Source organism: Bacillus aquiflavi (genome assembly GCF_019915265.1).
Lineage (GTDB): Bacteria > Bacillota > Bacilli > Bacillales > Cytobacillaceae > Bacillus_BT > Bacillus_BT aquiflavi.
In genome coordinates this window covers 1,672,474-1,730,144 of the sequence record NZ_CP082780.1, presented here as the reverse complement: position 1 = coordinate 1,730,144, position 57,671 = coordinate 1,672,474, and the positions used below count along the sequence as shown (strand labels likewise).

Sequence of the window (57,671 nt, the reverse complement as noted above, 5' to 3'; positions counted from 1 at the left end):
GATGATTACTCCAAATGATTGTATAAGCCTCTTCACCGGTTTGAATGAGCTCCAATCGGATTAACGGGTCTTGAGTAAAATCAAACCCTCTTTCTCGGTCTTGTTTCATATATTCTTTTATGCTTTCCTGTTGTTGTTCAACCTTTTGGCGGCGAATATCACGGTATTTAAATCCGATCTTGCGATCTTTTAGAATGACATTCCTTGGTTTTTCTGTTATTTCATATTCAATGGCTGTCCGAAGAATTTCATGTCGCTTCATGATGTCATTTAAACTTTCTTCAAATAAATCTGCATTTATCGATCCTTTCACGTCGATGACCATTTGTTCAAAGTATGCGCCTGATTGTTGATCTTCTAATGCATGGAATAACATCCCCTGCTGCATATTTGCCAATGGATAGATTTTCTCTATTTCAAAATCGTTATATTTTGTTTGAATACTTTCTAACTGTTGGAGGCTTAATTCCTTATCTCCATAATCAACTGGCGTTTTTTCAGCCCTTTCTTTAGAGACACAATGATCAATCACGGTGTGAAGGGATTCTTTGTATACCTCCATAAATTCCTTGACAACGTCTTCGCTATAGACTGTTGTATTATAGGTCGTATCGATCATTAATCGTCCGCCTAAGACAACCGCATTTATTTCCATGGCATTTTCTCTTGTGCGTTTGCCGCCAATCGATTCTCCTGTCGGGAGCCATGAAGAAGAAAAGACGGTGTTATTGAGTTCTTTATCCATTTGACCTAAATAATTAAATAAGATAGGCGGCTGTTCTCCATTCCATAAGTCTTTGTCTTCAGTCAAATACTTTAATATCCCGTAGCCGATCCCTTTATGAGGAATTTTTCTTAAAGATTCCTTGACCATTTTAATGACCATTGACAGATCATGTTCATTTCCTAAGTCAATGAATACAGGATATTTAGTCGTAAACCATCCGACTGTTCGACTCATATCTATTCCTGCGATGATCTGTTCTCTTCCGTGACCTTCCATGCTAAATCTCATTCGATTTTCACCTGTTACACGGCATGCGGCCATTAAAAGAGCCGTAATTAAGAGATCGTTGATCTCGGTATGATATGCTTTGTTTGTTTCCCTTAACAGCTGTCTTGTTTCTTCTTTTTCAAGAACTGTACTAAAGGTCTGACTATCTTCGTATTTAAATGATTCGACAGTCTCTTTCGTTTCTAGAAAATCTACTTTTTCCTTTAATACATCCAACCAATAGCTCTTTTCTTTAAGCAGCTTTTCACTTTTAGCGTACTCATGGAGCTGAGAAGCATATTCTTTATAAGAAGTCGTTTTTGGATAAAACGTTATTTTTTCACCTTTCACTAATTGACTATATCCGAGTGCTAAATCTTCTAATATAATTCTCCAAGAGATTCCATCTACTACGAGGTGATGGATGATAAGCAACAGGTGATCGCCTTTATCCGTTTGAAACAGAGCCGCATTCATAAGAGGACCTTCTGTTATATCGAGCTTTTTTTGTAATCTAGTCGCAAGTTCATGAACTTTCTCATCAAGATCGTCCTCTTTCGAAAGATCATACACATAAAAGCCAAACTGATTTTCTTCTACTCCTCGATTATATGGAAGCACCTCATCCTTCTCTTCTTGATAGATCATTCTTAAGGCATCATGATGCTTCATCATTTCTTCAAGAACTTCCTGAACCATCTCCGCACAGAATCCGTCTTTTCGGTACAACATGATGGCATGATTATAATGGTTTAAGTCTTCTTTCCCTCCTATAAAATACGCCTTTTGAATTGGAGTAAGGAAAACTTCTCCTGTTTCGATGTCATACGATGGTTGGTTGATTGTTTCTGTTTTGACATAGCTACTTAAAAGCCTAATCTCTGGGTAAGTAAATAAATCTTTCATCTCTAAAGCGATGCCTTCTCTTGATAATTGGGAGATAATTTGTAAAGCTTTGATCGAGTCTCCCCCAGAGGCAAAGAAGTTATGAGTAATCCCGATTGGCTCGACTTCTAATATGTCCTCCCATACTTGCGCGAGTTTTTCTTCTACTTGATTTCTTGGCTCTACATAGTCTACTCCTGTACTCACATCTGGCTCCGGCAAGGCCTTTCGGTCTACCTTTCCATTTGGCGTCAACGGGATCTGTTCCATCCGAACGAAATAAGACGGAATCATGTAATCTGGTACTTCTTCTGTTAGATACGCTCTTAATTCGTCAAACGACAGTTCCTTCCGGGATGTAATATATGCACACAAGTGCTTACTGCCATTCTTCCCTTCCCGGTCGATGACAAATGCTTCTTGGATTTGTTCATGTTTAACGAGCTGATTTTTGATTTCTTCCAGTTCGATTCGATATCCTCTTATTTTTACTTGGCTGTCGATTCGGCCCGCAAACTCGATTCGGCCATCCGATAGTCTTCGAACAAGATCTCCTGTTCGATACATTTTTTCATGCGGTTCAAACGGATTTTGAACAAACTTTTCTTCTGTCAAGTTCGCCCGGTTTAAATAGCCGCTGGCTATTCCTTCCCCTGCTAGGCACAATTCTCCGTACACACCTTCTGGAACGAGATTCATTTGCTTGTCCACTACGTATGCCCTCATATTTTGAATCGGTCTGCCTATTACTGGGCATTCGTTGAAGGAAGCGAGATGATGAGAATCAATCACCTGATAGACCGAACCGATTGTCGCTTCTGTAGGTCCATAGTGGTTCATCACTACATGGTTCGGATAATATTGATAAAACGTTTCAACGTCTGTTGGGTTCATTTTCTCGCCGCCCAGTACGACCAACCGCAAGGTTTCACAGCTCCGATCAACTGAGAAGCTTGGGTCATTGATCATCACGTTAAAGAGAGAAGGTGTCAGTTTCAAATAAGTGATTCGCTGTTCTTTTATATACTTTAATGCCTTGTAGGCATTAGAATAGACGTTTTTTTTGACAAGATGAAGCTCACACCCATTTAAAAGCGCTGAATAAAGACTTGTGTACCCTAAGTCAAAAGCATAGGAAGACATTAACATCGTCTTATCCTTTGTTTGAAGCTTCGCTTCTGTTGTAAACCATGTCATATAGTTCACAACATGACAGTGTCGAATAAAGACACCTTTTGGTGTGCCGGTCGATCCCGATGTGTAAATAAGATAAGCATGTTGATCGGAGACGTAATCCACCGCTAAATTGGATGTGTCCCTTTCTTTGATAGAGCTGTCTTCCACACGGATCACTTCTCCATTAAAGCAGAGAGTTTCCTTTAAATTCCCTTTTACGATCAATAAGCTGGCACCACTGTCTTTTAGAATGGCGTTCGTTCGTTTGTGCAATTGTTCAGGGTCAATTGGCAAATAGGCAGCTCCCGTTTTTAATACGGCCATCATTCCAATGATCATCTCGAGGGATACTTCCACCATTATTCCTACTGTTGTCCCTGGTTTTGCCCCTTTGTCTTGAAGCAGTCTTGCCAATTGGTTGGCTTGTTCATTGAGTTCTAGATATGTCAGCTTCTTGTCTTCAAACTTGATAGCCACATGATGAGGCGTTCGCTTCACCTGTTCTTCAAATAATTGAGAGATCGTTTTATCCTTCGGATAATAAGCTTTTGTATCATTAAACTCATATAACAACCTTTCGGTTTCTTCTTCCGAAAGCATTGAAATGTCGTGAAGACTTCGCTCAGGCTGATCGATGATTGCTTGGAAAATATGGATCAAATGTTTCGCTAGTCTTTCCATCGTCTCTTTCTTAAATAGTTTAGTGCCGTAATTCAATACACATTTGATTTTTTGATCTTCTTCAATAGCGGTGAGGGTCAAATCAAATTTAGAGACATGTGCTTCCATTTCGTACGGCGCAAAGGTTAAGTCTTTCATCTCAAATTCATCATGATCAAAGTTTTGCATGACAAACATCGTATCAAACAACGCACTTCTACTCATATCTCTTGTTAGATCCAGCTTTTCAACTAGTTCATCAAAAGGATAATCTTGATTTTCATAAGCTTTTAAGGCAGTCTCTTTGACTTCTGTTAAGTAATCACAAAATGACTTGTCCCCTTTTGGATAATTTCTCATCGCAAGGGTATTGACAAACATTCCGATCACATCTTTCAAGTCATCATGAGGTCTTCCCGCAATCGGGGAGCCTACGACGATATCCTCTTGACCGGTATATTTTGAAAGCAGTGCAGTATATCCAGCTAAAAGAAGCATATATAGTGTGACACCATGTTCTTTTGCCATCTTCTTTAGATTGGCACTTAGATCACTGTCGATTTCAAACTGGACAAGGTCACCTTCTGTACTTTGGATTGGCGGTCTTTTATAGTCTGTCGGCATATTCAACATAGGTACTTCATCTTTAAAGAGATTAAGCCAATAAGCTTCTTGTCTCTTCATTTCTTCTTTTGTGGACAACTCTCTTTGCCATGCAGAGTAATCTTTGTACTGAAGGTTTAATGGTGATAATTCTTTCCCCTCATATAACTCAGCCAATTCCCGTGTAAAGATTCCCATTGATACCCCGTCTGAAATGATATGATGCATATCGAGCACCATGATGTGCTCATCTTCCTTCGTTTTGATCATTTCAACTCGTAACAGGGGCGCTTTTTCTAGATCAAATGGTTGAATTAACTCGTTTATCATCTCGTCTACATGATGAGTGGCATCTGCTTCTCGATAGATCACTTTAAAGTCTATTTCTTTTTCAATTCGTTGAACTGGCTCACCATCTACCATTATAAAGGAAGTTCTTAACGCCTCATGTCTTTCGATTAGTTGACAAAATGCTTTTTCCAATCGGTGTAGATCAAAATCACCTGTTATTTTCATCGCGAAAGGAACATTATAAGAAACTCCATGACCTTCGATCTTGTTTAAAATATAGAGCCTTCTTTGCGCAGATGAAAGTGGATAATAATCTTTTTCTTCCGCTTTTTTGATCGCTGAAAATTTACTTTCTTTTGTCGAACGAATGAATTCTCCAATGCCTTTAATAGTAGGCGTTTGAAAAACTTGCCGTAACGGAAGCTCAACCATAAGTTCTTTATGGATTCTAGACACCATCGTCGTCGCTTTTAAAGAATGTCCTCCCATTTCAAAGAAGTGGTGGTTGATCCCAATCTTTTCTACACCTAAAATGTCTTGCCAAATCGAGACAAGCTTTTCTTCCACTTCATTTCTTGGCGCCTCATACTCCGTCGTCCCAACGATTTCACTTCCGTCAGGCTTTGGTAAGGCCTTGCGGTCTATTTTCCCATTTGCAGTAAGCGGTAGCTTATCCAGCTGAACAAAAAACGCAGGAACCATATACTCCGGAAGCACTTGTTCCAAAAGCTTTCTTATCTCTTTGGTCATTGATGCATCCTTCGATTTTTTAGAAGTGAAATAGGCACAAAGGTATGGTTGGTGGTCTTTGTCTTCTCTTGCGATCACGACAGCTTCTTTCACTGCTCCATGTTTTAGGAGTTGATTCTCAATTTCACCAAGTTCAATTCTATGACCACGTATTTTCACTTGATGATCGATTCTGCCTAAAAACTCAATATTTCCATCAGGCAGCATTCTCGCAAGATCCCCTGTCCGATACATTCTTTCTCCTGGGACAAATGGGTTTGGAACAAATTTCTCCGCGGTTAGTTCTGGTCTATTTAAATAGCCGCGCGCCAAACCTTCTCCACTTACACAGAGTTCGCCTGCGACTCCTAATGGTGCTAAATCATCTTCTCTATTGATAATATAAACCTTGTTATTAGTTATTGGTTTACCAATGAGAGCCTTCTGATCTCCCTGTTTTAATTCATATAATGTAGAACAAACACTGTTTTCGGATGGTCCGTACTCATTAAATAATCTAACTTGGGGCATTTTTTCAAAATGTTTTTTAATTAAATTTTCATTAAATCCTTCACCTGCAATTGTCACAAATCGTAAATTTTCTAAAGGATTATCGATAGTATTTAATAAACTATTATAGAAACTAGGAACAACTAACAAATTAGTCACTTTATTATTTTGAATGGTATCAATAAATTTATTGAAATTTAATCTTAAATCCTCTATTAAAACTAACCTAGCACCGGAAATTAAAGTCGTAAAAATATCCTCTACAGAACTGTCAAATGAAAAAGTAGGCACCTGTAATGTAATATCAGATTCACTATATTGATATGATTTTTTCCTCCAACATAACGTATTAAGAATAGATTGATGATTTACGACAACACCTTTTGGTTTTCCAGTGGAGCCTGATGTATAGATTATATATGCCATGTCACTGGAATTATTTACGTTAGGCAATTTACCTGTAAATTTCTCCTCAGTCTCCTCTACGTTCATATCAATACAAATTAAATCACCATTCACTTTTTTGTGTTCTTTTTTCAACAAGACTTTTATCCCGCTATCTTCTATCATGTATGTTATTCTATCCTCTGGATAATCAGGATCAATCGGAAGATATGCTCCCCCAGCTTTTAATATTGCCAATATGCCGACTATCATTTCAAGTGAACGTTCAACCATAATACCAACAACAGTATTAGGTTTTACACCTTTTTCTCTTAGCAAAGCTGCAATTTGATTAGACTTTTCATTCAGCTCCCGATAAGTTAATTTCTTATCTTTAAAAACAACTGCCATATTTTCTGGTGTTCGCTCTACCTGTTCCTCAAACAATTGATGGATTGTCTTCTCTTTTGGATAATCTGCTTCCGTGTCGTTAAATTTGTACAATAAAACCGTTTTTTCTTCGTCTGAAATGATATCTATTTCACTTATCTTCTTATTCTCATCAGCAACAACTTGCTCAGTTACTTTTTCAATATGCAATCCTATGTTATCTATTATTTCATCATCATAAACATTTCCATCATAAGTTAAAACTAAATTTAACTTTTCACCAGGAGTTACTGCAATACTGAAACTGTAATTACTTTGCTCTTCTGCATTTAAATCTTCAACATTAAAGCCTATATCCATTTTTCCATGTCCAGAAACACGTTCATCAACAGCATAGTTTTCAAACACGATAATATGATCAATTAGATCTTTATTTAATTCACTCATTGCTTGAACTTCAGCTAGATTCATATAGTTATAGTTATTACTAGTTATAGCATCACTCTGGACGGTTTTTAAAATCTCTTTAAACTTACTATTTCTCCCGATTATTATTCTAATTGGAAGAGCATTAATAAACAAACCAATCATCTTTTCAATTCCGTCTACTGGTGCTTCTCTGCCAGAAACAATAGTTCCAAATACAACTTCCTCTGTATTATTATATCTTGCCAAAATAGTTCCCCAAATACTTTGGAATACTGTATTAAAAGTTACGTTATTTCTATTTGCCAGCTTTGTAATTTCGTTAGTTAGTTCACTTGAAAACTCAATTACTTTCTCTTTCCTGACATACTCCTTATTACTCTTTGCACTATTTAATTTTGGTATCTCTGCTTTTTCTTCATACCCACTTAAATAGTGTTTCCAATAAGTTCTGCCTTCCTCTGTATCTTGTTCTTTTAACCATTTTATATAATCGCTATAAGGTTTTGTTTCTGGTAATTCATATTTTTCTCCACTTATCCTTTTTCCATATATAGTGAATAATTCGCCTAATATGATTCCAAGACACCAGCCGTCCATCAAAATATGGTGATGGCTCCAGATTAACTTATATAAGTCTTCATCTGTTCTAACCAGACAAACTCTTATTAATGTATCTATACTTAAATTAAAGCCTTTTTCCTTATCTTGTTCTCTATATTTTTTAATAAAGATATCTTTTTCGGTCGTATCTTTTTCTCTAATGTCAAAAAACCGGAAAATTATTTTTCGATCTTCTATTATTACGTGTCTAGGCTCCTCAACAGTTTCATATTCAAATGATGCCCTTAGTAGTTCATATCGTTGCATTATTTTATTAAAACTATTCTCTAATACTTCTTCATCAATATATCCCTTTATATCCATTACGGTTTGTTCAAAATATGCTTTTGATTTTTTGTTTTCTAGAGCATGAAACAACATTCCCTTTTGCATATTTGCCAATGGATATATTTTTTCGATATTAGAGTGGCTGTATTTTTCTTTAATTGCTTCAAGTTCACTTAAGGTTAATTTTGTATCTCCATAATCATAAGGTGTTTTTTCGACCTCTGTTTTACTTAGGCAATGGTCAATAATTTTTTCAAGACTTTCTTTAAAATTTTCATTTAGATTTTTTATTGTTACTTCATCATATTCTAATTCATTAAATGTTGTATTGATGAACAATTCATTATTAATAATCACTGAGTTTATTTCTATTGAATTATTCCTTGAAATTTTTCCGCCGATACTTTCTCCATAAGAAAATTTTGAACTTGAAAATTCGTTTCTATTAACATCATGACCCATTTCGCCTAAGTAGTTAAATGAAATCGGTGCTTTTTGTTCATTTAATAACTCATTGTCTTTTGTTAAATATTTTAATATACCGAAGCCAATTCCTTTATTCGGAATTTTTCTTAAAATTTCTTTTACCATTTTAATATTAGTAGATATTTCTTTTTCATTTCCTAAATTGATAAGCACTGGGTACATTGTTGTGAACCAGCCTACAGTTCTGCTAATATCTACATCATCTAAAATATCCTCTCTTCCATGCCCTTCCATATTTATTTTTATCCTGTTTTCGCCTGTCAATTCCCTTGTACCGACTAATAAAGAAGTTAGCAATATATCATTTATTTCTGTGCTATATGCTCTATTAGCTTTCCTTAGCAGGTTCATCGTTTTTTCCCTATTTAATGAAATGCTGATTGTTTTACTATTTTCAAATGTGTCCCTATTCATTTCTTTTTTTCTAGGGATAAATTTAACTTTGGCCTTCGCTACACTTTGCCAATACTCTTTTTCATTTAATAATTTTTTACTATGAGCATATTCCTTTAACTTACATGCGAATTGTTTAAAAGAATCAGATTTATATCCAATGTCTAATTTTTGGCCTTTTAACTCCTGAGAATATAGAGTTTCAAAATCTTCGAAGAGAATTCTCCACGATACTCCATCTACTACAAGGTGGTGGATCGCAATAAGAAGGTGATCGCCTTCATCTGATTGAAATAGACAAAGGTTAACAATTTTCCCATCTTTAATCGAAGACTTCTTTTGAATATTTGTTGCAAGTTTATAGATTCTTTCCGCTTTATTATCTAGTCCTCTAATATCATACATATATAAATCGAAAAGGTTCTCGCTATACCCTCTGTTGTATTGAACTATGTCTCCATCCTTTTCCTCATATATCATTCTAAGAGCATCATGGTGTTCTAAAATCTTATTAAACACTCTCACTATTCTCTCTTTATCAAACCCTTCTTTTCTAAAGAGCATAAAAGACTGATTGAAATGATCCAATTCTTCTTTGTTATTATCGAAATACCATTTTTGTATTGGGGTTAATTCTACTTTTCCCTCAACTATTTCATAAGGCTTTTGTAGCTTCTTTTGCCTTTTCACATACTTGCTAAGATTTTTTATTTTAGGGTTTGCAAATAAATCTTTCACTTCTAGCTTAAGATTCACTCTAGATAATTTAGACACAATTTGCAGAGCCTTAATAGAATCTCCTCCAGAAACAAAGAAGTTATGATCGATCCCGATATCCTCTATACCTAGAATATCCCCAAAAATTCCCACAAGTGTTGCTTCTACTTGATTTCTTGGTGCTTCATATTTTACTCCTGATTGATTATTTCTATCCGGTTCTGGCAATGCCTTCCTGTCCACTTTATCGTTTGACGTAAGTGGCAATCTATCCAGCTGAACAAAATAGGCTGGAATCATATAATGCGGAAGCTCTTTCTCCAAAAATTCTCTTATTTTGGTTGAAGGCAATTGTTTTTCGGAAACGATATAGCCGCATAGGTATGCATGATTTTCCTCATCTTCTCTAGCTATTACTACCGCCTCTTTTATATCCTCATGCTTCAATAATTGACTTTCGATTTCACCAAGCTCTATTCGATAACCGCGTATTTTCACTTGGTGGTCGACTCTGCCTAGAAACTCAATATTTCCATCTGGCATCCATCTTGCAAGGTCACCTGTACGATACATCTTTTCGCCGCTGACAAAAGGATTTTCTACGAATTTCTCCGCAGTTAATGTTGGATTGTTCAAATATCCTCTCGCTAACCCTTCTCCGGAGACACATAATTCTCCAATGACTCCAATCGGGCAAATGTGACTATTTTTATTTACAATATAAATGTTAGTGTTATAAAGTGGTTTTCCGATTGGAATATGATGACTCTTTCTATCTACTAAAAAGCTTGTTGTCGCTACCGTATTTTCTGTCGGTCCATAAGCATTTACAATCTGATAGCGGGTATCTTGATTTACTTTTAATTTTTCACCGCCAACTATGAGCATTCTTAAAGAATCGTTTTCCTGTAAAATAAACTGTTCACTTACTTTACATGGTAAAGTGGCTACTGTTATGCCGTTGTGATTCATATAGTCATTTAATTTGTCCATCTCAAGTCTGATGTTTGGATTTAAAACATATAAGGTAGCTCCTGTGATTAAACATGGGAAAATTTCACCTATTGAAGCATCGAATGAGATTTTCAAATAATTTGTTATGCGATCACTTTCTTTTATTTCATGGAAATCTACATACCAATGGCATAAATTCACTAAAGAATGATGTTCAATTAGTACTCCCTTTGGAGAACCGGTAGAACCTGACGTATAAATAACATAAGCTAAATGATCTCTATTACTGTCTCGCTCTAAATTTGTTCGCTTTTGATTGTTTATTGTTTCGTCATCTATCGCGATTTTACTTACACGCTCATTGCCGGCAAAATCGAGTTTTTCAAATAAGTGAGCCTGCGTTAATACAAGCTTTGTGCCGCTATCTTCAACCATGTACTTGATTCGCTCTTCTGGAGATTCAAGGTCTATCGGTAAATACGCTGCCCCGGACTTTAGAATCCCCATCATTCCTACGATCATTTCTAAAGAACGTTCGACCATAATACCTACGATTGTGTCTGGCTGAACCCCTTTTTTCTGAAGCAGTCTCGCTACTTGATTTGATTTTTCGTTCAGCTCTCGATACGTAAGCTGCTTGTCTTCAAAGACGACAGCCACATTGTCCGGCGTGCGATCAACTTGTTCCTCGAATAGCTCATAAATGGTTTTATCCTTCGGATAATCGGCTTTAGTGTTATTGAACTCATTTAATAGGAGATGTTTTTCTTCCCCCGAAAGGAGTTCGATTTGATCCAATTTAATTTCAGGATTACTCACAGTTTCCTTTAAAAGATTAACAAAGTGGCCGGATATTCTTTCGATAGTTTCTCTCTTAAACAGTTTTGTGCAATATTCTAAACCAAAATTTATGCTATTATTTGATTCAATTGCTGATAAAGTTAAATCAAATTTAGCTATATTTACTTTATTTTCATATGTTTCAAATTTTAATCCTTTCATATTTTCGTTAGAAGTGTCTAAATTTTGCAGTACAAACATCGTATCGAACAAAGCACTTCTACTCGTATCTCTTTCTAGATCCAGCTTTTCAACTAGTTCGTCAAAAGGATAATCTTGATTTTCATAAGCTTTTAAGGCAGTCTCTTTGACTTCTGTTAAGTAATCACAAAATGACTTGTCCCCTGTTGGATAATTTCTCATCGCAAGGGTATTGACAAACATTCCGATCACATCTTTCAAGTCATCATGAGGTCTTCCCGCAATCGGGGAGCCTACGACGATATCCTCTTGACCGGTATATTTTGAAAGCAGTGCAGTATATCCAGCTAAAAGAAGCATATATAGTGTGACACCATGTTCTTTTGCCATCTTCTTTAGATTAGCACTTAGATCACTGTCGATTTCAAACTGGACAAGGTCACCTTCTGTACTTTGGATTGGCGGTCTTTTTATAGTCTGTCGGCATATTCAACATAGGTACTTCATCTTTAAAGAGATTAAGCCAATAAGCTTCTTGTCTCTTCATTTCTTCTTTTGTGGACAACTCTCTTTGCCATGCAGAGTAATCTTTGTACTGAAGGTTTAATGGTGATAATTCTTTCCCCTCATATAACTCAGCCAATTCTCGTGTAAAGATTCCCATTGATACGCCGTCTGAAATGATATGATGCATATCGAGCACCATGATGTGCTCATCTTTCTTCGTTTTGATCATTTCAACTCGTAACAGGGGCGCTTTTTCTAAATCAAATGGCCGAATAAACTCGTTTATCATCTCGTCTACATGATGAGCGGCATCTGCTTCTCGATAGCTCACCTTAAAGTCTATTTCTTTTTCAATTCGTTGAACTGGCTCGCCATCTACCATTAAAAAGGAAGTTCTTAACGCCTCATGTCTTTCGATTAGTTTGCAAAACGCCTTTTCAAACTGATGTATCTTTAAATCACCTTTTATTTTTATCGCTGAAGGGATATTATATGTTATTCCGCTACCTTCTATTTTGTTTAAAATATAGAGCCTTCTTTGTGCAGATGAAAGTGGATAATAATCTTTTTCTTCAACTTTTTTGATCGCTGAAAATTTACTTTCTTTTGTCGAACGAATGAATTCTCCAATGCCTTTAATAGTAGGCGTTTGAAAAACTTGCCGTAACGGAAGCTCAACCATAAGTTCTTTATGGATTCTAGACATCATCGTCGTCGCTTTTAGAGAGTGCCCTCCCATTTCAAAGAAATGGTCGTTAATCCCAATCTTTTCAACACCTAAAATGTCTTGCCAAATCGATGCAAGCTTTTCCTCTACTTCATTTCTTGGTGCCTCATACTCTACTCCAACAATTTCACTTTCATCAGGCACCGGTAAAGCCTTGCGGTCTATTTTTCCATTTGCGGTAAGCGGCAGTTTATCCAGCTGAACAAAAAACGCAGGAACCATATACTCTGGAAGCGCTTGTTCCAAAAACCTCCTTATCTCTTTGGTCATTGATGCATCTTTCGATTTTTTAGAAGTGAAATAGGCACAAAGGTATGGTTGGTGGTCTTTGTCTCCTCTTGCGATCACGACAGCTTCTTTCACTGCTTCATGTTTTAGAAGTTGATTCTCAATTTCACCAAGTTCAATTCTATGACCACGTATTTTCACTTGATGGTCGATTCTGCCTAGAAACTCAATATTTCCATCAGGCAGCATTCTCGCAAGATCCCCTGTCCGATACATTCTTTCTCTTGGAACAAATGGGTTTGAGACAAATTTCTCCGCTGTCAACTGCTCATTATTTAAGTATCCTTTACTTAATCCATCCCCAGAAATACAAAGCTCTCCCGGTACACCAAATGGAACTAAATTACGATCTTTATCCACTATGAAGACTGATGTATTTGCTAAAGGCTTACCTATTGGTATAATCTCAGTTAGCTCATTTATAAAGTAATATGTAGCATATACGGTACTTTCAGTTGGTCCGTAAACATGAATAATCTTATCTTTTCCTAATTTTTTAAACGCTTTTTGTACATGTGGTACGGAGACTCTTTCACCGCCAAATAGTATCTTCCTTACTTTTTTTAAACAGTCTATTTCTAAATCAACAAGAGTATTAAATAACGCAGTTGTGATAAACATTATACTTATCTTTTCTTCTCTAACTAGTTGCGTTAATTTATGAAGGTTTAAGACTGTATCTTTTTCAACCATGACTAACCTTGCACCATTAAGAAGCGCTCCATAAATATCAAATATAGACCCATCAAAGGCATAATTTGAAAGCTGTAGAATCGTATCACTATCGCTGATTTCAATATAATTCGTATTCTTCACTACTCTTATAGCACTGTAATGCGGAATCACTACTCCTTTTGGTGTTCCTGTAGAGCCTGAAGTATAAATAATATAAGCGGTATCACTTTGACTATTTTGTAAATTTAAATTTTTGCTGCTAAAAGTTTGTAAATTTTCCTGATCCAAATTAATTGTCTTAACATTAAATTTAAACTGTTTTATATATTTATCTTTAGTTAATAAAACGATCGCATTACTATCTTGCAGCATGTATTCAACTCTATCTTTAGGAGTCTCAGGATCAATCGGTAAATAAGCTGCTCCAGATTTTAAGATCCCCATAATTGCGATGATCATTTCTAGAGACCGGTCAACCATGATTCCTACAACTGTGTTTCGTTGAATATCCTTTTCTCGTAGCAATCTCGCTATTTGGTTTGACTTTTCATTTAACTCTCGATAAGTTAGTTTATTTTCTCCAAACTTCACTGCTACAGATTTAGGTGTTTTCTCTACCTGTTCCTCGAACAATTGATGTATTAACTTTTCTTTCGGATATTCTACTTTTGTGTCATTAAAATGATTAAGAAGATCATTTTTTTCCTCTTTCGAAATTAGCTCTATCTGACTCAACTTTTGACCATCATTTTCAACAACTTGCTCAGTTACTCTGTTAATTTGGGATGCTATATTGTTAATTAATTTTTCCTCATATAGACTTCCATCATAAACTAATATTAATGTTAATCTCTCTCCTAATCCGGCTGTAATACTAAAGCTATAATTACTTCTCTCCTCATCAGTTACTGCTGCAACTTCAAAGCCTAATTCATTTTCTTTGTCTTCAAGTGCTTTTTGATCGATAGCATAATTTTCAAATACTAACACATGATCGATAAGTTCATTTTTTAATTTACTCACATTTTGAACTTCAGCTAAATTAATAAAGTTATAATGATTACTTTCTATGGCATCATCTTGAGTTATTCTTAAAACTTCTTTAAACGTCTTATCACTTTCTACCTTTATTTTAGTTGGTATTGTATTAATAAATAACCCAACCATATTCTCTATACCTTCCACCGGTGCATCTCTTCCTGATACAACTGTTCCAAAAACTACCTCTTCACTATAATTGTATCTTGCTAAAACAAGTCCCCAAATACTTTGCACTACAGTATTTATCGTGACATTATTTCTTTTTGCCATTTGCACAACTTTATCTGTTAGTCCTTTCGAAAACTCGATCACTTTTTCCTTTCTTTTATATTCTCCAGTAACAGAGTTTCTGAACTTCGGGATAGAAGCCTTTTGTTCATATCTCTCTAGATATCCTTTCCAAAAAATTAAACCTTCTTCATTATCTTGATTATTTAGCCATTTAATATAATCACTATAAGGCCTTGGATCTTCTAATTGATGTTCTTCGCCTTTCATTTTATGGGAGTAAATAGTAAACAATTCATTTAAGATAATACCTATACACCATCCGTCAAGCAAAATATGGTGAAAAGTCCAAATGACTTTATAAGATTCATTATTTGTCTTTATTAAACAAACTCTCATAAGGGTTTCTTTCGTTAAGTCAAAACCCTTTTGTTTATCATCTGCTATATAACTTTTTATATATTCATCTTTGCTGTATGAGTTAAATGTGCTTATATCATTATATTTAAATTTTATTTTTCGATCCTTCATGATTACATGCAACGGTTCAGCAAATTTATAATTAAACGATGCTCTTAATATTTCGTGTCTCTTCATTATTTCATTGAAACTTTCCTCAAAAATAGTTTCATTTATATAACCGTTTATATCTAAAACAATTTGTTCAAAATATGCATTTGACCTTGTGCCCTCAAGAGCATGGAATAGCATTCCCTTTTGCATATTTGACAACGGATAAATTTTTTCAACTTTTTGGACTTTCATAAAATGATCCTCCTCATAATTTTGTTTAGCCTGCGAGAATTTCCTTTAAAAATAGTCATATTACTTGGACGTCATAAGATTTTTCAAATGGTAACGAAAATTGAAAAAGAATCGTCTGTTGTGCTGGTGAAAACACAAATTTAGCTGTTATTCTCTGTAGCATAATAGGCAGCACTTCTTACACCTGCTTATTAAAAGCAAGGAAATAAGGTGAATGATCGACATATCAGCACAACAGAGCACCTTGTTCTAATTACGAAAAATTTATACGTTGTAATTTAGTACTTTTTCACACACTGATCGAAATGAGCTTTCTTAGTCCTTTTTCAAATATGCACGTCTTTCATAATGTAAGCTGAAAAAAAACGGTTATTGTCTAAATATATCATTGGTTAGTTTTACTACTAGTTGTCTACGTATTCATATTCATTCAATAGTTCTTCAAGCTCTTGCAATGACATTTTGTCGTAACCATAATCAGAAGATGTTTTTTTTGTCTCTGTTTTATTGACACAATGAACTATGATCATTTCAAGACTTTCTTTGTATTTTTGATTAAACATATTGATTGTGTCTTCAGAATACTCTCTGTCATTAAATGTAGTACTAATCGTTAATTTATGATCTAAAACAATCGAATCAATTTCTATAGAAGCATCTCGTACACTTTCGGCCCCAATGCTCTCACCTGATGATAACGATGATGGAGAGAAATCTTTATTAGTAACATGCTTATCTATTTCGCCTAAATAATTAAATAATATTGGTGCCGCTTCATCATTTAATAAATCAGCATCTTCTGCTAAATACTTCAAAATACCGTATCCTATTCCGTTATTTGGGACCTTTCTTAATGTTTCTTTTACCATCTTGATACTCATAGAAATTTCCTCTTCTTCACCTAAATCTAAGTACACTGGATACATTGAGGTAAACCATCCGATTGTTCTGCTAACATCAACGTTTTCAATAACCTCTTCTCTTCCATGGCCTTCCATCATAATTTTTAGTCTGTTGTTTCCGGTCATCTCTCTTACTGTCACTAGCAAGGCCGTCAAGAGAATATCATTTATTTGGGTATTATATGCTTTGTTTGTTTCCCCTAATAATTTTTTAGTATCTTCTCTACTAAGTGAAATTCTTAATATTTTACTATTTTCATAGTTATCCGTATCCATTCCCATTTTTGGAAAAAAATCTACTTTTGTTTTAGCTAGATCTCGCCAATATTTTTTTTCTTTTCGGAGTTTATTACTTTCAGCATATTTTATTAATTTTTGCGAAAACTCCTTATATGAATCTGTTTTCGTACCAAGTTCAATTTTTTTACCGAGTGAGGCTTGTCTATAAGCCATTTCGAAATCTTCAAACAAAATCCTCCAAGACACTCCATCAATTACAAGATGATGAATCACAATAAGAAGATGGTCACCTTTACTGGTTTTAAAAATGCAAATTTTCATTATTTGCCCATTTAATATTGAGACTTCCTTTTGTATATTTGTTGCTAATTGATGGACCGTTGCCTGTTCGTCTTCTTCATCTTTCAGATCAAACACATATAAATCAAAACATTTTTCTTTTAAACCACGATTATATTGAATGATTGCACCATTTTGCTTTTCATATGTCATCCTTAGGGCATCGTGCTGTTCTATTATTTTATTAAATACAGTTTCGATGACCTTTTCATCGAATCCCTTTTCTCTATAAAGCATAAATGATTGGTTATAATGATTTAACTCTTTATTATTTATCTCAAAATACCTTTTTTGTATTGGAGTTAATGGGACTTTTCCTTGAATGATTTCATTTTTCTTCTTTTTAAAATCACTTTTTATATATTTGCTAAGATTTTTAATCTTTGGATTTGAAAATAAATCTTTTATCTTCAGTTTAAAACCAACTTGCGATAGCTTAGATACTATTTGCAATGCTTTTATCGAGTCCCCTCCAACTTCGAAGAAACTATCGTTTATTCCAATCTCCCTAACACCTAAAACATCTTGCCATATTGATACAAGATTTTCTTCCACTTCATTTCGAGGCGCCTCATATTCGATCCCTTTAGACATATTCCCCTCTTCCAATAAAGGCAAAGCTTTTCGATCTACCTTTCCATTAGGTGTAAGAGGCATCTTATCTATTTGAATGAAATGCGAAGGGATCATATAATCTGGTAAATGATTAGCTAAATATTCTCTTAGTTCACTTACAGTTAAATCATGTTGTGCAATCATATATGCACATAAATATGTGTGGCCATGATGATCTTTTCGATCAATGACGAGAGCTTCCTTTATCCTCTCGTTTTTTAATAGCTGAGCTTCAATTTCGCTTATTTCTATCCTAAAACCTCGAATCTTTACCTGATTATCTATTCTTCCTAGGAACTCAATATTTCCATCTGGAAGCCATCTAGCCAAATCACCTGTCCGATACATTTTTTTCCCGGAATCGAAGCAGTTAGGAACAAACTTTTCATCTGTAAGCGCCGGTTTGTTTAAATATCCTTTTGCGACACCTTTACCTCCGATATACAATTCACCATACACGCCTATCGGTTGAAGTTTTAATGAAGAATTTAAAACATAATATTTTGTATTATCTAGCGGTCTTCCTATAGGTGTATTTGTTATTTGCGGTATGCGGTTATATTCCTCCTCATAATAACTAGAATCTATTGTAGCTTCTGTAACTCCATAACTATTAATAATTCTCATGCTTTTTCCATATAGATTAACCAATCTTTTATACTCATGCATAGGGCAACTATCAGATCCTAATATTAACAATTTCATGTTTGTAAGATCTAGATGATGATCACTTACATAATTCATAAAAGGGATAATAAGTCCTGGTGTTGATTCAAAAATATTAATTTTATACTTTTTAATAGCTTCATATAATAAATCCATTTCCAGCTTCATGTAATTCGGCATTATATACATCGTTCCACCATTTAATAAGCTTCTGCATAAATCTCCTGCAAATACATCAAAAGACATACTGGCTATCTGCAATAATTTCACTTCATATGTCAATAGCTTGTAATGCTTTCTCCAGCTGTAGTGAGCATTAATTAAATTTTGATGCTCTACCATAACTCCTTTCGGATTGCCTGTTGTTCCTGATGTATATATGATATAGACTAAATCACCGGGTGAATTAACATTATTCAAATTATTACCATCTATATCATTTAAATCTAAATTATTTACATCTATTACTTCACAATGAAAACTTATTCTATCAATAAGATGAAGCTGGGTAAGGATAATCTCCACAGCACTATCTTTAAGCATAAATTCTATTCTCTCTTTTTGATATTCTGAATCAATAGGTAAATATGCTCCTCCAGCTTTTAAAATTGCTATAATTCCTACAATCATATCTAATGATCGATCTACCATAATTCCAACGATACTATTTTGTTTAATCCCTTTTGCTCTCAAGATTCTTGCTAGTTTATTTGCCTTTTCGTTTAATTCTGCATATGTTAATTTCTTTTCTTCAAATACGACAGCCACTTTATTTGGAGTTTTTTCAACCTGTGCTTCAAAAAGCTCATGTAAAGTACTTATCAAATACTCAACTTTAGTATCATTAAACTGATTTAATAATGTATTTCTTTCTTCTTCTGAAATGATATTTATTTCATTTAATTTTTGTGTTGGATTATTGACGATTTCTTTCAACACATTAATAAAATGATCTGCAAGCCTTCCAATTGTCTCTTTTTTAAATAATTTCGTGCAATATTCTAAATCAAATTTTAGATGATCAATATATTCTATTGCTGAAAGACTTAAATCAAACTTTGCAATATGAAAATCGATATCATAAGGTTCAAACTTTAACCCTTCTATATCAAACTCTTTATCATCTAGCTTTTGAACAGAAAACATCGTATCAAATAATGGGCTTCTGCTGATATCTCTCTTTAATGCTAATTTTTCAACTAATGCATCAAATTGATAATCTTGATTTTCATAAGCATTTAATGTGTTGTCTTTTACTTGTTTTAAATAATCTATGAAGCTGCTGTCACCTTTTGGGAAGTTTCTCATCGCAAGTGTATTTACAAACATTCCAATAATATTTTTTTAATCTTCATGTGACCTGCCCGCAATTGGTGATCCGACTATTATATCCTCTTGTCCAGTATATTTTGACAATAAGGCAGTATATGCTGCTAATAGAAGCATATACATCGTTACTCCGTTTTCTGTTGCGAAGCTTTTAAGCTCTTCTGTTAGTTCACGATCTATTTCAAAACCTATTCGGTCACCTTCATTACTTTGCATTTGCGGTCTTGGATAGTCTGTTGGCATATTAAGAACTGGAATTTCATCTTCAAATACTTTAAGCCAGTATTCCTCTTGCTTCTTGATCTTTTCTCCCTTATAGTACTCTTTTTGCCATTCTGAATAGTCTTTATATTGAATGTTTAGCGGGGGTAATTCTTTTTTGGCACATAAATCAGCTAATTCTTTCATTAATATATTCATTGATACCCCATCTGAAATGATATGATGCATATCAAACATCATCAGATGTTCTTTCTCATTGACCCTTACTATCTCTACTCTTAAGAGAGGGGCTTTTTCTAAATCAAAAGGTCTAATAAATTGTGCTACTCTTTCCGAGATATTTTTTTCTTCGCCTAATTCACTGTATATGATGTTAAATGTAACTTCATCTGCAACCTTTTGAACGGGTTCTCCGTCAAGCATCACAAAAGATGTCCTTAATCCTTCATGTCTATCAATCAATGTTTTAAAGGCACTTTCAAAGAGGCATAAGTCAAAATGACCTTTCATCTTCATAACTAAAGGAAGATTGTATGTTATTCCGCTTTCTTCTAATTGGTTTAGAATATATAACCGTTTTTGAGTAGAGGAAAGGTGATAAAATCTTTTCTTCTCAGTTTTCTTTATTGATGCATAAATGCTTTTTTCTTTTCCTTTTATATAATCCACCATTTTTTTTATTATAGGATAGTTGAATATTTGCTTTAACGTGATTTCAACATTCAACACCTTGTATATTTTTGATGCCAATGAGAGAGCCTTTAATGAATCTCCTCCGGCCATAAAGAAGTTATGATTGATTCCTATTTTCTGTACACCTAAAACTTCTTGCCAAATTGATGCAAGCTTCTTCTCCACTTCATTTCGAGGTGCTTCATAATCTTTTTCTATTACTTTACTTAAATCCGGCTCGGGCAATGCCTGTATATCTAATTTCCCATTTATTGTAGTGGGTATTTTTTCCATCTCTATAAAATGTGAGGGAATCATATAAGCTGGAACCTCTTTTGCAAGCGATTCTCTTACTTGATCTACGCTCGCATTTTCACTTAACTTATTCATTGTTAAATAAGCACAAAGAAATTTACTGCCATCCATACCTTCTCTAACAATTACTTTTGCTTCTTTTATGCTTGATTGCTTTAATAAGTGGTGTTCAATTTCTTCCAACTCTATTCTAAAACCACGAATTTTAACTTGATGATCTATTCTACCTAAAAATTCAATGTTTCCATTAGGCAACCATCTTACCAAATCACCTGTACGATACATTCTTTCCCCTGGACTAAATTGATTTGGCCTAAATTTCTCTTTAGTCAGCTCTTTATTATGTCGGTACCCTCGGGACAGTCCTTCTCCACCTATATATAATTCTCCAGGTACTCCGACTGGGAGCAATTGTCCATATTTATCTAAAACATATAATTTGTAATTACTCATTGGTTTACCTAGAGGTATACTTGTTTTTGCATTATCATCGACACTTACCTTATAGTATGTTGCACAAACTGTTGCTTCCGTAGGACCGTATGAGTTATAAACATCCGCTCCCTTAATAATATTTTTAATATATTCATACTTTAAGACGTCTCCTCCACTAATAAATTTCATATTTTTCTGAAGCATTAAATGTTTATTTTTGTCGATTTCATTTAGTAAAAGCGGAGAGCAGCTTATTAATGTGATATTATATTTTTCAATTTTTTTAACAAGATCATCTATGTTCAAATCACCAAATTTTTTGCTAATGACCAATTTCCCCGAACTAAATAAAATAGGGAATATTTCTTCAGTGAAAGCATCAAACGAAAATGAAACTACTTGTAATATTGCATCACTTTCACTTAAAGGGATTTCTGTCAAAAATGCATAAATATAGTTTATAACGTTATGATGAGTTGTCATAACTCCTTTAGGCTTTCCTGTAGAACCAGATGTATAAATTACATAAGCTAAATCAGATGGATGATTTAATTTTTTCAGATTATCTTTATTTAAAGAGTTAATTTGATCATCTTCAAATGAAATACTTTGAAATTGTCCGACTTTTATCTTTAAATGCTCTTGAATAACGATTAATTTTACTCTGCTATCTTCTAGCATGTATTTTATTCTATCTTCTGGATACTCATGGTCAATTGGCAAGTAAGCCCCACCGGCCTTTAGAATTCCCAATATTCCGATTACCATTTCTAGTGATCTTTCCACCATAATTCCTACAACGTCATTTGGCTTTACACCCTTTGCTCGAAGGAACCTTGCCAATTGATTGGCCTTTTCATTAAGCTCCTTATATGTTAGTTGCTTGTTTTCAAAGATCACTGCAAGATGATTTGGTGTTTTTTCAACCTGTTCTTCAAATAAACTGATGATCGTCTTATTTTTTGGAAAGCCAACTTTCGTATCATTGAATTTATGTAATATTATCTTTCTTTCTTCTTCTGAAATGATGTTTAATTCACTTAATGTTTGTTTAGGGTGATTGATAATTTCCTTTAAAATATTAATGAAATGACCTGCTATTCTTTCAATTGTTTCTTTTTTAAATAGTTTCGTACAATATTGCAAATCAAACATTAAATAGTCTGGATAAACTATCGCCGTAAGACTTAAATCAAACTTCGCAATTTTAAAATCAATATCACATATTTCAAACGTAATCCCATCTACATTAAACTCGAAGCTATCTTTACTTTGGATATCAAACATTGTGTCAAACAATGCATTTCTGCTCATGTCTTTTTCTAAGTCTAATTTTTCAATTAAAGTATCGAATTGATAATCTTGATTTTCATAAGCATTTAATGTGTTTTCTTTTACTTGTTTTAAGTAATCTATGAAGCATCTGTCACCTTTTGGGAAGTTTCTCATCGCAAGTGTATTTACAAACATTCCAATACTATTTTTTAAATCTTCATGTGACCTGCCCGCAATTGGTGATCCGACTATTATATCCTCTTGTCCAGTATATTTTGACAACAAGGCAGTATATGCTGCTAATAGAAGCATATACATCGTTACTCCGTTTTCTGTTGCAAAGTTTTTAAGCTCTTCTGTTAGTTCACGATCTATTTCAAAACCTATTCGATCACCTTCATTACTTTGCATTTGCGGTCTTGGATAGTCTGTTGGCATATTAAGAACCGGAATTTCATCTTCAAATACTTTAAGCCAGTATTCCTCTTGCTTCTTGATCTTTTCTCCCTTATAGTACTCTTTTTGCCATTCTGAATAGTCTTTATATTGAATGTTTAGCGGGGGTAATTCTTTTTTGGCACATAAATCAGCTAATTCTTTCATTAATATATTCATTGATACCCCATCTGAAATGATATGATGCATATCAAACATCATCAGATGTTCTTTCTCATTGACCCTTACTATCTCTACTCTTAAGAGAGGGGCTTTTTCTAAATCAAAAGGTCTAATAAATTGTGCTACTCTTTCCGAGATATTTTCTTCGCCTAATTCACTGTATATGATGTTAAATGTAACTTCATCTGCAACCTTTTGAACGGGTTCTCCGTCAAGCATCACAAAAGATGTCCTTAATCCTTCATGTCTATCAATCAATGTTTTAAAGGCATTTTCAAAGAGGCATAAGTCAAAATAACCTTTCATCTTCATAACTAAAGGAATATTGTATGTTATTCCTTTAGTTTCAAGTTTGCTTAAAATAAACATTCTTTTTTGTGCCATTGATAAAGTATAGCAATTATTTTTTGCTAGTTTAGCCTTAGGTATTCCATTATTCTTTTCATTTTTCAAAGCGATAATAATTTTCTCTTTATATAATTTTATTTTTTGCTTTAATTCCGATGTGATTAACTCTCGAGGTCCAATGATTTTTATTTTTCCTTGATTATGATATAAAAAAATATTTGCTTTTTTTAACTCATTTATAAAACCCGTAATATCCATGTTAACAATCATTCCTTTCAAGGTACCCAGTGATCAAATAACCACATTTGAAATCTTGTATAAATTTATAAATGTTAAAACATTAAATCTGGATAGCTGTACAATCTATCGCTAATATCCACTTAGACAAAAGGATAGATTGTACAGAAATCCCCTATGAACATATGTTTAATACCTTTTACTTAAAAGAAATGAGTCTATTATTTTAAACTACTACACTTCTTCTTCAATATAATCATCACAATTACTATTTTGATTCGATTCCGTTGATAAAATGAAGTGAGCTAATTTTTTGATATTTGGATTTTCAAAAAAATCATGAATACTTATATCTGTATTAAAAATTTTGTTTATAGACGAAACAACGCTCATTAATTTAAGTGAATTTCCTCCCATTTCAAAGAAATTATTAGAAATCCCGATAGGTTTTATCCCTAGAACCTCTTCCCAAATTGAAACAATATTCTCTTCTATAAAATTTCTCGGTGCTTCATACTTTATTCCTGATTGATTATTTCTATCCGGTTCTGGCAATGCCTTCCTGTCCACTTTATCGTTTGACGTAAGTGGCAATCTATCCAGCTGAACAAAATAGGCTGGAATCATATAATGCGGAAGCTCTTTCTCCAAAAATTCTCTTATTTTGGTTGAAGGCAATTGTTTTTCGGGAAACGATATAGCCGCATAGGTATGCATGATTTTCCTCATCTTCTCTAGCTATTACTACCGCCTCTTTTTATCCTCATGCTTCAATAATTGACTTTCGATTTCACCAAGCTCTATTCGATAACCGCGTATTTTCACTTGGTGGTCGACTCTGCCTAGAAACTCAATATTTCCATCTGGCATCCATCTTGCAAGGTCACCTGTACGATACATCTTTTCGCCGCTGACAAAAGGATTTTCTACGAATTTCTCCGCAGTTAATGTTGGATTGTTCAAATATCCTCTCGCTAACCCTTCTCCGGAGACACATAATTCTCCAATGACTCCAATCGGGCAAATGTGACTATTTTTATTTACAATATAAATGTTAGTGTTATAAAGTGGTTTTTTCCGATTGGAATATGATGACTCTTTCTATCTACTAAAAAGCTTGTTGTCGCTACCGTATTTTCTGTCGGTCCATAAGCATTTACAATCTGATAGCGGGTATCTTGATTTACTTTTAATTTTTCACCGCCAACTATGAGCATTCTTAAAGAATCGTTTTCCTGTAAAATAAACTGTTCACTTACTTTACATGGTAAAGTAGCTACTGTTATGCCGTTGTGATTCATATAGTCATTTAATTTGTCCATCTCAAGTCTGATGTTTGGATTTAAAACATATAAGGTAGCTCCTGTGATTAAACATGGGAAAATTTCACCTATTGAAGCATCGAATGAGATTTTCAAATAATTTGTTATGCGATCACTTTCTTTTATTTCATGGAATTCTACATACCAATGGCATAAATTCACTAAAGAATGATGTTCAATTAGTACTCCCTTTGGAGAACCGGTAGAACCTGACGTATAAATAACATAAGCTAAATGATCTCTATTACTGTCTCGCTCTAAATTTGTTCGCTTTTGATTGTTTATCGTTTCGTCATCTATCGCGATTTTACTTACACGCTCATTGCCGGCAAAATCGAGTTTTTCAAATAAGTGAGCCTGCGTTAATACAAGCTTTGTGCCGCTATCTTCAACCATGTACTTGATTCGCTCTTCTGGATATTCAAGGTCTATCGGTAAATACGCTGCCCCGGACTTTAGAATCCCCATCATTCCTATGATCATTTCTAAAGAACGTTCGATCATAATACCTACGATTGTGTCTGGCTGAACCCCTTTTTCCTGAAGCAGTCTCGCTACTTGATTTGATTTTTCGTTCAGCTCTCGATACGTAAGCTGCTTGTCTTCAAAGACGACAGCCACATTGTCTGGCGTGCGGTCAACTTGTTCCTCGAATAGCTCATAAATGGTTTTATCCTTCGGATAATCGGCTTTAGTGTTATTGAACTCATTTAATAGGAGATGTTTTTCTTCCTCTGAAAGGAGTTCGATTTGACTTACTTTCTGATCCTCATCCTGTACAAGCTGCTCAATCACATTTGTTAAATGATTTGTCATGTTCTCGATGATTGTTTCTGGATAGAGATTTTCATCATAAGCCAGCTTTAAAATGAGCTGTTCCCCAGGAATGGCCACGATTGTAAAGCCATAATTAGTTTGTTCATTCCCCTTTATGTCCTTGAACATAAAGCCAATGTCACTTTCTTCTTGCTTGCGTTCATCAAAGGCATAATTTTCAAAGATCATCACATGATCAAGTAAATCCCGTTTTAGTTCACTAAGGGACTGAACATCTGATAAATTCATGTAACTATATGCTTGACTTTCTATTGCTTGTTCTTGAACCCTCTTGAAAAGATCTTTCAAGCTTTCGTGAGCTTCCATCTTTATTCTCGTTGGGATTGCATTGATAAACAGCCCCACCATCTTTTCAATTCCGGCGACTTTGGCGTCTCTTCCAGAAACTACAGAACCAAATACGACGTCGTCTGTCTCGTTGTACTTAGCTAAAAGAATCCCCCACGCACTTTGTAAGAGGGTATTTAATGTGACATGGTTTCGATTGGCCAAAGCGGTCATTTTCGTCGTCAATTCGTTTGAAAGCGCAAGAACCTTCTCTTTGTAATGATCACCGCTTGGACTTCGATCCCTTTTGAATGATGGAATTTTAGCTTGTTTTTGATAACCTTCTAAATAGTGCTTCCAATAATGAATTCCGTCTTCTTTTGTTTGTTCTTCCAACCACTTAATATAGTCACTATACGGTTTTGGCTCTGCTAAAAGCTGTTCTCGCCCTGCCCGTTTGTTTCCATAAATATGGAACAACTCTCCTAAAATAATGCCGCGGCCCCATCATCCATCAAATAAGATGTGATGATTACTCCAAATGATTGTATAAGCCTCTTCACCGGTTTGAATGAGCTCCAATCGGATTAACGGGTCTTGAGTAAAATCAAACCCTCTTTCTCGGTCTTGTTTCATATATTCTTTTATGCTTTCCTGTTGTTGTTCAACCTTTTGGCGGCGAATATCACGGTATTTAAATCCGATCTTGCGATCTTTTAGAATGACATTCCTTGGTTTTTCTGTTATTTCATATTCAATGGCTGTCCGAAGAATTTCATGTCGCTTCATGATGTCATTTAAACTTTCTTCAAATAAATCTGCATTTATCGATCCTTTCACGTCGATGACCATTTGTTCAAAGTATGCGCCTGATTGTTGATCTTCTAATGCATGGAATAACATCCCCTGCTGCATATTTGCCAATGGATAGATTTTCTCTATTTCAAAATCGTTATATTTTGTTTGAATACTTTCTAACTGTTGGAGGCTTAATTCCTTATCTCCATAATCAAACTGGCGTTTTTTCAGCCCTTTCTTTAGAGACACAATGATCAATCACGGTGTGAAGGGATTCTTTGTATACCTCCATAAATTCCTTGACAACGTCTTCGCTATAGACTGTTGTATTATAGGTCGTATCGATCATTAATCGTCCGCCTAAGACAACCGCATTTATTTCCATGGCATTTTCTCTTGTGCGTTTGCCGCCAATCGATTCTCCTGTCGGGAGCCATGAAGAAGAAAAGACGGTGTTATTGAGTTCTTTATCCATTTGACCTAAATAATTAAATAAGATAGGCGGCTGTTCTCCATTCCATAAGTCTTTGTCTTCAGTCAAATACTTTAATATCCCGTAGCCGATCCCTTTATGAGGAATTCTTCTTAAAGATTCCTTGACCATTTTAATGACCATTGACAGATCATGTTCATTTCCTAAGTCAATGAATACAGGATATTTAGTCGTAAACCATCCGACTGTTCGACTCATATCTATTCCTGCGATGATCTGTTCTCTTCCGTGACCTTCCATGCTAAATCTCATTCGATTTTCACCTGTTACACGGCATGCGGCCATTAAAAGAGCCGTAATTAAGAGATCGTTGATCTCGGTATGATATGCTTTGTTTGTTTCCCTTAACAGCTGTCTTGTTTCTTCTTTTTCAAGAACTGTACTAAAGGTCTGACTATCTTCGTATTTAAATGATTCGACAGTCTCTTTCGTTTCTAGAAAATCTACTTTTTCCTTTAATACATCCAACCAATAGCTCTTTTCTTTAAGCAGCTTTTCACTTTTAGCGTACTCATGGAGCTGAGAAGCATATTCTTTATAAGAAGTCGTTTTTGGATAAAACGTTATTTTTTCACCTTTCACTAATTGACTATATCCGAGTGCTAAATCTTCTAATATAATTCTCCAAGAGATTCCATCTACTACGAGGTGATGGATGATAAGCAACAGGTGATCGCCTTTATCCGTTTGAAACAGAGCCGCATTCATAAGAGGACCTTCTGTTATATCGAGCTTTTTTTGTAATCTAGTCGCAAGTTCATGAACTTTCTCATCAAGATCGTCCTCTTTCGAAAGATCATACACATAAAAGCCAAACTGATTTTCTTCTACTCCTCGATTATATGGAAGCACCTCATCCTTCTCTTCTTGATAGATCATTCTTAAGGCATCATGATGCTTCATCATTTCTTCAAGAACTTCCTGAACCATCTCCGCACAGAATCCGTCTTTTCGGTACAACATGATGGCATGATTATAATGGTTTAAGTCTTCTTTCCCTCCTATAAAATACGCCTTTTGAATTGGAGTAAGGAAAACTTCTCCTGTTTCGATGTCATACGATGGTTGGTTGATTGTTTCTGTTTTGACATAGCTACTTAAAAGCCTAATCTCTGGGTAAGTAAATAAATCTTTCATCTCTAAAGCGATGCCTTCTCTTGATAATTGGGAGATAATTTGTAAAGCTTTGATCGAGTCTCCCCCCAGAGGCAAAGAAAAGAAGTTATGAGTAATCCCGATTGGCTCGACTTCTAATATGTCCTCCCATACTTGCGCGAGTTTTTCTTCTACTTGATTTCTTGGCTCTACATAGTCTACTCCTGTACTCACATCTGGCTCCGGCAAGGCCTTTCGGTCTACCTTTCCATTTGGCGTCAACGGGATCTGTTCCATCCGAACGAAATAAGACGGAATCATGTAATCTGGTACTTCTTCTGTTAGATACGCTCTTAATTCGTCAAACGACAGTTCCTTCCGGGATGTAATATATGCACACAAGTGCTTACTGCCATTCTTCCCTTCCCGGTCGATGACAAATGCTTCTTGGATTTGTTCATGTTTAACGAGCTGATTTTTGATTTCTTCCAGTTCGATTCGATATCCTCTTATTTTTACTTGGCTGTCGATTCGGCCCGCAAACTCGATTCGGCCATCCGATAGTCTTCGAACAAGATCTCCTGTTCGATACATTTTTTCATGCGGTTCAAACGGATTTTGAACAAACTTTTTTTCTGTCAAGTTCGCCCGGTTTAAATAGCCGCTGGCTATTCCTTCCCCTGCTAGGCACAATTCTCCGTACACACCTTCTGGAACGAGATTCATTTGCTTGTCCACTACGTATGCCCTCATATTTTGAATCGGTCTGCCTATTACTGGGCATTCGTTGAAGGAAGCGAGATGATGAGAATCAATCACCTGATAGACCGAACCGATTGTCGCTTCTGTAGGTCCATAGTGGTTCATCACTACATGGTTCGGATAATATTGATAAAACGTTTCAACGTCTGTTGGGTTCATTTTCTCGCCGCCCAGTACGACCAACCGCAAGGTTTCACAGCTCCGATCAACTGAGAAGCTTGGGTCATTGATCATCACGTTAAAGAGAGAGAGGTGTCAGTTTCAAATAAGTGATTCGCTGTTCTTTTATATACTTTAATGCCTTGTAGGCATTAGAATAGACGTTTTTTTTGACAAGATGAAGCTCACACCCATTTAAAAGCGCTGAATAAAGACTTGTGTACCCTAAGTCAAAAGCATAGGAAGACATTAACATCGTCTTATCCTTTGTTTGAAGCTTCGCTTCTGTTGTAAACCATGTCATATAGTTCACAACATGACAGTGTCGAATAAAGACACCTTTTGGTGTGCCGGTCGATCCCGATGTGTAAATAAGATAAGCATGTTGATCGGAGACGTAATCCACCGCTAAATTGGATGTGTCCCTTTCTTTGATAGAGCTGTCTTCCACACGGATCACTTCTCCATTAAAGCAGAGAGTTTCCTTTAAATTCCCTTTTACGATCAATAAGCTGGCACCACTGTCTTTTAGAATGGCGTTCGTTCGTTTGTGCAATTGTTCAGGGTCAATTGGCAAATAGGCAGCTCCCGTTTTTAATACGGCCATCATTCCAATGATCATCTCGAGGGATACTTCCACCATTATTCCTACTGTTGTCCCCCTGTTTTGCCCCTTTGTCTTGAAGCAGTCTTGCCAATTGGTTGGCTTGTTCATTGAGTTCTAGATATGTCAGCTTCTTGTCTTCAAACTTGATAGCCACATGATGAGGCGTTCGCTTCACCTGTTCTTCAAATAATTGAGAGATCGTTTTATCCTTCGGATAATAAGCTTTTGTATCATTAAACTCATATAACAACCTTTCGGTTTCTTCTTCCGAAAGCATTGAAATGTCGTGAAGACTTCGCTCAGGCTGATCGATGATTGCTTGGAAAATATGGATCAAATGTTTCGCTAGTCTTTCCATCGTCTCTTTCTTAAATAGTTTAGTGCCGTAATTCAATACACATTTGATTTTTTGATCTTCTTCAATAGCGGTGAGGGTCAAATCAAATTTAGAGACATGTGCTTCCATTTCGTACGGCGCAAAGGTTAAGTCTTTCATCTCAAATTCATCATGATCAAAGTTTTGCATGACAAACATCGTATCAAACAACGCACTTCTACTCATATCTCTTGTTAGATCCAGCTTTTCAACTAGTTCATCAAAAGGATAATCTTGATTTTCATAAGCTTTTAAGGCAGTCTCTTTGACTTCTGTTAAGTAATCACAAAATGACTTGTCCCCTTTTGGATAATTTCTCATCGCAAGGGTATTGACAAACATTCCGATCACATCTTTCAAGTCATCATGAGGTCTTCCCGCAATCGGGGAGCCTACGACGATATCCTCTTGACCGGTATATTTTGAAAGCAGTGCAGTATATCCAGCTAAAAGAAGCATATATAGTGTGACACCATGTTCTTTTGCCATCTTCTTTAGATTAGCACTTAGATCACTGTCGATTTCAAACTGGACAAGGTCACCTTCTGTACTTTGGATTGGCGGTCTTTTATAGTCTGTCGGCATATTCAACATAGGTACTTCATCTTTAAAGAGATTAAGCCAATAAGCTTCTTGTCTCTTCATTTCTTCTTTTGTGGGACAACTCTCTTTGCCATGCAGAGTAATCTTTGTACTGAAGGTTTAATGGTGATAATTCTTTCCCCTCATATAACTCAGCCAGCCAATTCTCGTGTAAAGATTCCCATTGATACGCCGTCTGAAATGATATGATGCATATCGAGCACCATGATGTGCTCATCTTTCTTCGTTTTGATCATTTCAACTCGTAACAGGGGCGCTTTTTTTCTAAATCAAATGGCCGAATAAACTCGTTTATCATCTCGTCTACATGATGAGCGGCATCTGCTTCTCGATAGCTCACCTTAAAGTCTATTTCTTTTTCAATTCGTTGAACTGGCTCGCCATCTACCATTAAAAAGGAAGTTCTTAACGCCTCATGTCTTTCGATTAGTTGACAAAATGCTTTTTCCAATCGGTGTAGATCAAAATCACCTGTTATTTTCATCGCGAAAGGAACATTATAAGAAACTCCATGACCTTCGATCTTGTTTAAAATATAGAGCCTTCTTTGCGCAGATGAAAGTGGATAATAATCTTTTTCTTCCGCTTTTTTGATCGCTGAAAATTTACTTTCTTTTGTCGAACGAATGAATTCTCCAATGCCTTTAATAGTAGGCGTTTGAAAAACTTGCCGTAACGGAAGCTCAACCATAAGTTCTTTATGGATTCTAGACACCATCGTCGTCGCTTTTAAAGAATGTCCTCCCATTTCAAAGAAGTGGTGGTTGATCCCAATCTTTTCTACACCTAAAATGTCTTGCCAAATCGAGACAAGCTTTTCTTCCACTTCATTTCTTGGCGCCTCATACTCCGTCGTCCCAACGATTTCACTTCCGTCAGGCTTTGGTAAGGCCTTGCGGTCTATTTTCCCATTTGCGGTAAGCGGTAGCTTATCCAGCTGAACAAAAAACGCAGGAACCATATACTCCGGAAGCACTTGTTCCAAAAGCTTTCTTATCTCTTTGGTCATTGATGCATCCTTCGATTTTTTAGAAGTGAAATAGGCACAAAGGTATGGTTGGTGGTCTTTGTCTTCTCTTGCGATCACGACAGCTTCTTTCACTGCTTCATGTTTTAGAAGTTGATTCTCAATTTCACCAAGTTCAATTCTATAACCACGTATTTTCACTTGGTGGTCGATTCTGCCTAGAAACTCAATATTTCCATCAGGTAGCATTCTCGCAAGATCCCCTGTCCGATACATTCTTTCTCCTGGGACAAATGGGTTTGAGACAAATTTCTCCGCGGTTAGTTCTGGTCTATTTAAATAGCCGCGCGCCAAACCTTCTCCACTTACACAGAGTTCGCCTGCGACTCCTAATGGGCAAAGACTGTTTGCTTCATTTAAAATAAAAACGTTTGTATTAAAAATTGGTTTTCCTATAGGGATATTTTGATAAGGCTTATCGACAATGAAGCTTGTAGTAACTACTGTATTTTCAGTAGGTCCATAGTTATTAACAATCTGATAATTTTTATCGTTAAAATAGTTTAGCTTATCTCCACCCGTTAATAATCTCCTCAAAGATTTATTGTTATGCATTAAAAATTGTTCACATACTTGTGTTGGTAAAAAGCAAATTGAAATATCATTCTCATTAAAATATTCGTTTAGTTTGGGGATATCCATTTTTAAGTCATCACTTATTACATGAATTTCAACCCCAGCAACTAGATAGGGGAATATTTCCCATACAAATGCATCAAAGCTGATACTTGCATAGCTTGCACTTTTGTCAGTTTCACAAATCTCATTGTATGAATTATGCCAGTTGCATAAATTCACTAAAGAATGATGCTCAATCATCACTCCTTTTGGTCTTCCAGTAGAGCCAGATGTATAGATGACATAAGCTAAATCCATACTGCTGTTATTAATAGATAAATTGTCTGTTTCATAATCAGATAAATTTTTATTATCAACATCAATAATGGTAATATCTTCAATGTCAATAAAATGAGCTTTTTCAATTAACTTATCTTGGGTTAATAAAATCTCTGTCTGGCTATTGTGAAGTATATATTTAATCCTCTCTTGAGGATATGCAGGATCAATTGGTAAATAAGCGCCGCCAGCTTTTAAAATAGCCATAATTCCAACAATCATTTCAACTGAACGCTCCACCATGATTCCAACAACCTTGTCAGAGCTAACGCCATTCTCCCTTAACACTCGCGCCAATTGATTAGATTTTTCATTGAGCTCTTTATATGTGAGCTTTTTATCTTCAAAAACAACTGCCATATTTTCTGGTGTCCGTTCTACTTGTTCTTCAAACAGCTGATGTATTAGTTGATTTTTGGAAAAATCAATATTTGTATTATTAAGCTCATGTAATAAATAATTTTTTTCCTGATGTGAGATCACATCTATTCGATTTAATCTCACTTCAAGGTTTCTTGATATTTCGCTTAAAATATTGATATAGTTTTCTGTCATCCTTAAAACCGTATCTTTATTAAATAATTTAGTTCTGTATTCAATGTTTAAAACAATCTCATCTTCGTAGTCTAAAATATTAAAAGTTATATCAAATTTCGCATTATCCAATTCAAAGATTATTGGGCTAAGCTTTAAATGATCTTTCTTACTAGTGAATAACTTAGCATCTTCTAATACGAACATAGTATCAAATAAAGGATTTCTATTAGAAACTCTTTCGTAGTCTATTTTTCGGATTAATTCATCAAATGGATATTCAGAGTTTTCAAATGCTGTAATTGTATTTTCTTTTATTTGTTCCAAAAACTCTTTAAAACTTCTTGAAGCATCTATATCATTTCTTAAAGCAATTGTGTTTACGAATACACCAAAAACATCTTGTAAATCTTGATGCATTCTTCCAGATGCTACTGTCCCAATAACGATATCGGTTTTACCAGTATATTTATGAAGTAAGATATAGTAGGCACTTAGCATGAGCATATATAAAGTTGATCCCGTATCCTTAGCAATAGCTCTTACCTTTTCAGATAACTCCTTGCCAATGTGATAATATACATTGCCCCCTTCAAAGGTATCAATATTCTCTCTTTTGTAATCATATGGCAACTCCAATTTAGGCGGTATATGATTGTATATATCCAGCCAATATTGTTCTTGTTTTTTCATCGCATTCGAATGATTATACGTATTATTCCATTCCACATAGTCCTTGTACTGTATATTTACCTCAGGCAAGTCATGATTGTTATATAAATCTAATAGCTCATTCATTAATATTCCTTGAGATACTCCATCCGCAATAATATGGTGGAAATTTACTACTAATATATGCTTATTCTCTTCAATTTTAATTAGCTTAGCTCTCATGAGAGGAGGCTTATTCAAATCAAAGGGCCTTGTTGATTGCTTACACTGCTGACTAGTTAAATTCAGTAACACCTCATGATCTGTTGCGGTTGTATCTAGGCACTCGTATTCCATATTAAAATCAACGTTTTCATAAATTTTCTGAACTAGCTCGTTGTTTATTACCTCAAATCCGGTTCTTAACGCCTCATGTCTTTTTATAAATTTTCTAAATGCATTTTCAAGTTTATTAATTTCGATTTTGCCTTCAACAAATAGTGCCATCGGAATATGATATGCTCCCCTATCATTCTCCATCATAGAAAGCATATACATTCTCTTTTGTGAAGGAGATGTAGCATAATAATCCTGTTTCAATGCTTTATTTATTGAATTTTTCCTACCGTCATCTTGACTGTTTTTTAAATAATGATCCATTGCCTTTATTGTGTTATGTTTAAATATTTCTCCTAACGACACCTCTAAATTCATTCTCTTTTTAATCTCAGTTACTAGCGCAATCGCTTTTAATGAATCTCCGCCTAATTCATAAAAATTAATATCTATACCGATTTCCTCTAGCTGAAACACATCTTTCCAAATACTCACTAGTCTTGATTGTGTTTCATTTTCTGCTTCTTCCAATTTAGTTGATGCAACTTCATCTATTGCCTGATGTTTTAGAAATTCTTCTAAAATACGTTTATCTATTTTTCCATTTACAGTTAATGGTATTTTATCTATTTTTAAAAACTTTAACGGAATCATATAATTCGGTAATTTATTCTGTAAAAAATGTTTTAACTCGTTTGGATTTATTTCTTTATCTGAAACTACAAAAGCATATAAATTTTTAATTCCGTTATCGCTTCGATAATCAATTACTACTGTTTTTTTCACATCATTATGTTTTATTAAAGAGTTTTCAATTTCTCCTAATTCTACTCTATATCCTCTTATCTTCACCTGGCTGTCTTTTCTTCCTAAAAACTCAACATACCCTTCCTCTTTTAATACCCCATAATCACCAGTTTTATAGATATAACCAAATTCATCATGTAATATAAATGAAGCGTCTGTTTTTTCTTTATCATTAATATATCCACTCGCTACTCCCAATCCACCGATATATAACTCTCCCTCTACTCCTACAGGGCATAATTGTCTATTTTGATTTAATACATAAATTTTCTGGTTTGCTAACGGTTTTCCATAAGGTATACTTTTCCAATCAGCCAACACTTTTTTTATAGGATAATATATAGACCATATTGATCCTTCAGTTGCTTGCTCACCTAAAGCTCACAACCTCTGCATGATGAAAAGTTTTCTTTATTTTCTCTGGAAGATCTAACGGAATCCAATCTCCACTTAATAATACAAGTCTTAAGTTATTATTTTGTTCATTTTCATTATAAACATCTACTGTCAATCCCATAATAGCTGGAACGGAATTCCATATTGTAATTCTTTTTTCTTCTACAACCTTCTTTAATTGATATACATCCCTCTGGTCATCTATAATGACAAGAGTTGCTCCACTTCCTAGTGCACCAAAAACATCATAAACAGACAAATCAAAGCATAAAGAGGAAATTCCCATAATCCTATCATTTTTTGTTACATGAAATTTTTCGTTAATATCTAAAATTGTATTTACTGCAGCTCCGTGGGTTATTTCGACACCTTTTGGCTCACCGGTGCTGCCAGAAGTGAAGATAGCATATGCCATATCTGTCTCATTTACTTGTATATTTATCTCTTCATTAGAATATTTTTTGATATTTTCGTCTCGATAAATAGTAGGTGTTATAAAGAACTTACAATTACTTTTCTTTTTAATATATTCTTTTCTTTCTTCAGGATAGTCGGGATCAAGCGGTATATATGCTGCACCACATTTTAAAACAGCAAACAAATTTATAACCGTATCTATACATCTCTTTCTAATAACACCTATATAATCGCCTTTTCTAACTCCCTTTTCTATTAAATATCTTGCAATTTGATTTGATCTTTTATCTAACTCTTTATAAGTTATTGATTTATCATGATGAATAACAGCCGCTTTATCAGGTACAAGCTTCACTTTATTTATAAATAATTCATGTAAGGTGCTTTTTTTAAAGTTTTTGTTAGTATCATTATAATTTGTAATGATTTTTATATCATCTTTGCTAAGCTGAATATTTGATACTTCGTCATTTAAAATCATTTCATTTAGGATATTTAAGTATTGTTCAAACATTGATTGAATAACTTTATCTTCAAACAATTGTTCAACATAATCCCATGTAATATATAAACCGCCATTTAATTCGTATACTTGATTATCTATATAAACTTGAGATGTTCTTGTACTAAAAAATTTAATTTTATCAAAGTTTACTAAATTGTCATAAGAATCATCGGAACTTTCACTTAATACACTTGTGAAAACTATAGGCATTATAGCTTGTTTATCCATTCGATGTTTTTTCCCAATAGTCCTTATGAAATCTACACCATCAAAATGCCTATGTTCAAGAGCTTCTAACAATGTATCTTGAACCTTCGTAACAAAGTCCCAAAATGATTCCATACCGTCTTTCGTATTAATATCGAGTAACATTAATGTTGTAAAATCTCCAATGATTTTTTTTACATCTTCGTGAAACGGTATCCTATTAAATACGGTTAAATTTACAGCAAAATGACTTTGATTACTCCAGTATGCTAAGACATAAGCATACGCAGCACAGAGAACAGAGGTAGGAGTTAAATTTCTCTTTCTTGCCTTTTCCTTTAATTTATTCCATTTATACGTATCTAAAAATTCCGAGTATTTATTGAAGGTTGGCTTTATAACTTCTACAGGGTTGCATTTTAATGGCAATGCAGGTGCACTCGGAAAATCATCCAACTTATTCATCCAATACTTTTCATCTTTTTTATATCGATGAGAATTTCTAAATTCGTTGAGTGCTAACACATAATCCCTGAAGTTATACTGTAACTCAGGTAAATCGAGATGAGGATGATCATAAAATAATTTAAATTCCTTAATTAATATTTTCAAACTACTATCATCACAAATTAACGGATCAATATTTAAACAAAAATATTTTCTTTGATTAGGTAAAAGAAAGGCTTTTATCTCAAATAACGGCCATTTACTCGGGTCAATAATTTTTGTTATCATTTTTTCCCTTTGTAATAATATACTCGCTTCTATTTCTTCTTCGTTCGAATCCCTTAAATCGACCGGATCTACAGAGTAAAAGACCTCTCCCTCAAGTATTCTTTGCGTACCATTTTCGAATACGATCGTTCTAAGAATAGGATGTCTGTCTATTAGCTTTTGTAATGCATGATTAAACCTATTCATATCAACATTTATTTCGAATTCTACAGTCAAATTTGTAGCTGCTCCGCCAATTTCGAATGTTGCATCCCTTCCTATTAAGTAAGCCAATTGTATTCCTGTAAGCGGAAACGGTTCATGTAAATTTGCTAAATCTGTTGTTTTTGTAAAGTAATTCTCTTTGATAATCTCTCTTTTATTTGTTTCAATATACTTACTTATTTTCTTTATCGTGGATAACCTAAATAATTCTTTTAATGGTAAATCAACACCCATTTCCTCATTCATATGAGATAGAAGCTCAATCGCATTTAGGGAATTACCGCCAAGTACTGAAAAACTATCATTAATTCCAACTTTACTTATATTCAATATTTGCTGCCACATGATAACAAGCTGTTCTTCAAATTTATTTCTTGGTGCTTCATACTCAACTTCGGTATTCACACTTCCATCTGGTTCCGGTAATGACCTTTTATCTACCTTTCCATTTTGCGTTAATGGCAGTTTGTCCAATTTTACAAAATAGGCGGGAACCATATATTCTGGAAGCTTTTCTCCTAAAAATTCTCTTAATTCTTCAACTGTAACTTCTTTTTCTAAAGTGATATATGCACAAATATATTTACTATTTTTCTTATCTTCTCTAGCTACAGCTACAGTTTCTTTTACAGCTTCATGCTTTTGCAACTGACTCTCAATTTCGCCAAGTTCAATTCTAAATCCACGAATCTTCACTTGATGATCTATTCTTCCTAAAAACTCAATATTTCCATCAGGTAACCACCTAGCCAAATCGCCTGTATGATACAATCTTTCTCCTGGTATAAATGGATTTGAAACAAATTTTTCTGATGTTAACTGGTCATTATTTAAATAGCCTTTACTTAATCCATCTCCAGAAATACAAAGTTCTCCAGCTTCGCCAAAAGGCAATAAATTATTATTATCATCTACTATATATACAGAAGTATTTGCTAGAGGTTTGCCGATAGGTATAGTATCATCTTCCTCATCTATTTCATTTATAAAGTAATATGTAGCGAATACAGTACTTTCTGTTGGGCCGTATACATGAATCATTTTGTCTTTCCCCATATACTCTAATGCTTTTTTAGCATGAGGAACTGAAACTCGCTCCCCTCCGAAAAGTATTTTTCTAATATTCGCCAAACAGTTTATCTCCATATCCACAAGAATATTAAATAGAGCCGTTGTGATAAACATTACATTTATTTTTTCTTTCCGTATTAAATTTCCAAGCTTATTTATATTAATGACTGTATCCTTTTCTACCATGACTAATTTTGCACCATTTAATAATGCACCGTATATATCAAAAACTGATCCATCAAAAACATAATTTGAAAGCTGAAGAATGGTGTCATCATTGTAAATTTCTATATAATTAGTATTGCGAATAACTCTTATTGCATTATAATGAGAAATAATAACCCCCTTTGGTATCCCCGTCGAACCAGATGTATAAACAATATAAGCAGTATCGCTAGAATTATTGATGTTAATTAAATTGTCTATGCCGAATCCTTTGTAATCCTCGCCATCCAAGTTGATTATTTCAACATCATATTCCATTTCCACAATAAATTTTTCTTGCGTCAATAGAGCTTTAACGTCACTATCCCGAAGCATAAAATCAATTCTAGCCTTCGGAGTATCAGGATCAATAGGCAAATACGCTGCACCAGATTTTAGAATGCCTATTAGACCAATGATCATTTCAAGAGATCTTTCAACCATGATTCCTACAATAGTATTAGTGTTGATTCCTTTCTTCTTTAACAGTCTTGCCAATTGATTGGATCTTTCATTTAACTCTTTATAAGTCAATTTCTGATCGTTAAATACGACTGCTGTATGATCAGGCGTTTTTTCTGCTTGCTGCTCGAATAACTGATGTATCGTTTTTTCTTTTGGATAGTCGGTCTTTGTATCATTGAAACTATTTAATATAAGTTCTTTCTCTTCTATTGTCACTCTTTCAACATGGCTGATATTATTTTCTTTCATTTTATCTGGGTGTTTCATAAACATACACAATTCCTCCTCTTATGTTATGTTTAGCACCTTTAAATGGAGATAAAATCCCTCATTTTCCTTTAAAAAATATTATCATTGCAAGAATACATTTTTAACATACCCTAAAAATAAATTATTTCATTCCTTTAAAGTTTGATGATCTCTATGTCATCGTTTCCTTTCACATACAATGCTATAAAGCACAGTTTGCCAACAAAAAGATGGGACAATTGACACATTTAAATCAACAGATCAATGAGTGATAAAAGAAAATGGAAAATCTCTCTAAAAGGCGGCTTCATTTATTTTGATAATGTGGAAAAGTTGAGCTTGGATGAAATAGTACAAGTGCTGCGGAAGATCTCGCTCGTTTCCTTTAGGAAAAAACGATAATAGACCTTAATATGCACAAAGTCGTTTTAGAATCTCGTACAAATAAAGCAATTCGAAGATTCGAATAACATCTCATTAGTACACCAATTGAAATGATTCAAACTCAAAACAAGTAAAGGAGACTGAAAAAGAATTGAATCCATCATGTCTAGCTTGGAAAAGATACAGATCCCTCATTAGCGATTTTTGATAATGAATTCAAAATAACAAATACTAATAAATCTAATTGCCTTAAGTGCAGATGATATTAGGATAACTTCTTAGTAAGCCGCCAAAAAATGAAGTACAAAAACATAGTAGTAGAAACATTTGAGTGTTTAAAATCTACATAATAAATAGTACAAATACTTTATAATTTCGCGATACTGTTTTTAAATCGACACTCTTTAAAAGGATTATAATATATTATTCTCAATACTATATGAATTTTTATGAAAATATATATTTATTTAACATATCTTATCTTTATAACCTAAATTGTAATATATTTGTTATCTTTAAAATAAAAGTTGCAATGCATTGTCAACACCAGTTTTCAATTATTAATAAAGCATGAATCACTCTATACGTGATCAATTACTCCATCAAAGTTCTTTCTCTGTATTGAAAAGACCCCCTTTTAAAAGATTTTAAGAAATGATTTATAAAATAATATCGATCTTATCTTATGATTAAAACTTCCTTTAAAATCATTTTGATCGAATCATTGTTATTTTGTCCTATTTATATAATGAATAATTCTAATTCCATCTCATATAGTTCAAATATTTTTGTAATCATCTACTTAAGTCGCTTGATGTATAAAACGCTCTTGCTAAAAACAATTTAGTCAACCATGATTCCTTCATTTTTCTCCAATTCTATAAACCTTGGAAGAACTAGAATGTAAAAAACCCCTACAAAAATTAAACTTCCGCCAACAAACCAAAAAAGAGTCTCGACCGCAAAAATACCAGGATAAAACCCTGCGATAAATAGCAAAGTGAGTGATTGTGAAAGCATCATCAACGGATTAATCCATCCTTGTACTCTTCCCATCATTTTTGGATCCACTATTTTTTGAATCCAACCTCCTATCGCTACATTAATCATCGGAAGGGATAGTGCAATCACAATTGAACAAACCATATAAAGCCAAACAGTATTAACTAGCGAACCAACAATAGTTGCTCCCCCTGAAATAAACATAGCCAAGATAAGCAAATGATGGAGCATCAATTTCTGAGAAAGTATAGATGCGACCATACTTCCAAATAAAACTCCTAAACCGAAAACAATTCCTAATATAATTGAGATTTCCTCATAGTTTCCTGGTGCTAGCTTGTACTTTAAGATAAATATTTGCATCACCGAAAGTCCACCATTTAAAATCCCAAAAACGGCGAATCCCGAAATAAGTGTGAGCAGTAAACTATGCTTTAAAATATAACTTAATCCTACTTTAAAATCTTTCCATACTATCGTAAATTTTAAATCTTTAATCGTGTGCTTTCCGTTTGGCATACGAATTTTCTCTGACATTTTGCAAGATTTTATAAGTAGCCCACTAATGATAAAACTAGCTGCATCAACTAATATTGCGCCTTCAACACCAATTGCCCAGTAGGTAAATATCCCAATCCCGCTGCCAAATAGCATAAATAAACTAGCAACTAACTGATTTAAACCAACTGCCGTCGTATAATACTCTTTTGTTAAAATACCTTGTACGAGAGCAGATTGTGCAGGAGTAAAGAAACTTTTTACAGCACTCCTTAAAAATAAAACTATAAAAGTTAATGGGATCAAATTAATAAAAAGAGAGAGTAATAATAAAATTGATAATACGGCACAAATCCAATCACAGTTTTGGGCTATTTTTTGCCGGTCAAGCCTATCAGCAAACACACCCACTAGAAAAAATACCATTAATGTAGGCATAGATAACATAAGTTCAGTAATTGTGGCATATGCAGGTTGCTGTGAAAAGCGATCTAGAAGATAAAACATAAGTGCAGTTAACCCAATTGTACCACCCATTTGTGAAGTGAAAGATGCAAGGAATAGCCGTAAATAATTTCTATTTTGAAACAGAGATCGTATTTTTTTCATAAGGGCTCCCCATTTGCTTTCATACAAGCTTTCTATTTTGTGCCAAAAGTTTTTTATCATAATTCCATTCGTTGGGGTTAAAGAATACTTTCTGTCTTAACCATTGATCGATCACAAAACGTCAATATTTAATTGAAATGCATTTTTTAATTTCCTCCTTATGCGTTGTATTTAATGAACTATGTATTTTGTTGATAATAAAAACTTTTGAGGTTCTAATGTTGAGTTTTTTAAAAGAGTTGATCAATAAATATTTGAGAGGGGAAGTTTGAAAAACATATTTTTGCTCATGTCTCCTGCTGTCGACGGAATAACCCTCTAAGTTCTAACTTTGCTCTCATCATATTGACTTATTACATTTGTAAATAATATTTGCTTTACAACGTCGTAAGTATAATCGGCATTGGTAGAATAAAAAAGTGCTCCACCTTTAAATATTTTTGTGAGGAACTAAAACTTTCAAACAGTCCTAAAATTTTAAAAGTAAAGTCGATCTCAAGGCAACTAAAGTTAACAGCAAAATATGTATAAAGCAATACTTATAAGTAAACTTAAATGTTGACATGGGGATGATTAACTATTTTCAAATAAACTAACCAATAGGAACACCTCACTCATTTTAATAACTTTTTTCGATATTATTTATACTTTTAAATATTTTCATCACACAAACTTCATCATTAAAAAAATGAAAAAGATCTTTAGAATGGACTAAAAACATAAATAATTTTTCTCGTAAATATTGGTTTCATTTAGTAACATTGTCGTTATCTGAGATGATTGTTGATTTAATAAAAATGATTAAATTTATTTTTTACAAATACAGGAACACTTGCATATAGTTCTAGTATAGGTGAAAGTTTATAACTAAAGTTTAACTATTTCTTAACTGTTTCTTAAATATTAACATTTTGTCTATCTTTTTGTTGAATAATGTAATTTATGAACTTAAAACCGGGGAATAATGGTTACTGTTAAAGGAGGTGACGCTATCCCGCGTTATTTATTCCTGAATTAGTCGAAAAATGATAAAAAAGGACTGTTTCCATTCGATAAAATTAGTGAAATTATATAACTTCAAAAGATATTAACACAGCATTTGAAGATGTCACAAAAAAGCAAAATCATAAAAATGAAAGACAAAAATGTTGATTCAACATACAAAGGGGTATCCAATAGCCGAAATTCGACTTATTGGACACCCCAGTCCCTTTGATTATGCTTATTATCCGAGAAGCAAAGTATGAGACGAAGCGAATAGAGTATTCGTTCATGTGCTGACAACGAAGAACGTTTGTTAACAGTTTGTATCGCTTCAGGTAAGTACCGTTACTTTTAACATTTTTCTCTTGTTATTTTAATATTATGATGTAAATAAAATTGGATATGAATAGAGGATGAAAACGATGAATAAAGAAGAACTCGGGAAGTTATATCCTATCACGATTGTTAACTATGATTGTCGCTGGACTTCAGCATTTGAAACCGAAAAGCAAACACTGAGAAATATTCTTGGTTCAGCAGTTGCACTTAGAATTGAACATATCGGAAGCACCGCCGTTTCTAATTTATCAGCAAAACCGACGATTGATATTTTAGTAGAAATTCCAAAGAAAGATGAAGTAACTTACTTGGTGATCGATTATCTAGAAAAGAATGACTATATCCATATGAAAGGGCAGAAAAACCATTTAATGTTTGTTAAAGGCTATTCTCCAAATGGATTAGAGAAGATTTCCTTTCACATTCATTTAGGAACTAAAGAGCAAGATTTTCTTTGGGATAGATTATATTTTCGAGATTATCTTCGAAATAATCCGTTAGTTGCAAAAGAATATGAAAGCTTAAAGCTTAAATTAGCAAAAGTTCATCAATACGACAGGGAAGCCTATACGAATGAAAAAACAGACTTCATAAGAAAAATAACTATGTATTAGCTAAAGAAAAGACACTTTCGAAATAAGTTTTTACTATTGAAGCATAAGCCAATTAAAAATCGTTACGTAAACAACTGTCTGTTTGCGTAACGATTTTTAATATCTAGCAGGCTATCGTAAATAGTTGTTGTTCATTATCTTTTACGTAACTGAAAGAATGCAAATATCGCACAAATAAATAATATGATAGCATAAGCAACTGTCCACCAAAAGTGCTCACTAAATGTAGAATAATCACCAATTAAAATATCTCGTGATAATTCAACTGCATGAACAAACGGTAAATAATTACCAATTTCTCCAAATTTATTACCTAAAAGAGATAAATCTACCCACGCTCCACTTAAAAATGATCCGAGCGTAATATAAATTGTGCCAATCCCTGAAATTTGTTTGTCTGTAAATAGCGCGCCTAAAAATAAGCCAAAGAAAATGGACATGATCGCTATCGGTAATCGGTAATAATACAACCATACTCATTAAAAAGTCTATCAATTCTACCGACATTCCTAAAGCTAGTGCTACTAAATAACAAATAATAGTTTGTAAAATGACTAACGGTATCATTGGTATTGTATAACCAACTACATAATCGTTCACCTTTAATGGAGAAGCAAACAAACGAACAAGAAGTGCGGTTTGTTTATCTTTTGCAATTAATAATGCAGAAAACATCGTTAAGAAAGAAAAGCTGAAGACTACTAATCCCGGTACTAGATTATGTGCTTTAAAGGTATCAAGTGGTGCATTTTTCTCAATTGTTGTAAAAACAATTAACAAAATAAGCGGTAATGCGATTCCTAATATAATTGACAATGGATCACGAAATATTTCTTTTCGATTACGAATTGCAAAATGAAGCATACACTTGCCCCTCCTCATCACAAATGGCTAAAAAGGCATCTTCAAACGTTTCCGTATTTGTTTGTTGCTTTAACTCTTCAACCGTACCAAGCCCTTTTAATGAACCTTTTTGTAAAATAACAATGCGGTCTGCTAATGCTTCTGCTTCTTCTAAATAATGTGTTGTTAAAATAATCGTCATTTTCCCCTTTAATTTTGCAAGATTCGCCCATAGCTCACGACGAGAGCGAACGTCTAATCCCAATGTTGGCTCATCTAAAAAGAAAATCTTTGGATTCGTGATCATCCCCATTGCAATACTTAATCGACGCTGCATCCCGCCAGATAATGTTTTTGCTTTTGCTTTTTCCTTCTCTTTTAAATGAAATAGTTCAATCATTTCAGTTGTCTTTATTTTCGCTTCATTTTTTGAGATTCCGTAAATACCTGCAATAAATTCTAAGTTTTCACGTACCGTTAAATTGGGGGCTATAGCAGTTTCTTGAGGTGAAATATTCAATTGAGGTTTAACTTTTTCAATATTAGTTAAAATACTATTTCCTAACACTAATGCATCACCGCTGCTTGGTGTAAGCAAACCACAAAGCATACTAATAAGTGTCGTTTTCCCTGCACCGTTTTCCCCTAGTAGAGCGAAAAACTCTCCTTGTTTCACTGAAAACTCAAGGTTATTAACTACCGTTATATCTTTATATTTCTTCGCTAACTTTTTCAGTTGAATTGAAGTCATTCACTCACCTTCATCCAGATTTTTGGCATTTAAAATATCATTAGCAAATTGAACAAATATTTCTTGTTTCACAAGTGCAATACCTTGTTTTTCATCACCTAACATGAGTAAAGAGTCCCCCGGTTTAATATCGAAAATCTCTCTTGCCTCTTTAGGGATAACAATTTGTCCTTTCGTTCCTACTTTGACTGTTCCAAAAACATGTTTTCCTTCTGGTGCTGTCATTTAAATTTCCTCCTTCAGTATCCTCTGTATGATTAGTATGAAAAGTAATACTTTTCATACTAAGTATACTCACTCTTATGACAAATATCAAGGAAGTTTTTAGAATTCAAAAGCGATTATAAAACAAAACCCCCTCTCGGTATGGTGAGAAAGGGCTTTAAACATTGGTATATAACAAAAATGAGAACTGTGATCGATCATAATTTATGTGAAATATTCCAGCTTGGCATTTGGGAAAAATTGTTCCATATAGGAATAAAGATGATTTTTAATATCCCCTTCTTCTTGTTTTTGATAAATGTATTTACCTATTCCATATTTACCCCATTTGTATCTTCTTTTTTCCTCGTTTAATTCTAATTTAGTCATCGGATAATTTTTTTCAATTACTCTTTTGGCAGGCTTTGTAAATCGATGCTGGATAAATTCAAATGTAATATCCTTCCTCGCTTCTAGCGGTAATTCTGCATCGAGACGCTCAAACATGTGAAAATAGCCATCTTTCCACCCTTCATGAAGATAGATCGGTGCCACAATAAATCCAAGTGGATATCCGGCTCTTGCCACTTTTCCCGCCGCCTCGATTCGTTTCTCTAAAGGAGACGTGCCTGGCTCGAAATTTTTAATAACGTAATCAGCGTTTACGCTGAATCGGAAACGTGTTTTTCCATTATGTTTTGCATCAAGTAAATGATCGACATGATGAAACTTAGTAACAAACCGTAGTATTCCAAACTCTGACTTTCCAAAATGCTCAATTGCCCTTTTTAACGTATGTGTCAAATGATCGATGCCGACAATGTCAGATGTACAAGAGGCTTCAAATCTTGTCATTTTAGGTGCACGTTCTGCCATATATTGATCAGCAGCTTCAAGAATCTCATCGACATTTACGTACGTTCGGATATACGGTTTGCTTCCCATCGTAGTTTGTAAATAACAATAATGACAATGACCCATACAGCCTGTTGCAAACGGAATCGCATATTCTGCAGAAGGCTTTGAAGTATCAAACTTAAGTGTTTTTCTTATTCCAACGACGAGTGTGGATTTTGCAATCCGATAACGTTGAAAATCCGTTTCGCCAGGAAGGTTTCTTACTTGATTATGAGAAGTTGTATAACGGATTTCTACATTCATCTTTTCAAATTTTTCTTTAAGCTCTTTCCCAAGTGGATAATCTAACGCTTTCGGTTCAAAGTAGACGAGTTGGGGGGTAAACGGTTTATTCATTTTAAAATCCCCTTTTTAATCATTTGCAAAAAATTGTTGATAAGCATGTTCTGCTTCTTCTTCGCTTGAATAGACAGCCATTTCACTTGTTAAAGGATAATAAGTCTCATACAGAAATAAAGCTAATTCGTTTGGATTCTCAGGGTTATTTACAACTGCTGCTTCCTGAATATTTGTTACATCTTGTGTATGAGGATTTCGATAAAAAACATACACAATATCCCCTGCATTGTAAGAATGATATTCGTCCCTCATTTTCGTCACCATCCCTTTTAGGATTTATTATCATTCTGCCTTTAGAGGAGGAAAATATTATTACTTATTTATGGAAAAAATATTCGAATATAAAAATGAATAGTGGATTTTTTAGAAAGGAGTTATCGAAAATGGAATAAAGGTGTGTGAGACAGGTAGTCTCACACAATAAAAAATGTTGATTTGGTGTGGAAATAATTACCAATTTCACCGCTATAAGCCATCTCTATATATGACTTATAAATCACAGTTTAATTAACCAATTTTTTTAGAATATCATTTAAAAATCAAAAAATGATAGATGCACTTTTGTTCAATTCATAAGTGTGATAATTGTTTTCTTACTTTATGTGTTTCCAAATCAGCTAATCTAACAGGAATCGGTAAACGACTTTCTTTGTTAATACAATTCATCACAATTTCAGTACTTGTATGTAGATCAATCCAATTTCCACAAGAAACAAAAATAGGTTTAACGTTTTTTGTTGTTCTTAAAGTTCGACCGTACACCTCACTATTTATGTTAATATCAGTGTAAGCACCTGCTTGATTTTTTGGCATCATAAAATCCGTTCCTTGAATTTTAAGATAACTTTTCGCCACCCCAATTGTTGGTTTATTCAAGAAAAAAGATGCGTGTGTCGCAATGCCCATGTGACGATAATGTAAATATCCATTCCCATCAAACATATATAAGTCTGGCAGATTGATTAATTTCTTCACTGTATCTATTATTAAAGGCAACTCCCGAAAAGCAAGGAATCCCGGAATATAAGGAATTGTTATTTCTCCATAACTGTATACCTTTTCAATCACTTCTTTTGTATGATAGTCAATAACAACAATACAGCATGTACCATGTGTCGTGTTATTTACATCCCAGTAGGCTAAATCTACCCCGGCAATCAATTTTATCTCGTCTTTTTTAAAGATATTTTCTAATTTCACTTTTGGCAATAACTCATTTTGAATTTCTAAAAACTTTTGTGACATTTTCTTTATATATTCATTATCAGAAAACTGGTTAGCCAATGCTAAATCACCTTCTTGTGAAGTTCGTAAACTTACCTTGTTTGTTACTTTTTATTTTTTTCTTTAATAAAAGTCACCCTATGTATCAAACGTTTCTAAGCGTTCGAAAGTTTTAATCTTATGCTACGGTCATTCATTCAAATTATTTCTCCTCTTTTAGGTTGGATGATGGACACTAAACTAAATCATTTTTTCTTGATCGCTTCGTCAGCTTTAAAAACAAAAATATAATCAATAATGAGTAAATCGATACCCAAACAAAAGGAAAAAGAGAAAGCTCTGAAATATTTTTACCATTCCAATTTACTAGCTGTGATTGTGTAATCGTTGCAGGAGGAAGAAGCCAAACGATATTTTTAATGGCTGAAGGTAAAATTTTGTAAATTCCTAAAGCTGCTAATGAAATTGTTGATATTAATACAAGTCCTCCATAAGAACTTATCGCGCTTCTCATCAGCGTCTTACTAAATAAGCTTGCAACACTAATACCTAACGTTGCCAAAACGAGATGATTTGCTAGCGAAACAAAACCGGCACTCATCGAAACAGGTTCGTTGAACATATTAAAAACAATTGGATATAGAAAAGCATAAATTGTAAGTATAACAGAAATGAACCATACTGATATTAATTTAGAAACATAGTAGCGCGCTCTGCTTTTAAGATTAAGTATCATTAATTGTTTTTGAACAGGATGGTCAAGAGATAAAAAGCTTATGCAAAGCCAGGAAGAAATAACGTATAGCATTAATGCAGTTACTGCATAACTATCGACCACTGGATTAGGTTTGTATGTATAAAAAACAGAAACTAATATTAAGTATGTTGAAACTGGGGGAAAATATTTATGGGAACGAATATAATCATGTAAGCTAAATTTAATTAATTCTTTCAAAACTATCTCTCCTCCTATACTAATTTTATTAGAGCCTTCTCATTTCATAAAAAAGCATAAATGATTTTAATTAAAAATCGAAATTTACGGTTGAAACAGCTTCAATACTTCCCTTTAATTGAAGAATTTTCATTAATATAGAGTCACTGTTTTTAATGTTGACATATAGTAATAATCGATTATCCTTGCTTTCCATATGAATGGCTTCTTTCCATTGTATAACGGTCGAATGATCAATATATTTTACTTCGATTAATTTCATTTCATCTTTTTCATTTTTTATTGGATTGTCCATTGAAATAGAGCCATTATTTAAATAATAGGTTTTCTCTATGATGTCATCAAAAATATTAGATTCATGGTAAGTGAGTATAATAGTAGTACCTTGTTGTTTTAATTCTTTTATAACCGTTAATAATTCTTGCTGTGCATTTAAATCAAGGCCAGAAACAGGCTCATCCAAAATTAATAGCGCAGGTTTTGTTAAAATTGCCTGGAGGATGCCTACTTTTTGAATGTTTCCTTTTGATAAGTCTCTTATCCAACGATCATCTAGTTTCTCTAGCTTGAAGCGATGTAATAAATAAGGAATTCTTTCTTTTAAATACTCTTTAGAAATTCCGCCAATTTTACCTATATAATTTAAATACTCACTAGGAGTAAAACGAAGAAGCTTAGGAAATCTTTCTGGTACATATCCAATCTTTATCTTTTTATTGGGAAATCCCACCTTTCCAGAACTAGGTTGTTCGAGTCCTGCTATCATCCGTAATAGTGTACTCTTTCCCGTACCATTTCCCCCGAGTATCGCAACAATTTGATTTTCATATATAGTAAGCGAAATATCGCTGAAGATTTTTTTATTTGTGTATGCTTTACTTATATTCTCAAGCTCAACAAGCTTGCCCATAAAATTCCCTCCTCATATAGAAATAAATAGATTTCAAACTGTTAACAAACGGTTTCATGAACGACTGATCTATTTGTTTCTGCTACGTGCTCCGCAGCCCCGACTTACAAGCATTTATTACTTCAAATATTGATCTTGACTACAAGCTAAAATAGTTTAATCATTAGGTGATTAATTCATATTCAGAAAGTAAATGATCTCATTCTACTCATTAGCTCATCGAAATGAATCATTTTTATTTTGTCTGGTAATTTTGAATAGGCACAAGCGGCTAAGCTATAATGACAATCAAAATTATATAACTGAAACGATAAATCCGAACTTAATACATGACTGTCCTCCGTACATGAAATAGTAGATTTATTTATCCTTATTGTAAAAGAATTCAATGGACGATATAATCCTGTACCAATACATTTAAGAAAACTTTCCTTTAAAGTCCAGAGATCAAAAAAATATTTCGTCCTCATCGGCTCATTCAAACTAATAAGATCTTCATATTCAATTTGACTAAAATAACGTTTAGCGATCTGTAAATTGACATTATTTATTTTTTCAATGTCGATCCCGACATTTTTATGATCAAATACGCAAATAACCCAGTCTTCAGAATGAGATATATTAAACGAGAACGGAAAAGGTAACTTGAGCTGCGGTTTACCAAACTGATTAAAGGAGTATTTGATTTGATTATTAGGAATTAAAAAGTGTTCCCATAAAAACAATCGTACTAAAATATCGCCAAGTAAACTTCTATATGTATCCCTCTTATAATAAAATCTGCTTAATTTTTCCCTTTTATCACTTGAAATGAAACTAACTAGCTTTTTATAATCTAAGTCTGCAATATGAAATGGAACTTTTATGGCGTGAATTTGCAACATGAAAACACTCCAATAAACAATGATTTACACACAAAATAGGAGCTTTATTCGCATTTGATCACTCTCTAAAAAGATCACAAATGTAAGAGATTCGTTTCCAATTAGATTAAGAACGAATCTCTCCATCATTAATTGGTTAATGTCTTTTTATCTTCCACCCTTGTTAACGATTCCTTCCGAGAAAATGAGAATAACCGGCAAATCGACGGAATGAGCAGTAATGTAATAAAGGTAGAAAATAATAGCCCCGAAATAATAACAACTGCCAACGGTGCTTGATAATTACCGGATGTTCCCGATTCTAACGCTAATGGAAGCATTCCGCCTACTGTTGTTATTGTTGTCATAAAGATTGGACGTAATCTATTTTTTCCCGCTTCAACGAGAGCTTCTTCAATGTTATAACCAGCTCTTCGAAGTTGATTTGATCGATCGATCAATAAAATAGCATTATTTAAAACAATTCCAATCAGCATGACAACGCCAATTCCAGACAAAATGTTAAGTTCCATTTGAGTAGCAGATAACCCTAGTATAACACCAGTAAATGCCATTGGAATAGCTGACATCACAATAATAGGTTGACCTAATTGATTAAATTGTACTGCCATGACGAAATATACAAGGAAAATGGCAAATGCTAATACGATCATCATTTCTATCATTAGCTCTTGTTGCTGCTCTAAATCTCCTGCGACAGAAATGTTATATCCCGACGGTGTTTCAAATTTATTAATTAATTTTTGAACTTCTCGATTCACCGTACCGAGATCTTTATTTTCAATATCGGCAGAGATTGTAATGAATCGTTCTCCCTCTAAATGATAAATCTCATTAGGTGTTTGTACTGTTTCTAAATTAATAAAAGTAGATAATTTTTCTTCCCCTCGTACGGTTGGAATCTTTAAATCTAACAGAGACTCTTTCGTCTCTATACTTTCATCCACTCCTAAAATTAAGGAAGCGTCTTGATGATCAATCTTCATCTCTCCCACCGGCATTTGTAATAAAGCCTGTTCTATATGTCGTTTGATTGCAAGTTGAGATAATCCTGCCTTCTCTATTTCGTCTTGTTTTAATGCAATAACCTGTTCGTTAGTCGAACGTTCCATAGAATTTGTAATGCCAACAATTCCTTCTACTGATTCTAGCTTTTTAGTGAAACGATCAACAATTTCTTTTAATTGCGAAAAATCTTCTCCACTAACCGTTATTTGAATAGGCTGGCCTCCCTCACCATCAGATAAAGCACTTTGTACACTCACAATTGGGAATGTATCCTTTAGTTCACGCAGTGATTTTAAAATTTCTTCATTCACTGCATTTTGTTCATTCTTTATCTCATCACCCTTTGTCATGTTGATGATAGAGTACAGTTCTCCCCCCATATCCAAAATATAATTCGAATCAACATCCTCAATTTTTTGAAGCTTTTGATTCATCCCTTTTACTAGTTCTTCTTTCTCTTTATTATTTACACCAGTTTCTAAATAAGTCATCACTTCAGTATAACGATTAAACATATCAGGCATAATTGTCATCGGTATTTTTGGTACTAAAAATAATGAACTGCCAAATATTGCGAAAAAAAGAAGAAGAATTAATAAGCTTCGATATTTTTTATGTACTGCCCATGATACAGCTTTACCATATGTTTTAAGAAATACGCCTTCAGTTCTATCATTTTTTGATTTTTTAAACAGCAAAAATTTCTCTGATAATGATGGAATCAATGTGAAAGAAACGATTAAGGAACTTATTAATGTAATGGCAACGATTACTGATAATATCACTACGTATTGGCCGATTTCCCCACTAATTAACCCAACCGGCACAAAAACGATAATCGTTGTTAAAATAGAGGCAATTACAGCTCCAGCAACTTCCTTTGTTCCTTGTAAAACAGCTTCAAAATTTCCTAAACCTAGCTCTTTTTTTCGATAAATAGACTCTAGTATGACAATTGATGAATCAACCATCATTCCGATTCCTAATCCTAGTCCTATAAGAGTCAACATATTAAAACTATAATCAAACAGCCACATTGACGCAAAAGTAAGTAGAACAGATGTCGGTATTGCCAAACCAATAATGAATGTAGCCCGTAAGTTTCGTAAAAAAATGAGGAGAATGACGATGGCAATTGCCCCACCGATAATAATGTTGCTAGTTATTCCATCAATAGATTCTTCAACATAATCTGCTTGTGAAACGATTTCCTTCAAAGTAAAGTCTTTAATAAGATTTTCATCGCGAATTTTTTGAATTTCCTTACGTACTGCATCTCTCATGTCAATTTGAGTGAAATTTGATGTACGCCCGATTTGAACAAAGATAAAGTCTTTCTTACCATCCTTCCATACGGAAGAAGAACCTTCTACAGTTTGCTTCTTTATGCTAGCTATATCCTTTAGCTGTATAAACCCAGTTTCCGAAGGGATCATTATATTTTCTATATCTTCAATGTTTTCAAATTTAGTATCCCAACGTAAAGAAGGGGAGTCTTTCTCGACGCTCAATTCGCCAAGTGTATAATCACTATTTACTTCCTCAATCACTTCTACTACTTGGGCAAAATTTAAATTGTTTTTTTCAAGTTCATTTTTATTAATCTCAATGAGAACTTCTTGCTCTGATAAACCTGAAAATTCAACATCTCTCACTTCTTCTAAGTTCTCTAATCTCGGCTCTAAAACATCTTTCGCAAAGGCCTTCATCTGATCAAAATCGCCGCCAGAAATATCCATAAATAATTCATAACCTTGGTTCGTACCGTATTGGCCCGTAACAATATCTTTTATGCCGATAAGTTCTCCCTTTGCAGCATTGACAACAGATTCAACTTCTTTTAATACTTCTTCTCCGCGTCCATCTTCAATTGTTAACTTAAACTTAAATGAGTTTCCACCTATATTTGTCGTAGAGTCGATACTTTTAATTCCATCAATTCCTTTTAATTTCCGTTCCAATGGATCTGTAATATTGCGCTCTACTTCAATTGCCGATAAGTCTCCAGCAGCAGTTTTTATATATATACTATCTTTTGCAACCGATGGCATAAGTTCTTTGCCTAAATCAAAAATTGCATATAGTCCAAAAGACAATACCATTACCGTCATTAATCCAATTAATATTTTTTTTTTTAATATGAACTTCAATAAATTCACAAACATTCTCCTTGTATATTTGTCATTTTATTTAACATCCCGTTCTATGCTAGATAACTTTGTTGATTCCTTTCTGACAATGTGATTCTTTCCCGTTTCACCGCGTCATAACCAAAAGGCGTGTGAGACTGCAGTCTCACACGAATGTATATGTTTAATAGGGCCAATATGATTAATATAAAACTTTTTCTATATACAAATTAATTGCGTTAATTACTTCTTTTTTTTGATCGTGTATAAAGAAATGTCCACCTTCAAAATTGATCATCTGACATGATTTATTTGTATACTTTTTCCATTCCTTTACTCTAGGGAAAGTAGTAGAATAATCTCGTTCTCCATTAAATATCATTAAATCCACATCTAATGGTTTGTAATCTTGAGCAACATAAGATTCTACTAACTTGAAATCTGCTCGTAATATCGATATGAAAATATCAGATGCTTCTTTATTAGCAAAAATGTTTTTTGGTGTACCACCAATTGAGAGAACCTCTTTCACAAATTCTTCATCAGGAAGAGTTGAGATCACTTTCCGCTTTCTTAATTTAGGCGGTTCTATTCCAGAGAGAATAATTAAAATTGGCATTTTACTATTAGATTGTAAAATTCTATATGCTAATTCATAAGCTAATAGACCACCCATACTATGACCCAATATGATGTATGGCAAATCACTAAGATCATTTTTTATCGTCTTGAATATGTCATTTACCATTTCTTCAAAATTAGAAATGAGAGGTTCGTTAATTCTTCTCCCTCTTCCGGCAAGTTCTAGTGGTATTATTTCGATTGCTGGATGTAAATATGTTTTCCATCTACTGAATATGAACGATGATCCACCAGCATATGGTAAACAAAAAAGTCTTACTTTCTGCATAACGTACTCCTCAATAAATCGATTCTTATATATAAATATTAAAAATACACAACCCCATTAGTACCATCTACTGTTACTTCATCACCATTATTAAGCATAGAAGTGGCAACTTTTGTTCCTAAAACAGCTGGGATTTCATACTCTCGGGCAATAATTCCAGCATGAGAGAGAATCCCCCCACTATCTGTAATAATTGCACCAACTATTGGAAAGAGAACAGTCCAAGGTGGCGTCGTTGTTTTAGTTACTAAAACATCCCCTTTTTCAACCGTATGAAAATCCTCCTGTGAATAGATCATTTTCACTTTCCCTTTATAAACACCTTTAGAAGCGGCTGTACCTTTAAATGACTGCTGTTCCTTATTTATAGGTCCTTGCGGAAACCCAATAATTTGCTCTAATTCATTAGCGTTGGCAATATTAGTTGGGTCCCCTACAAAAGGAACTGGAATAGTGTTCATGTTCTCTTCATGTTTTTTTCTTCTTTTAATAATTAAATTTTCAACATTATTTGGTTTTTCAAGTAAATCTTTTACTTCGTTTATATAAAGGAAAAAAATATCATTCTTATTTGCAATTATTTTTTGTTCTACCATATACTTTCCGATCTCTAGAAAGAAAAGTCTTGATCTAGCTGGAAGCATAGCATCAATATAAAAAATGATGGTCTTCTTCAATCCGCCATATATGTAATGCTGTTTCAACCATTTCTTTAAACTGTTGCTTTTCTGAACTATTGTGTATTTTTAATAACAATTGTTCAAATAATTGAGTTCTTTTCATATTTATTTCACTAAATTTCTCGTCAAAGTCATCATTGATATCCAAATATCTTTTAACAAGACCGAGAATATATTTTGGGTTTTCAATCCATGTTTCTTCATTTAAATCATGATAATTAGCATTTCTATAACCATATTCGGTCATCACATTTTGAAAGTCGCCAAGAAATTGTTGTCCTTCCTTAACACTAGCTAAGTTTTCAAACAGACTTTCGATATTGGTTGTTTCAAATAATTTATTTAAAAGATTTGATTTTTTAACTTGCCTAGATAATTCCCAAATCGCTCGATCAGTTTCTAACGTTTTATTCATCGTTCCAACTAATAAGTCATAGACAGCTGACTTATCGTTACTATTAAATAACTGACTATACAACTCTTCCAAAATCCATCCAGCAGCTTGTTTAGGAGTTAATACTTCATAATGTATAACCCAAGCCGTTATAAAAAACTGTTCTAACTCTTTAACCGCTTGTAAAATTGAGTTTCTAGACTCATTTTTTGTTTTGAAAGCCGATAGCTTTTCATAATATGGTTTAAATACATTCTCTACATAATCATCAAATCTACTAATCAAATTTGGAATCAGGTTCATCATAATAGATTTATGTTCTTCATGATCATAATCCTCTTTACTTCTAGGAATGATCGACTGGTAGTAGTATCCATTTAAAGATTTTACATCTACTCTTTCTATTTGCATTTTCATTTTTTCATAACATACTTTCGTACCGTTACTCATTGCCGGCATAATAAGTGATGTAAAAAGCGGTGTTAACGGTCTAGGAAAATGAACATCATTTTGGACCCAAAATGATCTGTTCATATCATCATCTGATAATAAAAATTCATGATCTAATGTTTTATTAGTCAAGATTGAACCACTCCTTTTACAGTAGTTATCGGTCTTACTTGTAATACATTTATTTCATTTTCTTTTACGGTAAATTCAATATCTACTGGATATTGATAATAATGTTCGATTTTTTTCGTTATATTCGTAATTCTATTTATTTGGTCGAAATTCAAACTGAATGATTTTATTTCTTGTTCACTAGTTGGCGTTTCTTTTGTACCATCAGCTTGTCCTACAAGCTTAAATTCTTTTAGTCCTAATTCCTTATGTAAAATTTTATGATCGTGTTTCGAAATAATAAACAGATCAGGAGTGATAAGACCAGACACAATTGGCTCTCCTAATCCATAGCTAGCATTAATAATTATTTCATCATACGATAAGGTAACAGGGTTTATACTAAATGCCACACCTGATGTATCTGCCTGCACCATCGCCTGCACTAAAACACTAATTTTCACTTCTTTAATATCGATATTAACAGTATGTAAATATTGAAGAGCTTGATCAGACCAAACAGAAGCCCAACACTTCTTTATGCTCTTTAGTAAACGATCGAAACTTCCAATGTTTAAACATGTTTCGTATTG

At 33.9% G+C, this 57,671-nt stretch carries 25 protein-coding genes and 3 pseudogenes (2 of these 28 only partly in view); 1 reads left to right on the top strand and 27 read right to left on the bottom strand.

The genetic code is table 11. The features are described 5' to 3' along the window. From K6959_RS08255 to K6959_RS08240, 13 genes and pseudogenes are all read right to left on the bottom strand, one after another. Positions 1-11,893, bottom strand: partial view of a non-ribosomal peptide synthetase gene (locus K6959_RS08255; RefSeq protein WP_316252546.1) — the 5' portion only. The gene continues 3,398 nt to the left of window position 1, outside the view; 11,893 of the gene's 15,291 nt are visible here — the first part of the coding sequence; the start codon lies at positions 11,891-11,893; its stop codon lies off the left edge, out of view. Positions 11,894-11,909: 16 nt separating this feature from the next. Beyond that, on the bottom strand, positions 11,910-15,701 hold the full coding sequence (locus tag K6959_RS20005; protein ID WP_316252538.1) for an amino acid adenylation domain-containing protein: 3,792 nt from the start codon (positions 15,699-15,701) through the stop codon (positions 11,910-11,912). Between the two features lie 404 nt (positions 15,702-16,105). After that, positions 16,106-23,935, bottom strand: a pseudogene (locus K6959_RS08250) (amino acid adenylation domain-containing protein). A gap of 213 nt (positions 23,936-24,148) precedes the next feature. After that, on the bottom strand, positions 24,149-24,643 hold the full coding sequence (locus K6959_RS19055; RefSeq protein WP_262421935.1) for a phosphopantetheine-binding protein: 495 nt from the start codon (positions 24,641-24,643) through the stop codon (positions 24,149-24,151). A 15-nt stretch (positions 24,644-24,658) separates the two neighbouring features. Continuing rightward, positions 24,659-24,877 carry a hypothetical protein gene (locus K6959_RS19050; protein WP_394373027.1) on the bottom strand — a complete coding sequence of 73 codons (219 nt, stop codon included), beginning with the start codon at positions 24,875-24,877 and terminating at the stop codon, positions 24,659-24,661. Between the two features lie 77 nt (positions 24,878-24,954). Next, a complete protein-coding gene (locus tag K6959_RS19045) occupies positions 24,955-25,857 on the bottom strand; it encodes an AMP-binding protein (RefSeq protein WP_262421976.1) in 903 nt (300 codons plus the stop codon). Positions 25,858-26,007: 150 nt separating this feature from the next. Continuing rightward, positions 26,008-27,243: pseudogene (locus tag K6959_RS19040) on the bottom strand (condensation domain-containing protein); the annotation flags it as partial. A 106-nt stretch (positions 27,244-27,349) separates the two neighbouring features. Further along, on the bottom strand, positions 27,350-29,722 hold the full coding sequence (locus K6959_RS19035; protein ID WP_262421934.1) for a condensation domain-containing protein: 2,373 nt from the start codon (positions 29,720-29,722) through the stop codon (positions 27,350-27,352). Between the two features lie 4 nt (positions 29,723-29,726). Further along, on the bottom strand, positions 29,727-30,269 hold the full coding sequence (locus K6959_RS19030) for an AMP-binding protein (RefSeq protein ID WP_262421933.1): 543 nt from the start codon (positions 30,267-30,269) through the stop codon (positions 29,727-29,729). Further along, positions 30,214-31,275: a condensation domain-containing protein gene (locus K6959_RS19025; RefSeq protein ID WP_262421932.1), complete on the bottom strand. Its 1,062-nt coding sequence runs from the start codon at positions 31,273-31,275 to the stop codon at positions 30,214-30,216. Before K6959_RS19025 ends, K6959_RS19030 begins: the two co-directional genes overlap by 56 nt. An 89-nt stretch (positions 31,276-31,364) precedes the next feature. Further along, a pseudogene (locus K6959_RS19020) lies at positions 31,365-35,806 on the bottom strand (amino acid adenylation domain-containing protein). Between the two features lie 49 nt (positions 35,807-35,855). Continuing rightward, positions 35,856-39,962, bottom strand: a complete 4,107-nt coding sequence (locus K6959_RS19015) for an amino acid adenylation domain-containing protein (protein ID WP_262421931.1) — start codon at positions 39,960-39,962, stop codon at positions 35,856-35,858. A gap of 1,203 nt (positions 39,963-41,165) precedes the next feature. Then, positions 41,166-42,431 (bottom strand): MFS transporter, encoded by a 1,266-nt coding sequence (locus K6959_RS08240; protein WP_163243124.1) that lies wholly within the window; start codon positions 42,429-42,431, stop codon positions 41,166-41,168. A 1,406-nt stretch (positions 42,432-43,837) separates the two neighbouring features. Here K6959_RS08240 and K6959_RS08235 point away from each other — a divergent pair. Next, on the top strand, positions 43,838-44,368 hold the full coding sequence (locus K6959_RS08235; protein ID WP_163243123.1) for a GrpB family protein: 531 nt from the start codon (positions 43,838-43,840) through the stop codon (positions 44,366-44,368). Positions 44,369-44,677: 309 nt separating this feature from the next. Here K6959_RS08235 and K6959_RS08230 read toward each other — a convergent pair whose 3' ends face one another. The 14 genes from K6959_RS08230 to K6959_RS08165 form a co-directional block, all read right to left on the bottom strand. After that, positions 44,678-45,232: an ABC transporter permease gene (locus K6959_RS08230; RefSeq protein WP_262421930.1), complete on the bottom strand. Its 555-nt coding sequence runs from the start codon at positions 45,230-45,232 to the stop codon at positions 44,678-44,680. Beyond that, a complete protein-coding gene (locus tag K6959_RS08225; protein ID WP_163243121.1) occupies positions 45,210-45,962 on the bottom strand; it encodes an ABC transporter ATP-binding protein in 753 nt (250 codons plus the stop codon). Before K6959_RS08225 ends, K6959_RS08230 begins: the two co-directional genes overlap by 23 nt. Continuing rightward, positions 45,963-46,187 carry an AbrB/MazE/SpoVT family DNA-binding domain-containing protein gene (locus tag K6959_RS08220; RefSeq protein WP_163243120.1) on the bottom strand — a complete coding sequence of 75 codons (225 nt, stop codon included), beginning with the start codon at positions 46,185-46,187 and terminating at the stop codon, positions 45,963-45,965. Between the two features lie 204 nt (positions 46,188-46,391). Continuing rightward, on the bottom strand, positions 46,392-47,420 hold the full coding sequence (splB, locus tag K6959_RS08215; protein ID WP_223088155.1) for a spore photoproduct lyase: 1,029 nt from the start codon (positions 47,418-47,420) through the stop codon (positions 46,392-46,394). A gap of 15 nt (positions 47,421-47,435) precedes the next feature. Beyond that, the gene (locus tag K6959_RS08210; RefSeq protein ID WP_246234859.1) at positions 47,436-47,675 is read right to left on the bottom strand and encodes a transcriptional regulator SplA domain-containing protein; all 240 of its coding nucleotides are present in this window, start codon (positions 47,673-47,675) and stop codon (positions 47,436-47,438) included. A gap of 318 nt (positions 47,676-47,993) precedes the next feature. Beyond that, on the bottom strand, positions 47,994-48,668 hold the full coding sequence (locus tag K6959_RS08205) for an endonuclease V (protein WP_163243126.1): 675 nt from the start codon (positions 48,666-48,668) through the stop codon (positions 47,994-47,996). Positions 48,669-48,882: 214 nt separating this feature from the next. Beyond that, the gene (locus tag K6959_RS08200; protein ID WP_163243117.1) at positions 48,883-49,602 is read right to left on the bottom strand and encodes a hypothetical protein; all 720 of its coding nucleotides are present in this window, start codon (positions 49,600-49,602) and stop codon (positions 48,883-48,885) included. Between the two features lie 70 nt (positions 49,603-49,672). Continuing rightward, on the bottom strand, positions 49,673-50,512 hold the full coding sequence (locus K6959_RS08195; RefSeq protein WP_223088153.1) for an ABC transporter ATP-binding protein: 840 nt from the start codon (positions 50,510-50,512) through the stop codon (positions 49,673-49,675). Positions 50,513-50,694: 182 nt separating this feature from the next. Next, the gene (locus K6959_RS08190; RefSeq protein ID WP_163243115.1) at positions 50,695-51,396 is read right to left on the bottom strand and encodes a 4'-phosphopantetheinyl transferase family protein; all 702 of its coding nucleotides are present in this window, start codon (positions 51,394-51,396) and stop codon (positions 50,695-50,697) included. Positions 51,397-51,524: 128 nt separating this feature from the next. After that, on the bottom strand, positions 51,525-54,563 hold the full coding sequence (locus K6959_RS08185; RefSeq protein WP_223088151.1) for an efflux RND transporter permease subunit: 3,039 nt from the start codon (positions 54,561-54,563) through the stop codon (positions 51,525-51,527). Positions 54,564-54,735: 172 nt separating this feature from the next. Continuing rightward, positions 54,736-55,443, bottom strand: a complete 708-nt coding sequence (locus K6959_RS08180) for a thioesterase II family protein (protein WP_223088149.1) — start codon at positions 55,441-55,443, stop codon at positions 54,736-54,738. Between the two features lie 38 nt (positions 55,444-55,481). Continuing rightward, the gene (locus K6959_RS08175) at positions 55,482-56,120 is read right to left on the bottom strand and encodes a PEP-utilizing enzyme (RefSeq protein ID WP_223088148.1); all 639 of its coding nucleotides are present in this window, start codon (positions 56,118-56,120) and stop codon (positions 55,482-55,484) included. Then, positions 56,092-57,099 carry a PEP-utilizing enzyme gene (locus tag K6959_RS08170; protein WP_223088146.1) on the bottom strand — a complete coding sequence of 336 codons (1,008 nt, stop codon included), beginning with the start codon at positions 57,097-57,099 and terminating at the stop codon, positions 56,092-56,094. The genes K6959_RS08175 and K6959_RS08170 overlap by 29 nt, the downstream gene beginning before the upstream one ends. Beyond that, a protein-coding gene (locus tag K6959_RS08165; RefSeq protein ID WP_163243111.1) for a PEP/pyruvate-binding domain-containing protein crosses the window boundary here: on the bottom strand, positions 57,096-57,671 show its 3' portion. Its footprint extends 366 nt past the window's final position; the window shows 576 of its 942 coding nt (coding positions 367-942); its start codon lies off the right edge, out of view; it ends in the stop codon at positions 57,096-57,098. Before K6959_RS08165 ends, K6959_RS08170 begins: the two co-directional genes overlap by 4 nt.

Coding starts and splice junctions, on each gene's coding strand:
- K6959_RS19035 (WP_262421934.1), bottom strand. CDS start 29,722: ATGATCAATGACCCAAGCTTCTCAGTTGATCGGAGCTGTGAAACCTTG.
- K6959_RS08230 (WP_262421930.1), bottom strand. CDS start 45,232: ATGCTTCATTTTGCAATTCGTAATCGAAAAGAAATATTTCGTGATCCA.
- K6959_RS08220 (WP_163243120.1), bottom strand. CDS start 46,187: ATGACAGCACCAGAAGGAAAACATGTTTTTGGAACAGTCAAAGTAGGA.
- K6959_RS08225 (WP_163243121.1), bottom strand. CDS start 45,962: ATGACTTCAATTCAACTGAAAAAGTTAGCGAAGAAATATAAAGATATA.
- K6959_RS08180 (WP_223088149.1), bottom strand. CDS start 55,443: ATGCAGAAAGTAAGACTTTTTTGTTTACCATATGCTGGTGGATCATCG.
- K6959_RS08240 (WP_163243124.1), bottom strand. CDS start 42,431: ATGAAAAAAATACGATCTCTGTTTCAAAATAGAAATTATTTACGGCTA.
- K6959_RS08235 (WP_163243123.1), top strand. CDS start 43,838: ATGAATAAAGAAGAACTCGGGAAGTTATATCCTATCACGATTGTTAAC.
- K6959_RS08195 (WP_223088153.1), bottom strand. CDS start 50,512: ATGGGCAAGCTTGTTGAGCTTGAGAATATAAGTAAAGCATACACAAAT.
- K6959_RS19055 (WP_262421935.1), bottom strand. CDS start 24,643: ATGAGGAAAATCATGCATACCTATGCGGCTATATCGTTTCCCGAAAAA.
- K6959_RS19015 (WP_262421931.1), bottom strand. CDS start 39,962: ATGTTTATGAAACACCCAGATAAAATGAAAGAAAATAATATCAGCCAT.
- K6959_RS08205 (WP_163243126.1), bottom strand. CDS start 48,668: ATGTCACAAAAGTTTTTAGAAATTCAAAATGAGTTATTGCCAAAAGTG.
- K6959_RS20005 (WP_316252538.1), bottom strand. CDS start 15,701: ATGAAAGTCCAAAAAGTTGAAAAAATTTATCCGTTGTCAAATATGCAA.
- K6959_RS08190 (WP_163243115.1), bottom strand. CDS start 51,396: ATGTTGCAAATTCACGCCATAAAAGTTCCATTTCATATTGCAGACTTA.
- K6959_RS19025 (WP_262421932.1), bottom strand. CDS start 31,275: ATGAAGAGACAAGAAGCTTATTGGCTTAATCTCTTTAAAGATGAAGTA.
- K6959_RS08210 (WP_246234859.1), bottom strand. CDS start 47,675: ATGAGGGACGAATATCATTCTTACAATGCAGGGGATATTGTGTATGTT.
- K6959_RS19030 (WP_262421933.1), bottom strand. CDS start 30,269: ATGATCATTGGAATGATGGCCGTATTAAAAACGGGAGCTGCCTATTTG.
- splB (WP_223088155.1), bottom strand. CDS start 47,420: ATGAATAAACCGTTTACCCCCCAACTCGTCTACTTTGAACCGAAAGCG.